We start from the raw sequence: 53,583 nt of genomic DNA on the forward strand, positions 1-53,583 counted from the left end.
TCCTACTGGAACGAGATCGCCAGCTACGGCTACCTGATCATGGCTGGTTCGATGATCATCTTCTTCGTGAACATCGGCTACGCATTGCTGGCCGGTCGCCGTGCGGAAGACAATTACTGGGGCGAAGGCGCGACGACGCTTGAATGGAGCCTTTCCAGCCCGCCGCCGTTCCACCAGTTTGAAACGCTGCCGGTGATCGAAGACCACCACAGTGCTGATGATCACATCAGCGCGAAGCCGGCGACGGCATAACGCCCGCCTCTCGGCTGCACTAAACAACGGGGAGGGGGCGCTTCGGAAACGAGGCGCCCCTTCCTGCAAGACAACAGGACGATGACCGCCATTACCGCCCCCAATGCAGAAGAGATCGACGCAATCGCTGTGGCTGCCAGCCCGGTAGACAGCGTCGCGCTTCCTGCACGCAGCACGCCGATGCCTGCTGACTGGCGGGATTTCTTCGCGCTGACGAAGCCCAAGGTCATGCGCCTTGTGGTATTTACGGCGCTGTGCGGCCTGCTCGCTGCGCCGGGCAGTATTCACCCTGTCATCGGTTTCACCGCCATCCTGTGCATCGCGCTGGCCGCGGGCGGCGCAGGCGCGCTGAACATGTGGTGGGAAGCCGATATCGATGCGAAAATGAAGCGGACGCAGGGACGCCCGCTTCCACGTGGCACGATCAAACCAACCGATGCGCGCGATTTCGGCCTGCTCCTTTCGGGCATGAGCGTGATGGTGATGGGCCTCGCGGTCCACTGGCTCGCCGCCGGGTTCCTTGCGTTCTCGGTGTTCTTCTATGTCGTGATTTACACGATGTGGCTGAAGCCGCGCACGCCGCAGAACATCGTCATCGGCGGGGCTGCGGGCGCGTTCCCGCCGCTGATCGGGTGGATTGCGGTGACAGGCGAAGTCACTTGGATGCCGGTCCTGCTGTTTGCGATCATCTTCATGTGGACCCCGCCGCATTTCTGGGCGCTCGCTTTGTGGGTGAAGCCCGATTATGCCGCCGCCAATATCCCGATGATGCCCAATGCTGCAGGCGAAGTGTCGACCCGCCGCCAGAGCCTCGTCTATTCCGCGCTGCTTCTCCCGCTCAGCATTACGCCATGGCTTATTGGCGGGACCGGCGCGATCTATGGCATTTCGGCGTTGATCCTGTCCGGCATTTTCCTCGCTCTTACCGTGCCTGTGGGCCTGCGCCGCAGTGTGGATGGCGACGGGATGAAGCCGGAGAAGAAGCTGTTTGCCTATTCGATCCTTTATCTGTTCGTCCTGTTCGGCGCGCTGGTGCTTGACCGCGTGCTGGCGCAGGCAGGAGTAATCGCATGACCCCTGAAGAAGAGCAGGAATATAGGCGCCGTCAGAAGGCCCGAAATATCGTCATCGGCCTCGTGCTTCTCGGCATGGTGGTGCTGTTCTATGCCATCACTATCGTGAGGATCGGCGAACAATGACGACAGCCACTCTCGAAGATCGCAATCGCCGCACTATGCTTTTTGCCTTCGGTGCCGCGCTCGCCATGCTCGGTCTCGGCTATGCCGCTGTCCCGCTCTACGATCTTTTCTGCCGCGTCACAGGCTTCGGTGGTACGACGCAGGTAGCAAGCGAGGCAGAAGCGGATGCAGCCGCATCCCGCGCGACGGGCGCAACCTATTCGATCCGCTTCGATGCCAATACGGCGCGCGACATGCCATGGACTTTCGAGCCGTTGCAGGTGACCGATACAATCGCCGTGGGTGAGCGCGACATGGCGTTTTACATGGCGCGCAACGACACGAACGAACCAATCACCGGCACTGCGACTTTCAATGTCGAGCCGAAATCTGCAGGCCGTTACTTCGCCAAGGTCCAGTGCTTCTGCTTTGTCGAGCAAACGCTGCAACCGGGCGAGGAAATCCGCATGCCGGTGCTCTATTATGTCGATCCGGCGGCGCTGGATGACCCTCTTATGCAAGATGTTGAGCAGATCACGCTCAGCTACACTTTCCACCGCGGTCTCGCCCAGGATGCGGACGAGGCTGCAGCAAATAACGAAGAACTAAGGTAAGCCTCTGGACCCGCTGCGAAGCGGAGTTTAAGGGGCTGTTGAAACGCAAGATCAGGACAGACACATGGCTGGCGCGAAGAACCACGACTATCACATTCTCGATCCCGATATCTGGCCGCTGATGGGCGCGCTCGGCGGGCTCGTCTTCACCAGCGGCATGGTGCTGTATATGCACGAAATGGCCGGCGGCGTTGCCGTTCTGGGCGTTGGTATAGCGCTGCTGATCGCGACTTTCTTCGCCTGGTTCACCAAGATCGTGAATGAAGCAGAGCGCGGCGATCACACACCGGTGGTCCAATTGCATATGCGTTACGGCATGATCCTGTTCATCGCTTCGGAGGTCATGTTCTTCGTTGGCTGGTTCTGGGCTTTCTTCGATTTTGCCCTGTTCCCCGCTCCTATTCGAGAGGCGGCGGACAATGTCTGGCAGAACCTGATCGGACAGGAAGGCGCCGCGCTGCTCGCACAGTTCCCGCCTGAGGGCGTGGAAGTGCTCGATCCGTTCAGCCTCCCGCTGCTTAACACGCTGATCCTCCTGTGCTCTGGCACGACCGTAACCTGGGCCCACCACTCGCTTATCAATGGCGATCGCGAAGGCCTGAAGAAGGGTCTGTGGCTCACCATTGCGCTCGGCGTGCTGTTCTCCGCAGTGCAGGTTTACGAATATGGCCATGCGCCATTCGGCTTCGGTGGCAACACCTATTCCAGCGCATTCTACATGGCGACCGGCTTCCACGGCTTCCACGTTCTGGTCGGCACCATCTTCCTCGCGGTCTGCCTGTTCCGCACCTATAAGGGCCACTTTACCCCGCAGCAGCACTTCGGTTTCGAAGCGGCTGCCTGGTACTGGCACTTCGTTGACGTCGTCTGGCTGTTCCTCTTCATCGCTGTCTATGTCTGGGGCGGCTGGGGCGCGCCTGTATACGGCTAAGGCCACGCGTGATGGACATTCCTCACGAAACGAAGGGGCGGCCCGCATCTGGCGTGGCCGCCCTTTTCGCATCTTGCCCGCGCTGCGGCGCGAAAACTCTGTTTGCAGGCCCCATAGCCTTCGCCGATCGCTGTGATGCCTGTGGCCTCGATTTCACCAGATTCAATGTGGGCGATGGGCCAGCCGCATTCCTGACGATGGGTGTGGGCGCGATTGTCGTCGCGCTGGCGCTGTGGCTGCAATTGAGCGTCGATCCGCCGTGGTGGGTGCATGCGTTGCTGTGGCTGCCGCTGATTACGGGCGGCGTCGTGCTCGGCCTGCGACTGACCAAGGCGTGGCTGCTCACCACCGAATACAAGCGCCGCGCTGAAGAGCATCGGCATGAGGCGAAGGATGCGCAATGAGCGCGCGTAAAGTCCCGATCATCCCGACAATCATCGTGCTGGCCGCCGCGTGTGTAATGGTCGCACTTGGCGTGTGGCAGCTGGGCCGTGCGGATGAGAAGAACGCGCTCATCGCGGAATTCGAATCCGCATCGGAGCAGGCGCCAGTGCAGTTGAGCGAACAGAGCCTGGATGGCCTGCTTTACCGCACAGTCGAATATTCGTGCACAAACCCGACCGAGTGGAACGCAATCGCTGGTCGGTCTGATACAGGCCGCACGGGATATTCGCAGCAATTCCTTTGCGGTGTGCTGTCTGTCGAGGGAACATCCGAAGCAGCACAAGCGCCCGAAATCTACGCTGTCGTCGGATGGTCTCCGGGACCGAATGAGCCCGATTGGTCGGGTGGTAATATCACGGGCGTTCTAACGCAGCTGGGTGACGATTACCGGATTACGCTTGCCGAACCCGTGAACGGGCTCGAAGCCTCCGCTGCGCCCGACCCGTCGGACATGCCGAATAACCACCTCGCCTATGCTGGGCAGTGGTTCTTTTTCGCGCTCACCGCGCTGCTGATCTACGGCTTCGCCCTGCGCAAGCGCTGGCGCGAGCAAGACTAGCTGCCTCAACGCAAATCACAGCTTGCTTGCGGGGGTAGTGCGCTCTCGCTAGTTCGCCTTCCACCATGAAATATGTTTCTACCAGGGGCAGCGCACCGCCGCTCGATTTTGAAGGGGTCACGCTGGCAGGGCTCGCCAGTGATGGTGGGCTCTATGTGCCGGAGGAATGGCCGCGCTTTTCGCAAGACGAGATCGCGGCGATGGCTGGCCTCCCTTACGCTGAACTCGCCGTGCGTGTCATGGCTCCGTTCACCGCCGGATCGCTGAGCGACGACGAACTGCGTAATCTGTGCCAGGCCGCCTACGGCAGCTTTGCCCATGATGCGGTGACGCCGCTCGTCCAGCTGGACCAGCAGCACTGGCTGCTCGAACTGTTTCATGGGCCCACGCTGGCCTTCAAGGATGTGGCGCTGCAATTGCTCGGGCGACTGTTCGAGCATTTCCTCAGCCGCAGCGATAATCATTTGACCATCGTCGGCGCGACGAGCGGGGATACCGGCAGCGCGGCCATCGATGCAGTCGCGGGGCGCGAGCGGATCGATATCTTTATACTCCATCCCGATGGCCGGGTGAGCGATGTGCAGCGCCGCCAGATGACGACGGTGCAGGCGCCAAACGTCCACAATATCGCTATCGATGGATCGTTCGACGATGCGCAGGCGATGGTGAAGCGCATGTTCAACGATGCCGACATGGCGGCGTCGAACGGTGGCTGCTTCCGTATCACCGCGGTCAATTCGATCAACTGGGCGCGGCTGATGGCGCAGGTGGTCTATTATTTCGCTGCCGCGCTGCAATTGGGCGGGCCACAGCGCAAGGTCGCTTTTGCAGTGCCGACAGGCAATTTCGGCGATGTGTTCGCAGGCTATGTCGCGGCGCGGATGGGTTTGCCGATAGAGCGGCTGATCGTCGCCACCAACGTGAACGACATACTCCACCGCGCGCTCAGCACCGGTGATTATTCGGCGGGCACCGTAACCCCCACCGATGCGCCGAGCATGGATATCCAGGTCAGCTCCAATTTCGAAAGATTGCTGTTCGACGTGGGTGGCCGGGACGGCGTGGCATTGGCCGAGCAGATGCGCGGTTTCGAGGCGGACAAGGCGATGCAACTGACAAATGCGCAGCGTGACGGCGCCTCCGCGCTGTTCACCAGTGCGCGCGCCAATGCGGAAGCCATGCGCGCCACCATGGCTTATGCGGCTGAGCGCTACGGACAGATCCTCGATCCGCATACCGCCATCGGCCTTGCCGCCGCGCGCGATGCCGGGATCGATCCCGCAGTGCCCGTCGTGACACTCGCCACCGCGCATCCGGCGAAGTTCCCCGATGCGGTGAAGGCGACCACGGGCGTGAATCCGGACTTGCCTACGCGCATGGGCGATTTATTCGATCGCGAGGAAAGCTTCACGCGCCTCCCCGGCACCTACGATGCCATACGCGACTACGTGGCCGAGCACGCCACGGAGAGCACCGATGGCTGATCTCGTGCCGCAACCATTGGTGATGGCTGGCGAGGCGTGGTCTGACTACGGCCTGATCGATAGCGGCAATGGTCGCAAACTGGAACGCTACGGCCCCTATCGGTTCATACGTCCCGAACCCCAGGCCATGTGGCAACCGCGCCTGCCCGATGCCGAATGGCAGGCGGATGCAGAGTTCATACCCGGCAGTGATGAGGATGGCGGAGGCCGCTGGCATTTCAATCGCGAAGTTCCGCGCGATGGCTGGGAGCTGGCGTGGAACGAGGTGAAATTCACCGCCCAATGCACACCCTTCCGCCACCTCGGCTTTTTCCCCGATATGGCTCCCGTTTGGGAATGGATGCGCGGACAGCTTTCCGGGCGCGACGATGCGCAGACCATGAACCTGTTCGGCTATACAGGTGTCGGCTCGCTGGCGCTGAGCCAGTGCGGCCCCGTGACCCATGTCGATGCGAGCAAGAAGTCCGTGGCGCAGGCGCGCGACAATGCGGCTCTGTCCGGCATGGAGGATCGCTCGATCCGCTGGCTGATCGATGATGCAGCCAAGTTCACCGCGCGCGAAGTGCGACGTGAGCGGCGCTATGACGGGATAATCCTCGATCCGCCGAAATTCGGTCGCGGGCCGAAGAATGAGACATGGCGGCTGGAAGACAGCTTGCCGGGGCTCATCGGCGACTGCCGCCAATTGCTCGATGCCGACAGTAGCTTCCTGTTCCTCACCGTCTACGCCGTGCGGATGAGCGCGCTGTCGATCGGCGGCCTGCTGGCAGAGGCCTTTGCCGATTTGCCGGGCACTATCGAATGCGGAGAACTGGCTGTCCGCGAAGAGGGGCAGGGCGGCAGGCTGCTGCCCACCGCCATTTTCGCCCGCTGGTCTAACGCATAGGGACTTCTTCGAGGTCTGCGAGGAAGGCCTCGATCCGTGCAGCATTGTAGCCGAGATCGCTGCCGCCCACGCGGCTGATGCTGCGCATATCGACACGAGTGGAACCGTCTGCAATCGGCGTCACTTCGACAACCACATCGTCAAAGAAGCGAATGAAGCCTGCCGTCGCTGTCGCTTCCAGCCGGCCCTCTTCGGGCGAATATTCAGCGATTTCCCAGCCGCGCTCTTCGGCGAGCGCACGCGCATCGGCAATCACCAGTTCGGGTGGCTGGTCGATAATCACCGGCTCAAGATCGGGATAGCTTTCGCGGTGCGCTGACCGCCAAGCCTCGATATCGCCTTCATACATCTCGAGATAATCGTCGCGCAGCGGCAGGGTCTGGAACTGCGGCGGATCGTCCACATCGGTGGTGATGTCATGCATCTCCGGGTTGGACTGATATGGGGCAATGACTTGCAGGTAGTACACAGCAAGCATTGCGAGACTGATAATCAGCGCGAGCGGATTGCGCCAGCCAGCCCCACGCTTCCGCATCAAGCCTATAATGATACCGATGAGCGCAATCACAGCAATCCCTGCGAACGGGCGCATCATCATCATAAACCAAGAGAAGCCATCAAGCTTGCCAATGATCCCATAACGCGCGAGCACCAGCGATCCCAGCGCGATGATGAGCATGATGAGAGCGCCGCCAAGTGAGAAGTTCCCGATAAGCCGGGTGATCTTCGACTTGTCCTTCGTATTCGCCGTCGTCGCGTCCGAATTGGGCTCGGTCGGCTCTGGCGTCACCCCAACCGGCTTCACGCCGGGCGTCGCTGCCGGATCGTTTTTTGCGTCATCACTCATCATTGCTTCCCCGTCTTTCTGGCTGTGCTTGGCCACAGCGCCCTTGTTTCGTCAACCGACAAGCGCAGGGCGCGGTTCCCTCTGTGCTTGCCAAGCGCGCGTTCTCCTGCGATTTCGCGAGCCATCATGGCAGACAGTCTTTATCTTGAGCTCACCGATTTCGAGCATGACGTGCACACTGGGATCTATTCCGAAGAAACCGGCAAGCCGCAGCCACTGCGCTTCACCGTGCGCGCAAAGCTGAAAGAAAAACGTTTCTACGATCCGGAAACGCCTCTCGAAGAGAGCAAGAACTACATGGATCTGAAATTCGCCTGCTCCGAAGCGCTGGGAGATCGCCACTACAAGCTGATCGAAGCGGTAGCCGACCATGTGTGCGAGACATTGTTCCTGCAGGATGGACGTGTCGAGCAGGTGCAGGTAAAGATCGTCAAGCTGGCGCTGTCCGAGCGCAATGAGCAAATCGGCATCACCCTGACGCGGGATCGGCCGTGAGGGGCGGCCATTACGGGGCAGAAGGCCTCTCGTCCGATCCGCTGGAGGCGGCGGCTGAATTTCATGATCGCGTGCTGCCAGATATCCTTCAGATGCTGACAGAGCACGATGAAATTCAGCTGATGTTTGAGGCAGCAGATCACCGGCATCGCGAGTGGCAGAGCAGCGCCGTTGCGGCGCTCGCCAGAAAGGCTGCTCCGAAAAGGGTCAACGCCATTGTTGGTGGGACCGTGGAACAGATCAAGGCGACACAGGCTTATCTGCGCAAGGCGCCTGGCGTCACCGGACAGATTTTCACCCTCGCCGCGAAACTTTAGGCATGTCGCAGGCGAAGATTGATCTATACGTCTTCCAACGCCATGATTGCCGATATGCCCTCCGCACCGCCCCTGATCGATAGCTTCGGCCGCCAGATCACCTATCTGCGCCTTTCGGTGACCGATCGCTGCGACCTGCGCTGCACCTATTGCATGCCGGAACGGATGCAATTCCTGCCGAAGAGCGAGGTGCTGAGCCTCGAGGAGTTGCAAAGGCTTGCGCTGGCTTTCATTTCGCGAGGCGTCAGCAAGATACGCCTGACCGGAGGCGAGCCGCTGGTGCGGCGCGATATGATGGACCTCGTGCGGGCGCTTGGTCGCGAGATCGGCAACGGGCTGGAAGAGCTCACTCTGACTACGAATGGCACCCAGCTTGCGCAGCATGCCGAAGCACTGGCGGCCGCCGGGGTGAAGCGCGTCAATGTCAGCCTCGACACGCGCGATCCGGCCTTGTTCGCTCGGCTCACGCGGCGGGATCAGCTTGCTGCCGTTCTCGAAGGTATCGCGGCTGCAAGAGCGGCAGGGCTGCACGTCAAGATCAATACTGTGGCGCTGAGGGGTTCGAACGAGGCGGAGATACCCGATCTTATGCAATGGGCGCATTCCCACGGCCACGACATGACTCTGATCGAGGTGATGCCGCTCGGTGAAGTCGAGGAGCAGCGCGCCGATCATTACCTTCCGCTGACCGCCGTGCGCGACAGGCTGGAGGATCGCTTCACGCTGATCCCGTTGGCGCAGCGCACAGGCGGGCCTGCGCGCTATGTCCGGGTGGAGGAGACCGGCGGCACACTCGGCTTTATCACCCCGCTCACGCAGAATTTCTGCGCCGGCTGCAACCGGGTGCGGGTGACGGCAACCGGGCAGCTCTATGCATGCCTGGGAGAAACGGAGAAAGTTGATCTGCGCGCAGCATTGAGATCGCAAGCGCCTGAGGAGCAGCTTGCCGTGGCTCTCGACGAAGCGATGCATATCAAGCCGGAGCGCCACCACTTTCAAATTGCCGAAGGCAGCGGGCCTGCGCTCGAACGGCACATGTCGATGACGGGGGGCTGATGTCAATCACAGTGGTCTTTCTCGGCAAGCTGGCCGATGTCGCGGGGGAACCCTCGCGCGAACTGCAGGCGCCGATTGACTGGGCACAGCTTATTTCCATGCTTGAACCCGGTCTGATGGCGGCTATCGCAGACGACACCGTGCGCGTCGCAGTCGACGGCGAACTTCTGCCTGACAAGACAGCGCTTTCAGCCAGCGATGGCGCGGAGGTCGCGTTGCTGCCCCCTGTCAGCGGTGGTTGAAATGAGCAGCGACATTCGCGTGCTCGACACCGGGTTTTCGCCAGGAAAGGCCCTTGGCCTGTTCGCGAAAGCGCATCCAGAATCGGGTGCCATCGCCAGCTTCGTCGGCAAAGTGCGGCCCGATGGGAATGTGAAAGTGCTGCAAATCCAGCATTACGCGCCGCTAACCTTGCCGGGAATGGAAGCGCTGGCTGAGCAGGCGCACGCGCGCTGGCCGCTGGACGGGCTGCTAATGCATCATCGGATTGGGAGCATGCGGCCGGGCGCGCCAATCGTGCTGGTCGCTGCGGCATCGCATCACCGGCGCGCGGCGTTCGAAGCGGTCGATTTCTGCATGGACCATCTGAAGTCCGAAAGCTGGTTCTGGAAGCGCGAGAGGCGCGCGGACGGCTGGCACTGGATCGAGCCGCGCGATGAGGATCGCCGCGATCTTTCCCGGTGGAACACAAAAGCTTCGCAAACTTGATCGAGATCAAGGTTCGCCGCGGCGAATCGGTGCATTGCTCACTCATCAGGAAGGAGCATCACCATGGCAGAACAGTTTACACGCGAGCAGATTGCGCAGGCAGCCACCATTCACGAGCTGCCGCCAGTCACAATCACCAACCCTCCCGTTGATCGCACATTCGGACTTCCGACCGGGCTATATGCCGCGACGGTCGGGCTTTTTCTCGCATATATCGCCGTGATGGGTGTCGGATTCGCCCACCCAGAAATGGCGATCCCAGTGGTGATTTTCGCCCTGTTTGTGATCGCCGGCTTCGGTGTTCCCGCCATCTGGACGCGGCTCAATCCGCAAACCCAGAGCAAGGCGCTGACCTGGGCCCGTTTCCGGCAGGAGGGGATCATGACGGCATATGGGCGCACCACCGGGCGTGATGCGACGGTGCAGGTTCTGATCCTGCCGGTGCTGATCTTCCTGTGGGGAGTGATTACGGTGACCATCGCCGCGCTGGTCTGACAGCCAAAGCGACCCGCCTTGTCAGGCCGTCACTCTCCAAAGCGCGCGGAGCCGATATTCTCGGTTCCGCGCGTTTCTTGTGTCGGCCTAAAGCGCCTGAATTAGTTCAGCGATGATCTGGTGCTGTTGCTCGAGCAACTCGGCAGCTTCCTCATACGGACCTTCGACAGCTGCGATCGCTTCGCCTTCGGTCGAAATCTCTGCGTAAATGCGCACCAGATCGGCCATGGCGATCATGCCTTCATTGTTGCGCGTCTGCAGTCCGGCGAGCGCGACCTGCGCATTGGACCAGGCATCGCTTCCGACAGAGGCATTGCGGCCAGCAGCGATCTGGCTGCGGACGGAAGGCAGTTCTTCCATGAAGCGCGCATTTGCGCTGCGCACGGTGCCGATAAGTGAATTGACCGATTCGATTGTCGCGGGGGCAGGCGGTGCAGGCACATAGGGTTCCGATTCCGCCGGCAGCATGGTCCCGGTTGCCAATTCGCCATCCCGCAGGGCGAGCGACGGATAATCCTCACTCGCACTGGCGCATGCCGCAAGCAGTGGCAGCGCGACCAGTGGCGCGGCTCTGAGAAGGCGAAAGCGTGCTTGCATCATTTCCCGATGGCCCTACATCGGACCCGCAACGCTTTCCAGCACCCAATTCGCACATGTGTGAAAGGGCAAAGAAAGCACGCGCGAAAGTCGACTGTGTGGTTGACAGGCACAAGAGCTTGGCCTAACGGCAGCGCTCTTTCCGGTGCCCCTTTGGGCGCCCTTTTTTGTTGTTGTTATTTGGCGGCGCTTCAGCGGCCTTGTGGCGAGAACACCAGATAAACGGATTTAGCACCATGTTCGCAGTAGTGCGCACGGGCGGCAAGCAGTATCGCGTCGCCGAAGGAGACAAGATCGCAGTTGAGAAGCTGGCTGGTGAAGCTGGCGATTCGATCACGCTGGACGATGTCCTGCTGGCCGGCGAAGGCGCCGACCTGGCAGACGCTTCCAAGGTGACGGTTTCGGCTGAAGTTATCGCTCAGGCGAAGGCCGAGAAGGTGACGGTCTTCAAGAAGCGTCGTCGTCACAACTATCGCCGCAAGAACGGCCATCGCCAGCAGATGACCCTGCTGCGCATCACCGCCGTAGGCGATAGCAAGAAGGCTCCTGCAAAGAAGGCCGCTGCCAAGAAGGACGAAGCTCCGAAGAAGGAAGAAGCCAAGAAGGCTGCTCCCAAGAAGGAAGCTGCGAAAAAGGCACCTGCAAAGAAGGCTGCACCGAAGAAGGAAGCAGCCGAAAAGAAACCCGCCGCAAAGAAGGCCGCGCCGAAGAAGGCTGCAGCCACCAAGAAATCGGCAGACAAGAAGTAAGACCGCTTAGGCGGACCCACGGAGTAAGACACAATGGCACATAAAAAAGCAGGCGGTTCATCGCGTAACGGTCGCGACTCAGCCGGTCGTCGCCTTGGTGTGAAGAAGTTCGGCAGCCAGGAAGTGGTTCCGGGCAACATTATCGTGCGCCAGCGCGGTACGAAGTTCTACCCGGGCTCCAATGTCGGCATGGGCAAGGACCACACGCTGTTCGCGCTCGAAGCGGGCCGCGTCCGTTTCCACGATGGCAAGCTCGGCCGCAAATACGTCTCGGTCGACGCCATGGCGGAAGCCGCCGAATAACCGGATGATCCGATAAGGGGCTCATCCACCGGGATGGCCCCTTTCGGAGCTGAAAAGTTTCCGAAAAGCAGGAAGGAGATGGGGCCGCCCCGTCTCCTTTTTTGATTCTCCTTCCCTCACGCGGGAATTTCTTTGCGGAAAGTCCCGAATTTGAAACACCGGCGGCCCAATGGAGGCGGGCACCCGGCTTGCGGGAGAATTCAAATGTTCATGCGTACCCAGCGGCTGTTCTTGCGGCCTGTGTTCCTTGAAGACTGGCGCGGCATTTATCGCGGCATTGCGGATGAAACTATCGTCCGTAATCTCGCCCGCGCTCCGTGGCCCTATACCGAAGATGACGCGCGCCAGTTCTGCGCGACGGCTGCGCAAGGCGAAGGCCACCGATTTGTCATCACTCTTCCGCAGGCGGTCGGCGCGCCGATTATCGGTATGATCGGGTTCGAACAGCTCGACTCAGTCGGTGAAGAAGTCGGCTATTGGATCGGGCGTGACTGGCAGGGCCGGGGCTACGCGACCGAGGCGCTGCATGGCGTTGTCGAGATTGCGGATGCCATCGGCATCGACACGATCGAAGCGCGCCATTTCCTCGATAATCCGGCAAGTGGATGCGTGCTGCGCAAGGCGGGCTTTGCCGACACGGGTGAAATCACCGCAACCCGCAGTCTTGGCCGTGGGGACGAACAGGTTCTCAGTCGTCGCTACGTGAAGAATTTGCGTGTGACCGCTGCTGTCAGCGAACGCCCCGCTGCTGCCTGAGCAATTAGGTGGTGGCGGGGCCGCCTTTTGACCCTGCTTTACTACGTTCAGGCAAGGTCTGCTGATTGTCCCACTCAGCGATCAGATAGCTGTCATCATGATGCCACGGGTGGAAGCCCGGCTTGAACCAGCTGAGCCACGCGCCGAACACTTTGCGCAGCATCCCCGGCTTGAACACCAGATAGGCCAACAATTGCCACCGCGCACGCCATCCGGTGATGCCGTCCTGTTCCAGCAGGTCGAGACTGTCAGCCGTACGATTGCGCAGGAAGCGCACTGTGACCGCAAGCATGATCATCACTCGCGCACGGTAGCGCTGGAAGCTGGACCATTCGCGCGTGGCATGCTGCCATGTGTCGAAGGCGACGCCTTTATGCTCGATTTCCTCGACAGCGTGCCACAGCCAAAGCTGCGGATCGCCGATGCCCGTGGTGGCAAATTCCTCAGGCTCGCGCAGGAACAGATTGGCGAGGATAGCGGTGAAATGTTCGAGCGCACAGGTGATCGATAGCTGGAAAATTGGCGCCTGTGCTTGCGTATCCGCAACCGATTGCGCGACCCGCGCGTCGATAGCGCTCAAATCATAGCCGATCTCTTCAAAGGCGCGATTGAAAGCCAGATGCTCGCGAGAATGATTCACTTCCTGTTTGATGAAATCGCGAATTTCCTCGGCCAGTTTGGGGGGCACTTCATCGCGGAAAGCGCGCACGGCTTCGATGAACATCACCTCTGCGCGGGGAAAGCTGCAGGAAAGCGCACCGAACCATGACGCAACGACCGGATCGATGCCGCGCTCACGCCGAAGGCCGCGGCCAAAGCGGCGATTGCGCACAGTCATGGCAGGGGTTTTGGCGCGCTTTTCTTGCCAGTGGGGGGTGGCAGTCATAACACTGTGTCCTCAACATCGTCATATCAACTAACACCAATGTTAATAGGCTACTGACACTCATGTCAACAAAGAAACGTTTGAGTCCGGAGGAAAGCCGGGCTGCCGCCTTGGAAGCTGCGCGCAATTTGCTGATCGAGGCGGGCCCACAGGCGGTGACTTTGAAAGCGGTTGCAGGGCGAATCGGGCGTACTCACGCCAATCTGCTGCATCACTTTGGCAGCGCTTCCGGCTTGCAGAAGGAGCTGGCGCGGCATCTTGCCATGCGCGTTTGCGAGTCGATCGCGGTGGCTGTCAGGGCGAGCAGGGCCGGCGCGGGCAGCGCGCGAGACGTGGTTGATTTGGCGTTCGATGCGTTCAGTCATGAAGGCGGCGGTCCGCTTGCGAGCTGGATGCTGGCCTCAGGCAATGAAGACGCCCTCGATCCGATTATCGAGGCGGTGCACAAGCTCGTAAACGATCTTGCGCCCGAAGAAGTCCTTCCAGGCAATGAGCTGGCAATGCATGAAACAACGTTCACGCTGGTGCTGCTGGCTCTGGGCGATGCCCTGCTGGGTGAGCAGCTGGCCGAATCGCTATCTGTCAAACGCTCTGTCTCGCGCGACAAGGCAGAGGAAATGCTGATCGCGGCGTTTCAGAACACCTATGGAGAAATGGCGGGCTAGTCTGCCGCGCTGTCGTCGAGTTGCATCCATACGGGCACATGCTCCGGCGGAATATCATCGACGCGCAGATGATCGACTGCTAGGCCGAGCGCTGGGTATTCCGCTTTCCGCCGCTTTTCCTGCGACATGTCCAGCGGCACGACCACCAGACGGCGATTGATCTTCTGCCGCCAATTCATTCGCGCGGTGTTTTCCTGGCCGATATAGCAGCCCTTGGTAAAGCTGACGCCGTTCAATTCCGCGGCATTGGTCTCCAGCCAAAGAATATCGCCAAGCTCGGCAAAACCTTCGGCCACCCCGTGAGCCAAGCGACGGGCGAGATAGCGGTCGTCTACATCTTCGCTTGAACCGTCCGGCTCGCCTATGCGCCGAAAGCCTAGGCTCGGCAGGCGTGGGTCTGGCGAAAGACCGTCTGCCGCCTCATCCGCCCAGAACACAGCGCGTGACGGATCTACTGCAATGTCGATCCTCCGGCGCAATCGATAAAGGGACAGGCGCTTGGCCAAATCCTCGGCGCGCTCGGCCTCGCAATCTAAAAGGACATCGGTGCCATCGCGCCACGCGATCAAGTCGAACATGGCTTTGCCCTGCGCCGTCAACAACGCGGCATAGGTGGGTCCATCGCCCGACACATCATTGGTCAAAAGCCCTTGCAGGAAAGCGACGGCATCCTCGCTCTCATCCTGCGGGGAAACGCGGACTACCGCGCGGTTCGTCAATCTTCCCATTGTCATGGGTGACAGATAGGCGCGCGCGCGGCATAGGCAATGCGATGACAAAAGCTTTCGATCAGGTGCTGTTTTCGGGCGGGGGGATCCGCTGTTTCTGGCATGGCGGCTTTCTGTGCGAAGTCGGCAGCTTCGAAGACCTGAAGCCGGAGCGCATCACCGGCGTGTCCGGCGGCGTGCTGAGCGCGGCCACGTGGATCGGGGGGCGCGAGCAGGATCTTCTCACCGTAATGAGCGAGGCTTTTGCCCTCAACGACTCCAATCTCGATCGCAAGAAAAGCAATTTTACTCCGCATCAGGAGATTTATCGCGCTGTCGTCGAAGTGACGCTGGATGCAGAAGCGATCGAGCGCGTTGCCGACGGGCCGGTTTTCGAAGCCGGACTTGCCGTTCCCCCTCAGGGGCTGCCGCCGCATCTCGCCGCAGTGATTTACGGCGCGCTTTATCAGCTCGATCAGGCGGTGCGCGGCGTGCCGCATCTGCGCCTTCCCATGATGGCCGGGCTTCAACAGATCCGCGTCGATGCGCGTGAAGCTGCGCGACAGGGCAAGCTGGTCGACCTGATCTGCGCTGCCGCCACTATCCCACCGGTTTTCGATGTGCCGTCCTGGAATAACCAGCGCGTGCTCGATGGCGGAATGACCGACAAGGTGCTTTTGCCTGCAGAGGATGAGGGCGAGACGCTTGTCCTGCTCACCCGCCGCTATCGCAATCTCGGCGAATTGGGCGACCGGACCTATGTTCAGCCCAGCGAAGAGGTTGCCGCCGATAAGATCGATTTCACCGATGCGAGCAAAGTGACTCGTACTTGGGAGCAAGGCGAGCGCGATGGTAAAGCGTGGCTGGCGCAGCAGCGCGCTTCGGGCTAGAGCGCGCCGAATGACGACATCGCTCACGATCCGCCGCCCCGATGATTGGCACGTTCACTTGCGCGATGGCGCGATTCTGGATGTCGTGGCGCAATACACCGCGCGCCAGTTTCACCGCGCGATCGTGATGCCCAATCTGACACCCCCGATCACGACGGTCGAGGCAGCGCGCGCTTATCGCGAACGGATTTTGGCCGCTGTGCCTGACGGGATCGCATTCGATCCGCTGATGGTCTGCTACCTGACCGACAATCTCGATCCGGAAGAAATCCGGCGCGGATTTGCATCGGGCGTATTCACTGCGGCCAAGCTTTACCCGGCTGGCGCGACGACCAATTCGGATAGCGGCGTGACCGATGTCGCGAATATTCGCGGCGTGCTCGAAGTGATGGCGGAAGTGGGCATGGTGCTGTGCGTGCATGGCGAAGTGACCCATGCCGACATCGATATTTTCGACCGGGAAGCCGTGTTTATCGAGCGCGTTCTGCGCCCGCTGCTCGACGATCTGCCTGAACTGAAAGTCGTGTTCGAGCATATTACCACCGCCGATGCGGTGCGTTTTGTCGAACAGTCCGGGCCCAACGTCGCGGCGACTATCACCCCGCAACACCTGCATATCAATCGCAATGCGATGCTGGTCGGCGGCATCCGGCCGCACGCCTATTGCCTGCCTGTCGCCAAACGTGAGGAGCATCGCTTGGCTTTGCGGAGGGCTGCGACGAGCGGCAATCCGAAATTCTTCCTCGGCACGGACAGCGCGCCTCACGCCCGCGAAGCGAAGGAAAGCGCGTGCGGCTGTGCCGGCATTTTTAACGCGCCGTTCGCACTCGAGAGCTACCTTGCAGTTTTCGAAGCGGAAAATGCGCTCGACCAGTTCGAAGGCTTTGCCAGCCTCCATGGCCCTGCCTTTTACGGCTTGCCGGTCAATGAGGAGAGCGTGACGCTGGAGAAAGCGGAGTGCAGTGTGCCCGGCGCGATCGAGGCTGCGGGCACTGAATTGGTTCCGTTCCACGCAGGCGAGACACTCGGCTGGCGTTTTGCTGGCTAGGCGACGGCTGCGGCTGCACGCGCGGCGCGCGATTTCGCCCAGATATCCCAGCTGAACAACGCCACCGCGCCCCAAATCGCTAAGAAAGCGGCGAGCTGCGCGGCCTGCAATTCTTCATGGAAAACCGTCAGGCCGAGGATGAAGACAAGCGTCGGCGCGATGAACTGCATGAAGCCGATCAGCGTATAGGGCAGTGCGCGTGCCGCGCTGGCGAACAGCAGCAGTGGGATCGCGGTCATCAGACCGCCGGCCATGATTGCAAGCGTTTCCACGGTGTCCCGGCCAAATGCCGTTCCGCCACCGAAGAATTGCACATATCCAAGATAGCCGAGCACCAGCGGCAGGAGGATGATCGCTTCCAGCGTCAGACCGACCAGCGGCCCAGCAGCAGCGGTTTTTCTGAGCAATCCGTAAATGCCGAAAGACATGGCGAGCGTCAGGCTCAGCCAAAGCGTTGTCAGCGCGCCGGTCGCCAATGCGCCGACCCCAAGCGCGGCGAGAGCCACCGCCGCCCATTGGCGCAGCGACAGTTTTTCGCCGAGAAACACCACGCCCAGCAGCATCATGTTGAGCGGCAGGATGTAATAGCCGAGGCTGGCGGCGTAGACGTGGGTGTTCTGGATCGCCCAGATATAGCCTAGCCAATTTATCGCGATCATCGCCGAGCTGCCCAGCAGCGTCAGCATCGTGCGCCGATCGCTCAGGCATTCGCGCAAATGGTCACCGCGACCTCGATACCAGACGAAAAATAGGCAAATCGGCAGCGTAAAGGACGTGCGCCACGCGACGAATTCCACCGCAGGGACATCTGCCACGAGGATCAAGTAAATGGGCATGAAGCCCCAGAACATGTGGGCGAGAAATGCGAAGAAGACCGCCTGTCCCCGCGTCGCTGTGTTCTGATCTGCCGTGATGCTCACGCCCGGCGCGCTAGCTGCTCGCGAAAGCCGCCGCAAGCGCGCGCTGGTTTGAGCGCAAGATTATCCGCCTTTGAAACCTACGCCGACGCTGGCGCGCGGCTGTTCCATTTCCGTGCTGGTGACCGGATAAGCGCAATAATCGGCAGCATAGAAAGCGGCGGGGCGATGGTTGCCCGAAAAGCCGATCCCGCCGAAAGGCGCGGCAGAGGATGCGCCATTGGTCGGGCGATTCCAATTGACGATGCCTGCACGAACATTCGCCCAAAAGCGATTATACTGCTGCGGATTTCCGCCCACGAGCGAGGCCGAAAGGCCAAAGCGCGTATTGTTCGCCTCGGCAATGGCAGCATCGAAACTGTCCACCCGGATCACCTGCAAAAGCGGACCGAACAATTCGACATCGGGCCGTTCCGGCATGTTGGTCGTGTCGATGATCGCTGGAGTGACAAAAGGTTTGTCGTCTTCCAGACGGCGCATATGCCTGATCGCCTTGCCACCGTGGGATAGCAGGTAGACGAAGCTTTCGGTCAGCTGGTCGGCTGTCGCATTGTCGATGACCGGTCCCATGAAAGGCGCAGGATCGTCAAACGGTCCGCCCACAATGATGCGGTCGGTAAGCGCCTTCACTTCGGCAATGGCTTCATCGTAAAGGTCCGACTTGACGATCAGACGGCGCGCCGCGGTGCATCGCTGACCAGCGGTGGTGAAAGCCGACTGGATGATGAGCGCCGCAGCATCGCTCATCTTGGGCGTATCCCACAGCACGATGGGATTGTTGCCGCCCATTTCCAGCGCCAGGATCTTGCCCGGATCGGTCGCCAGCTTCTTGTTGATGGCAATGCCGACCTGGGCAGAACCGGTGAACAGCACGCCGTTTACATCGCGGTGCGCGACAATCGCCTTGCCTTCATCCGGTCCGCCGATCAGTAGCTGGACCACGCCCTCCGCGATGCCCGAGCGGTTGAACAGCTCAACCAGCTTTGCGCCGACCGCCGGAGTTTTTTCCGATGGCTTCAGGATGACGCAATTGCCTGCGATAAGCGCCGGGACCATGTGGCCGTTGGGCAGGTGCGCGGGGAAGTTGTATGGGCCGAGCACCGCCATAACGCCATGCGGTTTGTGACGCAGAGCAGCGGTGCCTTGCAGCGCGCTGTCGAGCTTTCGCTGGCCGGTCCGTTCAGCATAGGCGTTTACCGAAATATCGACTTTGGCGATCACCGCCTCGACTTCAGTGCGCGCTTCCCACAGCGGCTTGCCCGTCTCGCGCGCGATCAGTTCTGAAAGCTCATCATGATCTGCGCGGACTTCATTCACGAAACGGCGCATCAGCTCGATGCGATTGGCGAGCGGCTGGGCAGCCCATTGTGGCCACGCCTTGCGCGCGTTGGCGACAAGCTGGTCCACATTGCCATGTTCGCCGCGCCACAATTCGGCGCCGGTTGCCGGTTCGAATGAAATCAATTCCTGGGTCGCGGACAATTCACATAACTTTCACAAAGAAGCGTTTGGCATGCCTCTAACGGTTCGATCCCGATGGCGCAAAGGGCATCAACAAATGTAAATCAAATGAGACATTTTGGGACGGTCGATGAGTGGGAGAAATGCGCCCTCAATGGCCTGCAGGGATAGGCGATTCGCCAAGCGCGTGTCCCATCTGGCGCACCGCCGCGATCTTATCGTGCAAGGGCTGCCAATCGTCGCGCTCGGCTATCGCATCCCAGATTGTTTCGACCTCGTCGATGAGCATACTCTGCTCCACGCCATCGGACCAGTAGGCGTGATCGCTCTCGACTGCTCTCACGCCGTTGAGCGCCGTTGCCAGCACGCCGGTTGCGTCCCGGCCACCGCGGTGGCGATAAAAGAAGGCGTCCGGCCCGATCTTCTCCTCACGCATCGTCACCTCCGCCGCTTCGATTAGCGCGGCGTCTTCTTCGGCAGAGCGGCGCTCTACACCAAGCCGCCAGCAGAAACGCCTCATCATGGCCTCGGCATAGAGCGGTCCGAATCGTTCGAGGGCAGCAATCAGCGCATCGCTTTCGGCGAGCGGGCGCAGGGCTATGGCGAGCTGGTGCAGATTCCAGCGGATCGCTTCGGGCTGGCGACCGAATGCGTAAAGACCCGTCTGGTCGAAATAGGCAGCGGTGAATTCAGGCTGCCACGCGGGCAGCCAGCGCCATGGTCCGTAGTCGAAACTCTCGCCCGTAATGTTCATATTGTCGGTATTGAGCACGCCGTGGACGAAGCCTGCGACCATATAGCTCGCCGCCAGATCGGCGAGCCGTTCTGTCGCTTGGTGAAGCAGGATAACCGCGGGCTCATCGCGTCCCGGCGCATCTTCGGGTGGGCGAGGGCCGGGGAAGGCATCGAGGCAGTAGTCCACCAGCTTCGCGAGTGCCGCATGCTCCTCCAGCACCATCAGACGCTGGAAACTGCCAATGCGGATATGTCCGTGGCTGAGCCGCACCATCACTGCTGAGCGAGTGGGCGAAGGCTCATCATTGCGCCACAGCTCCTCTCCTGTCTCGACGACGGAGAAGGTCTTCGAGGTGTAGACGCCGAGCGCTTCCAGCATTTCGGTTGCGAGGATTTCTCGCACCGCACCTTTCAGTGTCAGCCGCCCATCGGCGGTGCGACTATAGGGTGTGGTGCCGCTGCCCTTGGTGCCGCAATCGAGCAAGCGGCCATCGCCATCGCGCATCTGCGCAAACAGGAAGCCGCGGCCATCGCCGATCTCGGGATTGTAATTGCGGAATTGGTGGCCGTGATATCGCAGCGCTAGCGGCTGCGGCAGATTACGCGGCATCGGTTCGAATCGCCCGAAATGATTCACCCAGTCATCATCGGAGAGGCTTTCCAGCCCCACCGCTGCATCCCAGCGGCTATTGCGAAAGCGCAATTGGTGCGCGGGAAACTCCGCCGCCTTCACCGGATCGGCCAGAAATGGCGCGATTTCGGTGATTTTTGTATCGGGTGTGTACGGTGCAGGTTGCGGTTCAGCTCGCATGTTTGCATTAGTGGCGCTCCGCAGGCTCCGCCGCAAGGTGGACGTGAAATCAGGGGAAGCATGTTGGCAGCACCGGCCTACGAAGATGGCACATGGCAAAGCGCCGATGGGCTGACCTTGCATTACCGCGATTACGCCGGGCGCGATGATCGTCCGCCGATTCTTTGCCTTCCCGGCCTCACGCGCAATGCCCGCGATTTTGAGCCGATCGCCGACACTTTCGCCGGGGAATGGCGCGTGATTTGTGTGGAATTGCGCGGTCGCGGGGAAAGCGAATACGCCAAGGATCCGGGCAGCTACAACCCGCTGCAATATGCCCAGGATATCGATGCACTGTTCGAGCAGGCGGGCCTGAAGCAGGTCGTTGCCATCGGCACCTCGCTCGGCGGGATCATCACCATGCTGATGGCGGGGCAGGATGCCAGCCGCTTTGCTGGCGTTGTGCTTAATGATATCGGCCCGGTGATCGAGCCCGATGGCCTCGAGCGCATCAAGGACTATGTGGGGCAAGGGCGCAGCTATCCAACATGGATGCACGCCGCTCGGGCTATCAAGGAAACCAATGGCGTCGCCTTTCCCGATTACGATACGCAGCAATGGCTCGACTTCACCAAGCGGGTGATGTGCCTCAGCGGCAATGGCCGCATCACTTTCGACTACGATATGCACATCGCCGATCCTTTCGACGACCAGCCCGAAGGTGTGGATTTCGACATGTGGCCGCTGCTCAAATCGCTCTCTGGGCGGCCGGTGCTGGCACTGCGCGGTGAGCTGTCGGACCTGCTTTCGGCAGAGACGCTTGCGAAAATGGAGCGGGAAGTGCCCGATCTGGAAGCAGTCACCGTGCCGCGCGTCGGCCATGCGCCCACTCTCGCAGAGCCTATAGCGCAGCAGGCTATTGCCAAATTGCTTGGTAAAATCGCATGAGCCGCAAAGTCCCCAAAATCCTGCATTTGCATTCGACATTCGATCCGGGCGGAAAGGAATTGCGCTGCGTCCGGCTCATCAATGCGTGGGGCAAGGATGTCGACCACGCGATCGTCTCGGGCTATCTCGACAAACGCGGGGCGGCGCACCTTATCGGATCGAAACCGCGTATCAACTGGCCGAAATTCCCTTCTCTTCGCGGGAAGCCGACGCCGGGGCGCTTGAAGAATATTGCCCAGGCCATGGCAGGGTATGATCTCATCTGCACCTATAATTGGGGCGCGATCGATGCGGTTATGGCGCATACCGTGTTTGCCGATGCCTTCAAGCTGCCGCCGCTGGTGCATCATGAGGATGGCTTTAACGAGGATGAGGCAAACCGGCTTAAGCGGCGGCGCAATTGGTATCGGCGGATCGCGCTCGGGCGCACGGCCGCGCTGGTCGTGCCCTCTGCCAAGCTGGAGGATATTGCGCTCAACACGTGGGACCAGCCGCGCACCCGGGTACGCCGTATTCCCAATGGGATCGACACACGCGCCTTTGCCGCCCCTGCCAAGCGAGATCTGCTGCCCGGCCTGATCAAGCGGAAGGACGAATTCTGGCTCGGGACGCTGGCGGGACTGCGTGCCGTCAAACAGCTCGATATGCTGGTGCGCGCCATGGCGAGCCTGCCCGACGAATGGCAATTGGTGATCGCAGGTGAGGGCCCGGAACGCGATGCACTGCTGGCCGAGGCTGAACGGCTGGGGCTGGAAGACCGCGTGCACTTGCCCGGCTTTGTGAAGGAGCCACAAAAACTTATCGGCCTGTTCGATATGTTCGCCTTGTCCAGCCAATCAGAGCAGTTTCCGATCTCGGTCGTCGAAGCAATGTCCGCCGGGCTGCCCATCGTCGCGCCGCGTGTCGGCGATATCGGCAGCATGGTCGCGAGTGAGAATGGGCCGATGCTGGTGGATGCAGGCGATCAGGAAGCTCTCACCAATTCGCTCGCCAAACTCTCCGTCGATGCAGAAGCGCGCAAGCGGATCGGCAAGGCCAATCGCGACAAGGCGCGCGCCGAATTCGATGAAAATCGCATGATCGACCGATACCGCGCGCTGTATTGGGGCCTCATGGAAAAGTACCCCAAGGCCTGATCGCGCCGATCGCCGCTTCAGCCGGGGTTCAGCGCAGCGGGGACAGCCTTGCATCTTCGATTGAAAAGCGCCGCCCATCCGCTAGGGAGGGGCGCAACATTCTCAATCCGCATGATAGACAAGACACGTGGCACGCAAACCAACCCCTACAGACAGCACCGCTGACAAGAAACCTGCCGAGCGCAAGGATGCAGAGCAGGAAATGCTCATGCGCGAAGTGGACGAGGCGGTTCGCCAGGATGAAGTCACCACTTTCGCCAAGAAATACGGCTGGCCTCTGGGCATCGTCTTCGTTCTGGGCATGGCGATCCTTGGTGCGTTTCTGTTCTGGCAGTCGCGATCCGAAGGCGCCCTGGATGAGCAGTCCGAGCAGATCATCCTGGCGATGGATGAGCTGGAAGCGGGCAATGTCGACATTGCCGATGGCGATTTGCGGGAACTTTCCGAAGGCACCGATGGCGCAGCGGCAATGGCCGCAATGCTGCGCGCCGGGATCGCTATTCAGCAGGATCGCACCGACGATGCGGTCGCGCTGTTCGACGGTGTCGCGAACAATTCCGAATTGCCTGCCGAATTGCGCGATCTTGCAGCGATTCGCTCTGTCACGCTGCAGTTTGACGATATGGACCCGCAGGAGGTGATCAGCCGCATCGGTCCGCTCGCACAGCCGGACAATCCCTATTACGGCAGCGCGGGCGAACTTGTGGCCCATGCCTATCTGGCGCTCGATCAGCGTGACCAGGCCGGTCCGCTTTTGATCGCCGTTTCGCAGAATGACGACGTGCCCCCGTCAATCAGGGGCCGCACCCGTCAGCTGGCCGGATATCTGGGCTTCGATGCCATTGAAGATGTCGACGAGACGCTGGCGGAAATCACCGGCGAAGGCCCGGCAGAAGCTGCCGATGTCGAGCTGGTCGAATAAGGATTACAGGAAGCCGATGAGCACCTTCGCAATGCGTAAGAAAATGAAATTCATTCCCACCGCAATCGCCCTTTGCGGCGCTCTCGCCCTGACAGGATGTGAGACGCTAGGCCTTGGCGGCGGCGATGACGAGGACGAAACGCCGACACTCGGCAATCGCCAGCCGATCCTCTCGCGCATCGCTACCGAAATCGTCGCCGATCCCGCGCTGGCCAATGTTGCTGTGGTGGTTCCGCCTGCGCAGACCAATGACAGCTGGCCGCAAGCTGGCGGCAATGCTGCAAAGGTGGCCGGGCACGTGACGCTGTCTACGAACCCTTCGCGCATTTGGACCGCGCAGATTTCGGGTACGACCAACACCCGCCGCCTCGCTTCGGCCCCGATCGCGGCCGATGGCATGGTTTTCGCCGTCGATACCAGCGCTGTGATCCACGCATTCGACGCCAATACGGGCGCGCGGCGCTGGCAGCACCGGATCGAGGTTTCCGGCGATCTGGAAGATGCGACATTCGGCGGCGGCGCGGCGTATAATGGCGGACGCATCTATGCGACCAACGGCGTTGGCGATGTGGTGGCTCTAAATGCTGCGACCGGAGAGCAGATCTGGCGTGTGAAGCCCTCAGGCCCGCTACGCGGCGCACCAACCGTGGCGTTTAACAACGTGTTTGTCATGACGCAGGACAACCAGATTTTCGCGCTGTCGACCGAGGATGGCGAAGTCAGCTGGCAGCAGGCCGCCGCCACAGGTCAGTCCGGGGTATTCGGCGTTGCCGCTCCTGCTGCGGGGCAGGGCACCGTGATCGCGGGCTTCTCCTCGGGCGAGCTGGTTGCCTATCGTTATGAAAATGGTCGTGAACTTTGGTCTGACGCGCTCGCGCGTACTTCGATTTCCACGCAGGTCGGCACGCTGACCGATGTGGACGCCGATCCGATTATCGACCAGGGCCGCGTTTACGCTCTGGGCCAAGGTGGCCGCATGGCAGCTTATGAGCTGCTGACCGGCCAGCGTATCTGGGAATTGACGCTCGCGGGTATTTCCGCACCTACCATCGTGGGCGAGTGGGTTTTCACTCTCACCGATGATGCGCGCATTCTCGCTATCCAGCGCAACACCGGCCGCATTCGCTGGATGACGCAGCTGGAGCAGTGGCGCGATCCCGAAGACCGCGAAGGTCCGATTTTCTGGACCGGTCCGGTGCTTGCCGATGGTCGATTGTGGATCGCCAGCTCGCGTGGTTACGTCAAATCGGTCGATGCGATGACGGGCACTGTCGCAGATTACACCCGTCTCGATGACGGCGTCTCGTTGCCGCCCGTAATCGCCAACAGCACCATGTATATCCTCGACGATAGCGGGCGGATCACCGCCTTCCGCTAAGCGCGGTTAAATCCTTCACCAGTCGCCGTCTCGCAGCGGGACAGCGGCATTTGACGTTACGCGGCCTTTAACCCTTCTGGGCTAATCGACGGCGTGATGAATGCGCACACATCAGACATGGTGCCCGGCCCTGTCCGGGATGCACCGCGCCCTCCGGCGAGCGACGTTTCCGGCTGGGTAGGGTTCGTCGGGCTGATCACGTTGCTCGCTTACATTCTGTTCGCGCGCAGTTTCCCCGAGATTTCAGCGGCTTTGGGCTTTCCGAACAATCTGGGGCGGCTGTCCGGACCATATTCCGCTTTGCTCGCGATGGTGCTGACAGGCGGCGCGATGGCTGCTTGGTCCGTGTTCGTCGAGAAGGTGCATCGAAACCCCACCACCGGCATCGATTGGGACGATCGCCGCGCGTTTAGCGATGTGCTGGATATTTCGATCACCAAGCTCGCCGGCCTTTGGGCAACGTGGTTCATCATCGCCGGGCTTTATTGCCTCGGGCGCTGGTATTGGGAGGGGAATTACCTCTTCGCAATGAACGTGCTGGGCGCTGCGATTATCCCGTTGGTGGTGCTGAGTGTACCCTATGTCATCTGGATCGACCGGGTGATGACCAATCCGCGCGATTCCTCATGGCATTTCGGCGCGATGTTGATTGGCAAGGAAGCCTATGACTTCGAGCAGGTGAAAAAGCACTGGCGCGCCTGGATTATCAAGGGCTTTTTCACCGCGTTCATGATCTCCATCCTGCCGATCGGCTTCGCCACCGTCGTGGACACCGAGACGTCGGAAATCCTGAACAATCCGGTGTTACTCGGCGTTTTCCTGTTCGAGATCCTTTTCGTCATCGACGTGCAGATCGGCACGGTGGGCTATCTGCTCACCATGCGTCCGCTCGATGCGCATATTCGCAGCGGTAATCCTTACCTTTCCGGCTGGATCGCAGCGTTCGCCTGTTACCCGCCGCTCGCTTGGGGCGTGCTGGGCAATATCATCAACTATGAAGTGAACACTGCTGACTGGGCATACTGGTTTGCCGATTATCCGGCGCTGCTATGGGCTTGGGCCGGATGGCTCGTGTTCCTGACCGCAGTCTATGCCTGGGCGACCGTGGCTTTCGGTATTCGCTTTTCCAACCTGACCTATCGCGGCGTGCTGACCAACGGACCGTATCGCTACACGCGCCACCCTGCCTATGTGTCGAAGAACCTATTCTGGTGGTGCGCGACCATGCCATTCCTCGTCACCAGCGATTCTCTGACCGACGCGATCCGCAACACGGCTTTCATCATGGCGGTGAGCGCCATTTATTATTGGCGGGCACGCACCGAAGAGGCGCATCTGCTCGCCGAAGATCCGAAATACCGCGAATATTACGACTGGATGCAGGAGCACGGGGTCATCACCTCGCGCCTCGCCAAGCTGCTGCACTGGGCCAATCCGCGCAAAGGGCAGGGCCGTATGGAGACGCAACCGGCGGAGTGATTATGCTCCGGCGTTCCCGACGATAAAACACGCTGTGGCCATCAGCGCCCCGGCAAACCTATTTGAACGAAAGCGATCGAGTGGATTGTCCGCGCCGCTCGTTTCCAAAGTCGCGACTTGCCAGAACAGGTGCAGCGCCAGCGGGATGAGCGCGAGCAGCGCGATCCAGTCGGACCGAAGCAGCCAGAACGCGAGTGCCCACAGGCCAAGCGCGGCGATATAGAAAGCGGCAACGCCCGATTTCACCCGCCCACCCATACGCAGGGCAGAGCTCTTGATACCGACCAACGCGTCATCCTCACGGTCCTGCAGAGCGTAGATCGTATCGTAGCCGATGGTCCAGCAGGCCGCGCCCGCATAGAGCGCGAACATCACGGCGAGATTGTCGTCGCGAAGCGCCATCCAGCCCACCAGCGCCCCCCAGTTGAAGACCAAGCCCAGCCACGCCTGCGGCCACCATGTAATCCGCTTCATGAAGGGGTAGGCGGCGACCATGACGAGGCTGCCGAGCGCCACCAACTGCGCTTCCAGCCGGAGCTGGAGCAGGACAACAAGCCCGACAAGGCACAGGCTTATGAGCCACACCCAGGCCGCGCGCTTGCTGACGCGACCGCTGGCAATGGGGCGCAGCGCGGTCCGCTCGACCTGTTTGTCGAGATCGGCATCGACGATATCGTTATACACGCAGCCCGCCGCACGCATTGCAATCGCGCCGAGCAGGAGCCAGGCGAGCAACTGCCATTGCAGCCCCGCGCCCGTCAACCACGCACCCCACACGCAAGGCCAGAACAGCAGCCACCAGCCGATAGGGCGGTCGAACCGCCCCAGCAGTGCATAGTCGCGAAACGGCTGCGGCAGGCGCTCGGCAAGCGATTTGTGCTGGCTGTCCGGAGTGATGGTTTCTGCGCTCATGACTTGCCTGTTAGCGATGCTTCGTCTTAGTGCCTAGCCATGCCCGCGACGCACGACCCGAAGACCCCGGCATGGCCCCCACGCAGCGCGCCGCGGCTGTTTGTCGACACGCCTCTGGGCGAAGGGCAATCGTTATCGCTGGAGGGCCAGCAGGCGCATTATCTGGCGCGTGTCATGCGGCTGGATCGCGGTGATGCAGTGATCCTGTGCGACAACCGGACAGGCGAATGGGTTGCGGAAGTGACCGATCCGGGCAAGCGGGCCATCGCGCTGGGCGTGAAGGAAATGCTTCGCCCGCGCGAAAATGTGCCTGACCTTTGGCTCTGCCCGGCTTTGCTGAAAAAAGACCGTTTCGATCTGGTGCTGGAGAAGGCGACCGAGCTTGGGGTGTCAGCCATTCATCCGGTCATCACGCGCCGCTGTGTGGCCGACAAGCTCAACCTCGATCGTGCCGAGCGGATTGTCACTGAAGCGGCAGAGCAATGCGCGCGCACGGCTCTGCCGGAAATTGCCCAGCCTTTGCGGATCGAAGACTTCTTGCGTGAACTGCCTGCAGACCGGCGCCTATTCTTCGCCGATGAGATGGGCGGGGAGCCCGCCGTGCGCGCCTTCACACCGGATGCCGCACCCGCTGCCATCCTCACCGGCCCGGAAGGCGGCTTTGACGATGCCGAGCGTAAAGCCATCAGATCCCACCCCAATGCGAAACCAATTTCGCTCGGCCCGCGAATATTGCGAGGGGAAACCGCGGCCATGGCAGCGGTCTCCCTATGGATGGGCGCAGCAGGCGATTGGTGAAAGCGTGCTTGCCGGTGGGGTAAGCAAATAATTTCGTGGCCAATCAGAACCTATCGGCTAAGGCGCGGATCGAGTGAGAAGGAGAGCTGATGAGCACACGGCAGGCATCCGGCAGCGACGAACCGCGTATCGAACACCGTGACCAGCTGGCCGCACCAATGCAGGCGGGCGAGAAGCCTGCTTCGGCATGGCGCATCGGCACCGAACACGAAAAGCTTGTTTACAAAACCACCGATCACCGCGCGCCTAGCTACGGCGAGCAGGGCGGCATCCGCGATATACTCATGTCGATGCGCCAATTCGGCTGGGCGCCGGTGGAAGAGGCGGGGCCGAGCGGCAAAGTCGATGTGATCGCCATGTCTGGTCAGGACGGCACGATCAGCCTAGAGCCTGCGGGCCAGCTCGAACTGTCCGGCGCGCCGCTCGAAACATTGCACCAAACTTGCGCGGAGACCGGCCGCCATTTGACTCAAGTGAAGACCGTCGGCGAGGACTGCAACGTCGGCTTCCTCGGTCTCGGCATGTGGCCGGACAAGGCCCGCGAAGACCTGCCTGTCATGCCCAAGCAGCGCTATGAGATCATGATGCGCCACATGCCGCGCGTCGGATCGCTTGGCCTCGACATGATGCTGCGCACCTGTACCATTCAGGTTAATCTGGATTATAGTTCAGAGGCGGATATGGTGAAGAAGTTCCGCACCGGCCTGGCGCTACAACCGCTCGCCACCGCGCTTTTCGCCAATTCGCCTTTCACCGAAGGCAAGCCCAACGGATTTCTATCCTATCGCAGCCATATCTGGAGCGACACCGATCCGCATCGCACCGGCATGCTGCCTTTCGTGTTCGAAGATGGCTTCGGATACGATCGCTATGTCGACTATATGCTCGATGTGCCGATGTATTTTGTCTATCGCGATGGCAAATATCATGACGCCGCAGGCCTGAGTTTCCGCGACTTCATGAAGGGCGAGCTGTCCATCCTTCCGGGTGAGCTGCCGACCGAAAGCGACTGGTGGGATCACCTCTCCACCGCCTTCCCCGAAGTGCGGCTGAAAAGCTTCCTTGAAATGCGCGGCGCAGATGGTGGTCCGTGGAACCGCATCTGCGCTTTGCCAGCTCTGTGGGTCGGCCTGCTTTATGACGAGACCGCGCTCGATGCGGCGTGGGACTTGGTCAAGGACTGGTCGATGGAAGAGCGCGAGGTCCTTCGCAATGCCGTTCCTGCGCAGGGTCTGGACGCCGCCATTCCCGGTGGCGGAGCCCTGCGCGATCTGGCGCGGGAAGTGCTCGATATCGCCCATGCCGGCCTTGCCGCGCGCGGGAGGCTCAACTCCATGGGCGATAATGAAACCGGCTTCCTCAATCCGCTCCGGCAAATCGTCGATAGCGGGAAAGTCCCCGCCCAGGTCCTGCTCGACAAATACCATGGCGAGTGGGGCAGGGACATTTCGCGGATCTACGAAGAGAGCTTCTGATCCCTACTCATAGCAGACGACCTCAAACTCGATCCCGTCCCAGTCGAAGAAGTAGAAGCTGTGCGGGCCGGGCTCGTATTTGCCATGGCTGAAGGTTTCGAGGCCGTGCCGTTTCACCGCATCTTCGGCAGCGGTCAGGTCAGGCACTTGCAGCCCCACATGGTTCATCGGCTTGCCCTTTTCCTGACCGGAGTAGTCGCCACCGTCGGCCCATAGTGCGAGGTAGCTCTCATCCGATCCGACATGCGCAAATTCACCGCGCACGCCGTGCTGCGCGCGGGTGCGCGTGCGCCAGCCCATCAAGTCTTCAAACAGCGCAATCGACCGATCGAGATCGCTGACGGTAAGGTTCACATGCTCGATGCGGGGTGCGGTTATGGTGGTAGTATTCATCGCAAGTCCTTTTTCTAAGTACCTCTATTTGCGCCGATCCGTGCGGTTCCGCATAGGTTCGTGCGAATCGTGGCTTGCACACTCATGCAACCTCAAGCTAAGTTGAGGTCAAGCTTTTGTAGACAAATTCGCGTTAGGGCAGGGGAATGCAGGCAAACTTCATCACCATCGGCCAGCTCGCAAGGCGCACCGGCGTCGCCGTCTCTGCGCTACGCTTTTATGAGGAGAAGGGCCTGCTCGATCCGATCCGCACCAGCGGCAATCAGCGCCGATTCCTTCGCGGCGATATCCGCCGGGTCAGCTTTATCCTGATCGCGCAAAAACTTGGGTTAGGCCTCGCGGAGATCGAGGAGCAGCTTGCCAGCCTTCCTCAGGGTCGCAACCCCACGCTCGCCGACTGGCAACGCATCAGCCGCCAGATGCGCGTCGAAATCGATGAGAAGATCAAGCTCCTCAACCGCACCCGCAATCAGCTCGATCAGTGTATCGGCTGCGGTTGTCTGAGCCTTGAGAAGTGCCGACTCTACAACAAGGATGACAACCTGGGGCTGAAGGGTCCGGGGCCGCGAGCGGTTCTTGATTGACCTGATGCGTTAGCCGCTGTGGCAATCGGGGCAGCATGTCTGGCAACCCTCGACTGAATTGAATTCTTCCCGGGCATGGCCCATTGCCGTCTCGCATTTGGCGAAGTCGCCGAGTGCCTTGCGATTGTCCTCATTCGGCAGGAATTGGCATTCCTCGGAATGAACGACGTGCTCCCCGCGATCATTGGCTTCTGATTTGACGTAGTAATGCGGCATGACAATTCTCTCCTTCACCGGAAAGAATGTCGGGACCGCTTCGGCGTTCCAATCTACTCTGCGGCCAGCGCTTCCGCTTCGCCCAGGTCAACGCTGACCAAGCGGCTTACGCCCTTCTCCACCATCGTCACACCGAACAGGCGGTGCATGCGGCTCATGGTGACGGCGTTGTGGGTCACGATCAGATATCTCGTGTTGGTTTCGCGGACCATGCTATCCAGCAGGTCGCAAAAACGCTCGATATTGGCATCGTCCAGCGGCGCGTCGACTTCGTCCAGTACGCAGATTGGTGCCGGATTGGTTAGGAAGAGCGCGAAAATAAGGGCTGTTGCGGTTAATGCCTGTTCGCCGCCAGAAAGCAGGCTGAGCGATTGCAGGCGCTTGCCCGGCGGCTGGGCATAAATCTCCAGCCCCGCTTCGAGCGGATCGTCGCTATCGAGCAGCGCAAGATGCGCTTGACCGCCTTCGAACAGGCGCGTGAAGAGACGGCGGAAGTGGCCGTCCACCTCCTCGAATGCCGCCCGCAGGCGCTCGCGGCCCTCGCGATTGAGATTGCCGATGCTGGATCGCAAGCGGCGCACCGCTTCGGCCAATTCTTCCTGCTCGGCAGCGCTTGCTCCGTGCTCTTCCTCAATCCGCGTCAACTCATCCGCAGCGACGAGATTGACCGGGCCGATCCGCTCCCGGCTTGCGACCAGTCTGTCCATTTCCTCATTCTCGAGGGCAGAGGCTTTTACCTCCTCCTCGTCGAATTCGAATTTGCCGGACAGCATCGAAGGCGGCGACTGGAAGCGTTCGCCCGATAGCCGCGCCATTTCCTCGCGGCGTTGCTCTTCATTCTCGGCCCGCGCGGCCAGCGTGGCGCGGTGTTCGCGCGTGGCGGAAAGCGCTTCATTGAGATCGGCGAGCGCGCTATCGGCCTCGCGCGCTTCGGCTTCGGCGCTGCGCACGGCTTCCTCTGCTTTGGCGAGCTCTTCGGTCAGCCGTGCGCGCACCTTTTCGCCGCCTTCGATTTCGCGCATCAGGCCTTCGGGCTTAGCGGCGATAACCGCGCGTTCTTCCTCGATCTCTTCAAACCGCGCGGACATGCCGGCAAGCCGGCCCGCCGCATCGCCCGCGCGCGCCTGCCAGCCCTTCATATCCGCGCGCTGGGCCGCCACCCGTTCGCGTTGCCCGGCGAGCGACTGATCATGCGCGGCGAGCGCGGCATTCGCGGCCTGCAGCATTTCGCGCGTGGCTTCGTTCTTGGCGCGCGCCGCATCCAGTGAGGCACGGCCAGCTTCGGGATCGGGCAATTCGGCCAGCTTGGCCTTGGCAGCTTCCAATTCGTTTGCTGCGATATCGCGCTGGCTGGCCTGTTCTTTCAGCGCATCGGCCAATTCCTCACGGCGCGTGGCGAGCCGTTCGCGCCGCGCCTCAGCCTGATCGAGAGAACGCAAGGCCTGCCGTTCACTTTCCGATGCTTCGGCCAGAGCGCGATCGTGCGCGATCAGCTCGCGTTGCAGAGTGGCCAGCGCATCCTGTGCCTCCGCCTGCTGGCTTTCCGCTTTTTCCGCTGCTTCGCGCAGAGCAGGAAGCTGGGCTTCGAGTGCTTTGAGCCGATTGTCCGCTTCCAGACGCGCTGCTTCGGCAGCACCTTCTCCGCGCGCGACGAAGCCGTCCCAGCGGCGCAGGAATCCGTCTTTCGTGACGAGCCATTCGCCTGCACCGAGGTCGCGGCCATCGTCCGCGTCCACGACATGGACCAGCGCTAGGCGCGCGGCGAGTTCGTCCGGACAATCGCGCAAATGTTGGTCGAGACTGTCGGCCACCGGAGAGGGCGCTTTGGAGCCGGTCCAGTAACGACCTTCCGCTCCGCTGTCGGGCGAGCCGAGCGGCGCCTTGGCATCGCGGCCGAGCACGGCAGCAAGAGCGCGTTCATAGCCGGGCTCCGCCGCCACCCGGTCGAGTGCAGCGGGAAGGCCATGCTTGCCCGATTTCTGCCGTGCGCGTGCCTCCCGGTCGCGGCTAAGCGCCTGGAATTCGCGCTCGACACCGACCAGTTCCGCCTTGGCGCTGGATAAGGCTGCCGCAACCTCATCGCGCGCCTGCGCGAGGGCATCCTTCCGGCTCCGCTCAGTGTCGATCTTCTCGCGCAATTCGCCAAGCTGCGTCTGCGCGGTGGAGAGAGCGTCTTGGGCCGCTGCGAGATCGGTTTCGGGATCGCTTTCGCCGGTTAGCGCGGCTTGTTGGTCGGTTATGCGTTTCGCTTCCGCCTCCAGCCGGTCGAGCCGCAACTGCGCCTGTGCGATCTCCGCCTCGGCCACGCGCCATTCGGCTTCTACGCCTGCATGGTTGGCCGTCGCATTGGCGAGAGCGAGTTCAGCAGCGCGGCCCGCGCGTTCGGTGTCCTCGACCTTGGCGGCAAGGGCAGGCCGCGCGGCTTCATCCGCTTCGAGCGCCTTTTCGCCCGCTGTCAGGGCCGCTTCTAGGTCTTTCAGCGCCTTTGCCGCATCCTGCGTCATGCGGTCGGCTTCGAACTTGTCTTCCTCCAGCCGCGTCTTCTGCCGGTCGAGATCTTTCAGGCGCTGTTCGGCTGCCTCAAGCTGGCTGGAAAGCGCTGCCATCCGGTGGCCATGCGCGCTGGCATCGTCACGGCGGTCCGCCAGCTCGTCTCGCAATTCGGCGAGCTTTACCGCGAGCGCGTGCTGGGCGGATTGTGCGGCCTTCGCGGCCTCCTGCGCTTTGGAGACCTTCTCGTCCGCAGATTTCGCCTGACTGCGCGCCGCCTCTGCCGCCGCCGCCGCATCGCGCCAACGGGCGAACAGCAGCCGTGCTTCGGCAATGCGGATTTGGTCGGACAGCTTCTTGTAGCGCTCTGCCTGCTTGGCCTGCCGCCGGAGTGAGGAAATCTGGCTGTCGAGTCCTGCCATGAGGTCTTCAAGCCGTTCGAGGTTCTTCTCGGTGCTGCGCAGTTTGCTCTCGGCATCGCGGCGGCGCACGTGAAGACCGGCAATGCCAGCTGCCTCTTCCAGCATCATCCGGCGTTCGGTAGGCTTGGCCGCGATAACCTGAGCGATCTTGCCCTGGCTGACGAGGGCGGGCGAATGCGCACCCGTCGCCGCATCGGCGAACATCAGCGAGATGTCCTTGGCGCGCACATCATCGCCATTCAGGCGGTAAGCGCTGCCTGCACCGCGCTCGATCCGGCGCGTGACATCCAGCGGGTCGCCATCATCATCGGCAGCGTGGAGGACGACTTCGGCGAAATCGCGCGGAGGGCGACCAGCAGTGCCGGCGAAGATCACATCCTCCATTCCGCCAGACCGCATGCTTTTGGGCGAGTTTTCGCCCATCACCCAGCGGATAGCTTCGAGAAGATTACTCTTGCCGCAACCGTTGGGGCCGACAACGCCTGTCAGCCCCGGCTCAATGCGCAATTCGGACGGTTCGACGAAGCTTTTGAAGCCGCTTAGGCGAAGCTTGCGAAACTCCATCCCCGCCCGCCTTGTCCTTACTCGGTCCGCGCGCCGGCGCGTTGCAGAGCTTCTTCGAGATTGGCCCAGGTGATGCCATCGACCCGGCCGCCATTCACGAAGAAGGTTGGCGTGCCTTGCACACCGAATTCCTCTGCCTGCTCCTGCCAAAGCTCATCGATTGCGAGAACGTTTTCGGTGTCCGAAAGGCAGGCAGCTGCCTGATCCCGGCTGAGACCACGCTGGGCGAAGAAATCATAAAACCCTGCGGCATCTGCGGCGAGTACGAAGCGCTGGCCTTCAGGCAGCTCGCCTGCGGTCTGCAATGTTTGAGCGCCCTGCTGGATCTGCGGCTGCAGCGCGGCCAGATTGTACCACACCTGATCGGACAGCGGGTGATACACCTCATCCGGTCCGCAGCGGACCATTGCGGCCAGCGTCAGATCGAACATGTTCAGCACGGCATTGCGGATTTCGTAGGAAACCACGCCGGTGCTGACATAGTTTTGTTTCAGCGGCTCTGCACCTTCCTGCGTAAAGGCGGCGCAAGCGGGGCAGGTGAGCGACGCGTATTCGACAATCTTGATCGGTGCATCGGGATTGCCGAGCACATAGCCGCCATATTCGCTGACTTCGACCATATCGGTCCAGGCTTGGCCTTCGGGCGCTTCGATAGAGGCGATGGGATCGCCTTCTTCAACTGCGCCGCCGCCAGCGTCGCCGCTACAGGCAGCGAGAGCCAACGCGATTGGCGCAGCAAAGATCGAATAGGCAAGACGTTTCGGCGAAGTGGTCATCAAACTTATATTCCCGTCGAAAAACGAACCCCGAAGGTAGACAGATGCAAGCACAAGCGAAAAGCGCCCGGGGTCCGGAAATGGCGCTTTTACACAGGGTTTTCCCCTTATTCGGTGCTCGTTGACATGTTTTCGCGTTCGGAAAGCAGCACTTGGCTGAGTTGCGGCCAGCTATGCACGCCGTCAAGCAGTGTGCCGTTGAGCACAAAGCTGGGCGTTCCCTGTACGTTAAATTCGGCAGCATTCGCGCCTGAGGCAGCGACAATCTGATCGGCGCGCGCTTCATCGGAAAGGCATCTGTCAAGCTCTGCGACGGTGTAGCCTTGCGGCTCCATCATCTCATAGAATTCAAGATCGCTGGCGATTGCGCGCATGCGAGAGGCGAGTGTGCCTGAATTCCAGCGCGCCTGCTGACTGGGGGCGAGTTCACGCGCACGGGCTAGCCAATTGCCCTGCTCATGCATCATGATGCGGTGATTGACGAAGAACTGATCGGTCTCGCCGCATTCGGTCACCAGCGCCGCGGCCACATCGGCGATATTGCGGATCAGATGGCGCACTTCCAGCGCAGCATAGCCTTCGTGTATGTACAGATAGCGCAGCTCCGCCTCGCTCTCCTCTTCGAAGTGTGCACAATGGGGGCAGGTGTAACTGACAAATTCGATCAGCTGCAGCGGCGCATCGGGATCGCCAAGGCGAAAGCCTTGTGCGGTTTCCTCCACCGTGCCGTTCCAGTGCTGCGCTGCGCCGGGCGCGGCAGTGAATGCCAATGCCGATGCTGCAACCAGAGCAAAGCCAGAAAGAGTCCAGCTCGTCATTTCGTGTCATCCTCCTTGTTCGCCACGCTTTGGGCGAGTGATTCCAATACTGCGCGCAGCTCCGGATCGCCGATATCGCGAAGGCCTTCGCCAAGGTCCATCGGAATGGGCTTGAGCGAGGGCGGCGCCTTGCGGCCTTCTCCAGCATTTGGCGTCTTAACCGCGCCTTGCCGAATCTTGACTTTGGCCACCGCCTTATAGCCGAAAAAGCGATTTACCCGCTCGATAATTTCAGGGATCACGTGCTGGATCAGCGGCGCATGCGCGGGAAGCACAACCAGCTGCATGATCCCGTCGGATTTCTCGCCCGGCGGAAAACGAATGCTTTCCGGCGTGCAAACCTTGGCATGATGCGGTCCGACGATTTCGGGCCAGCGGGTGACGATGGAGCTTTGCACGAAGCCGAAGCGGCGAAAGGCCGCACGGCCGATCTGCGGGACGAGATCCGATACCTGCTTCGCCGGGCCGCCGCGCGGTCTCTGGTAGGGCTTCGCTTTCTTGCGCGCGCTCGGCTTGGCGGCCTTCGCAGCATTCGGGGCGGTCTTCCCCGATTTCGGTTTATCGTCGCGTTCCATGAGAAGTCCTCTCATGCCATAGGCGCGGCGTGACTGCCACCATCTCTTCACGCCTTTTTGACTGGTATAACGATCACGCGCGCGATCTGCCGTGGCGCGCACCGCCCGGCGGGTCGCGACCCGATCCCTATCGCGTATGGCTTTCAGAAGTCATGTTGCAGCAAACGACTGTGGCGGCCGTCGCGCCTTACTTTGCGAAGTTCACGGACGTTTGGCCGACTGTCGAGGCGCTCGCCGCTGCGCCCGAAGAGGACGTGATGGCCGCTTGGGCGGGGCTGGGATATTATTCGCGCGCCCGCAATCTGGTGAAATGCGCGCGGACTGTGGCGGAGATGGGCGGCTTCCCTCAGGCAGAGGCGGAGCTGAAAAAGCTGCCGGGCCTAGGCGATTACACAGCAGCCGCTGTCGCCGCGATTGCCTTTGGCGAGCGGGCTGTCGTGGTCGATGCCAATGTCGAGCGGGTGGTCGCACGCCTTTTTGCAATCGAAGAGCCGCTTCCCGCTGCGCGAAAGGCGATCCGTTCGCGGGCGGATGAGATCACGCCGGATAATCGCGCGGGCGATTTTGCGCAGGCGATGATGGATCTGGGGGCGACGATCTGCACGGCGCGCGATGCGCGGTGTTTACTGTGCCCGCTCCACACCGAGTGTGAAGCGCGAAAGAGCGGCGATCCGCTGCGCTTGCCGGTCAAGGCTCCGAAAAAGGCTAAGCCGAGCCGCACGGGCACGGCTTTCTGGATAGAGCGCGACGGAAAGGTTTGGCTTGTCACTCGCGAGGGCAAGGGAATGCTGGGCGGAATGCGGGCTCTGCCGGATGACGGCTGGTCAGCGCGCGCCGACGGTAGCGAGGATGCTCCTGTACCAGGCGCGTGGAAGGCAGCCGGCGTGGTGCGCCATTCCTTTACCCATTTCGATCTCGAACTCGGCATTGCGCAGCATGCGGACGCAGACCCTTCACCAGCAGGCGAAGGCGAGTGGTGGCCGATTGACAAAATGGACGAAGCAGGCCTGCCGACGCTGTTTGCGAAAGCCGCGCGGCTGGTGCTGGCTAACCGCGATTAGAACCAGCCGCCGCCCAGCGTCAGCCGGAGCGCGGCGATCACCAGAATGACGAAGCAGAAATTGCGTCCGCTATCGCTGCGCGACAGCTGGCCGAAAATTATTCCGACCACGATAAATGGTAGAGCAATCCAGTTCGCGATACCAAGACCCGGAACGAGGCCGGGAATAACGAGGACAAGCGACAACAGGCCGAGAATAAATGCGATTATATTGAACATGTGTTTTATATAGGTAATACACTCCAGTTGTGCAAGCTTGCTGCCGAGAATTCCGCTGCTAAACCTGCCTCCAAATCCCGAAACGGAGAAATCCCCCAAATGTACGATCAAGCTTTGAACCTGCCGCTTTCCCGCCGCGCCGCCATGCGTTCTGGCGCTGCTCTTGGCGTAGGTGCAGCGGCCAGCACGCTGCCGCTCGGCAATCTCGCTTTTGCGCAATCGGTGGATGCCGCGTCGCGCTGGCCGCAGGTTGCCTCCATGGTCGATCGCTATATGCAGCGCGGCACATTTTCCGGGATCGTTACCGCCATGGGCTTCGGTGAGCGCGAGGCCGATGTGATCGCCAGCGGCACCCGCAGCTTTGACGTGGGCGGGGCCGTGGGCCCGGACACGCTCTACCGCATCTATTCCATGACCAAGCCGATTACCGGCATGGCCGTGATGATGTGCATCGATGATGGCCTGCTCGAACTCGACCAGCCGCTGCATGAGATCCTGCCCGGCTTCCGGAACATGCAGGTACAGAAGACTTATGACGGGCCGATAACTGCCAGCAACCTGGAACCGGCGGTGCGACCGATCACGATCCGGCACCTGCTGACGCACACGGCAGGCTTGGGTTACACGATCGTGCAGCAAGGACCTTTGCGCACAGCCTATGGCCGCGCAGGGATCGTGCCGTCGCTATCCAGCCGCCTGCCGATGGCGCAGGACCTTCTTGGCGGTCAGCCTGCGCCGAGCCTCGAGGAATTTGCCGACAACCTCTCCGAATTGCCGCTCGCGCTGCAGCCGGGGACACGCTGGAGCTATTCGGTGAGCATCGACCTGCTTGGCCGTGTCATCGAAGTCGTGACCGGCGAAGCCTTCGACGCATTCCTCCAGCGACGCATTTTCGATCCGGTGGGCATGCCGGATACGGCTTTCTCCATTTCGCCGAGCGATACGGGCCGGATGACGGCCAATTACTTCCTGCTTGGCGGTATGCCGATGCCGGTCGATATGCCGAACAGCACGGTCTATCTCGATGAGCCGCCTTTCCCCTTCGGTGGGGCCGGGCTGGTCTCCACTGCGCGCGATTACGATCGCTTCCTGCAAATGCTCGCCAGGCTGGGCGAGATCGACGGTGTCCGGGTGATGAGCGAGGATGCTGTCCGCCTCGGCACAAGTGATCTTTTCCCCGATACGCTCGCCAGCAATGGCCGTTTCAGCAATGGCGCGGTGACCTTTGGCTTTGGTGCTGGCGGCCTTGTCGGGACAGGCGATCTGGCTGGCCTGTTCGGCTGGTATGGCGCTGCCGGTACGGCTGGCCTCGTCCATATGGGCCTTGGTCTGCGCATGACGATGATGACGCAATACATGCCGGCCGAGCAATTGCCGCTTCAGGCCGACTTTACCCAAACCGCCCTGCAGGATGCACTCGCGCTCGTCTCGCAATGAGCCATGGTTTCAAGCCAGCGCTGACCGGTCATGGCATGGACCGGGACGATCACACGCGCGCCGATCCCGAGAAGCTCGCCGCAGCATTGGCGCATGCCGATGCGCGTTTGCTCGCTCTCGACGGATTGATGCCGGTGATGGAGGGCAACGCGCTGGTACTCGGTCCGCTCGATGACGCGGCGCGAGGAGCGGAACTTGTCTATCTCGGCCTGAAAGACGGCGCACCTTTGTTTGCGAAAGTCCCTGACAAGGGCGACACACGGCAAGCCTATGAACAGCGCGCCAATCGCGCTTTGCTGATGCAGCTCAATCCGCGCGATCTGGCGATTTATGCCGGAGCGCGCAGCCTTGTCGATTGGCATGCGCGCCATCGCTTCTGCGCCAATTGCGGCAAGCCGACAGTGCTTTCCAAGGGCGGTTGGCAGCGCAATTGCTTGGGAGACAATGGCGGTTGCGGTGCGCCGCATTTCCCGCGCACGGATCCCGTCGCGATCATGCTGGTCGAGCATGAGGGCGACGTTCTGCTCGGCCGCGGACATGGCTGGCCGGACGGCACCTATTCCGCGCTTGCAGGGTTTGTGGAACCGGGAGAAAGCCTGGAAGAAGCTGTCTCTCGCGAGACGTTCGAAGAGGCGGGCGTGACGGTCAGCGACGTGACCTATGTCGCCAGCCAGCCATGGCCGTTCCCATCGCAATTGATGATCGGCTGCCACGGCAGGGCCGACAATCGCGAACTCACTATCGACGAAACCGAAATGGAAGACGTGCGCTGGTTCTCCCGCGCAGAAGTGGCAGAGGCAATGAGCATGGGCCGCGAGGCGAAAAGTTTTGTCGCCCCGCCGCACGAGGCCATCGCCCACACCCTGCTTGCATGGTGGCTGGCTGAAACGGATAGCTGATCGATACAGCCCGCATTCAGCAGGATTGGTCTTGCAGGCAGGCCGGATTTCTCATCAATCGGAGCTTCGATGAAACGAACAATTTTCTCCGCCGCCGGCCTTGCTGCGATGGCCAGCGTGATACCGAATGCGGCCCACGCCCAGCGCGTCGATTTGGATGAGGTGGAACTTCGTGCGCAGGCAGGTGAGCCGGTCGAAGTCACTATCAACGATCAGCCCGTACAACTCATCATCGCGCCCGACGCCGTCTCGGCTGTGACGGTGAATGGCGATACAGCGGAGAGGCTCGGGCTGGAGCCCAGCATGTTCCGCTTCATGTATGTCATCGGATCGACCGAATTGCCGTTTCGTACCGATACAGTGCGTTATCACATGCAGGGCGGCACGTTTCGCCGTCGCACGGCCTATAGCGAGCGGCAGATTGTCGAGGGCGCAGATGGCACGGTTGCGCCGGGGCATTTCCCGCAGGAGCGCGTTGTCCTCACACTGCGAGAGCCAACCGCAGCCGACCGTCCGCACGCTTTCCCGCTGGAGCGGATGGGCCGCAGCCTTGTCGGGACGGTGATCGAAGAAGGCGGTGTGCCGATCCACGTGGCTTTCAGCTTCGATCGCCCGGAAACGCTGATTACCGCCACCGGCGGCCGTATTCTGGCAGACAATTATCGCGGATATTTTGAAGGCGAGCCGAGGGAGATTCCGATCATTTACGGCGTAGAGCGGCCCGTCCGCTCACTTACCCTGCGCGATCCGCTGATGCTGGGAGATCTGGAAGTGCGCAATATTGCGGTGCGCGTCAGCGATCACGGCAATTCGGAAGGCATCAACGATGCTCCGTCACCCGAAAGCGATCCGAACGAGATCGTCGTTTCCGCCAATACCGGCGAAATCCCGCGCCAGTTCATGTATCTTGGCATGGAGACGATCGGCCACTGCGCCAGCATTACCTACGATTTCGATGAAGAGGTATTGACCCTGATGTGTCCGGACCAAACGGGCGCAGCGGACTAAAAAAAAATGAAGGCGCTGCGCGGGGTCGACACACAGCGCCTTCGACAAAGACTGTCGTTTGCGAGTTCCGATCAGTCTTCTGTCAGGTAGGAAAGGACTTCCGAAGGCAGCCTGCGACGAAGCAGGCGGTTGTCCGCAATCATTTCGGCAATCGCCATGAAACGCTCGGCTTCGAAGTCCGATTCAGCGATCAGTGTATCGATGGCGGCGCGCATGGCGACATCATCGAGCGTGCCGTCTTCAAGGATCGTTTCGATCTGAAGGGCAAGCTCGATGAATTGCGAAATTTCGCGCTCGGAAAGATCGAGCGACGGCGCATTGAGGCGCGGCATGGACGGAAGGCCCTGCGCAGCGGCGGTTGCAGGCAGGGCGGCGATTGCAGCAGATGCTGCCAGCGTGACGATGAATTTCATGAACGATCCCCTTTTGGTGTATCGGCTTCGATACGCCAGTGCGGATAGGGTCGCTCACGCTCGGCAACAATGCACCATATGGGGTATTCTGATTGCGGCCAGCAGACTAGCTTTCGCTGCGAGCCTCACGCGCGATGGCTGACTGGGTTTTGGGGCCCTTTTTCGCGTCTTCTTCCGGGTTGTCGCTTCCGACTACGGACTCGTTATGCTCAGGGTCCGTCGCGCGATTCAGTTCACCACGCGTTCCGACACGGCGATTGACTTCGCCGCCGGAACGGCTGCCTTGTGACGGCGTCGCACCCTCCTGCATCTCTTCGATAAGGTCATTGTCTGAATGAATTTTCTGGCGTTCGGGCATAAAGTTTCTCCTTTGGCAATCAACGCCAAAGCATGCAGCCCTGTTCCGAAATTTAGATCAGGCCGAGCCGCTGGAGTTTGCCTGCCAGCCTACCGGGGATCAGGTCGCCGATCTCTTCGCCATCTTCCAAATCGCGGGGCGGCTCGCCTTTGAGATACCGCCACCCCTGATGTGCGCGCTTTGGGCGAGGCATGACCTTGACGAGGCGCGGCTCAAGCTCGATCCGCCAACGGCCATTCTCAGTCTGCGAAAAGCCGAGGATTTGCGAACGCGCGACGATATTATGCTCGTGAATCCAGAAGAGCGATCCGCCGATGCATTCTTCCCACTTCGTCGGGCGATAGCGTGTGGTCAGATGCGGACTGCTGCGCCCGGCATACCACTGCTCGATATCGGCGAAGCTCTTGGCGCCGAAAGCGATCTTGGTGAGGTGGAGCGGCATGGTGACCTATGACATGGGAAGCGGGTCGCTCTGGCTCAAGGCTTTGTCGCCGGCTCCTCTCCGGCCGGAAAGCTCACCATCTCCGCCAATACTTCCATCCGCGAAGCCGCGATGGCCTGCCATTGGTCATCCGCGCTGCCGCCAGGTAGCAACTCGTCGCGCGTCAGCCCCTCTGACGAGAGATCGTCGCGCAGGATGATAAGCAGTTCGGAACGGGCATCGGCATCGGGAATATGGACGGAACGCAGCCAGACATAATCCTCCGGCGCCTCGAAGCCTGCATCCGCTGCCAGCACGGCAGCGCGATAACTGTCGGTGCCCGGCTCTCCCTTGGCGAAAATGGGCGGCAATTGACCTGGCTCCGCATCGGTGAAGAAGTCTACACCGTCGATCTCGGTCCGATATTGGGCGGCCGAGTAATCGTAGGCCCAGTCCACACCGTCCACCACGCTTTCAAGCTGGATCAGCAACATCGAACGGTCGCGACCATCAGGCCAGCGGCGCGCGAACACGTGCTGCTCGACATTGGCGGTGCCATACAGCACGAATTTTTGCCCACCGAGATAGTCCAGCGACGGGTCAATCCGCATAGCCAGAGCGGGGCGGGCAGGAGAGGACAGGACACCATCGGCGAATGACCATTCGAGGCCAGTGCGCTCAGACGGCGTGGTGTGCCGGTTGGGTGATGTCCAATAAATATAGGAGGCGGTAACGACCAGCACGGCAAGCAGGAAGCCGAATACGATCAGGAACTTGCGTTTCATCTGGCTCAAACCCCGTTTTGCGTTGTGCCTGTGATACATGGAAGGCGAATCCAACGCATCGCCAGCGATATTTATCGGCTGCAACACCCTATCATATTTCGGAATAGGAGCCGTACTGCGCTCCCGAAAAGTTCAGCCGGCAAGACGGCATTCTGTGTGCTCCTTCCCATGCGCGGCGATAGCGCGTGGTAAGAAACGGCCCGGTGTGCTGCGCATACCAGCTCTCGATATCGGCAAAGCTCTTGGCGCCGAAAGCGATCTTGGTCAGGTGCAGCGGCATGGCACGGGAGATAAAGAGCAGGCGGGGCGGGGCAAGGGTGGGTTGGAAACGGCATGTCTGCTTGCGACTGTAGAGGTGAGCGTCCGCATCACTTAAGCGCTTACCGGAAAGCAGACCTAGCAATTGTAAGGTGTTGGTGGTTGGACTCAGTCCGTCGGCGCTTCGCCAAGACCTCTAGCCTCTTGGGCCAAGACATTTTCAAACCACCTGCGTTGATCCAGATTAGCAACCTCTTCAAGGATCGAAAGCAGACGAGGCGTGTGAGCCACCTTGTCATTCATCAGTCGTCGAACGAAAGAGCGAAACTGGGCACTGCCAAGACGCTGTTCTAGAGACGCAAACGCCAGAGGGGCCGCTCGGTACGCGACCAAATCTGACGCACGATCCGTAAGACTGGATGTCCATATCGGTCCCAGAGGCGCTTCTTCCGAAAGCAGCATTTCTCGATAACGAGCTAGCCGAGCTTCGTAGACCCGTGGTCCAAAGGTTTCTCGCAAAGCGAGATTCGCAATCGTATCCGCCAGTCCCTCATTATGCCATTGCTCGGGAGTAGAGCTATTGGCCCGGCTCCAATTGTGGGCGAGCTCGTGGCAGACGAATTGCGTGAGCGAGACGTCATCGCTATTGGCGGGATCGGACAGTGCGATAATTGTTCGGCGTGAGTATCCTACCGAATCCCGACTGAAAACCATGATATGCGCGTCTGGCAGTTGATCCTCGGGACCTGCTAGTTCGTTCAAGAAGCGGGAACATACCTCAAGCGCGGCTACCACCCCTTCAATGTTCTCTCTTGGCGATGGTCGAGCATCGTAAACTGTGTATGCGCCGACTTGGTGTATGACGGGATCAGGCAGCAGGGCCAGGGAGATATCGGTCCCGCCAACATCCTGGTCTAGCAAGAACCTGTTATCGGCTCGTGTGAATGATCCGGGAGCCACGCCAATCCAATCGCCCTCAATGTCCACTGCTAGAGAAGCATCGATCTTCGTTTCAAAGCTCGTTTCGAGCGGAAACCAAAAACTATCAGCGGTGAGTTCGACGCGCTGCTCACTGATCGCATTAATAGCCAAGGGAGAATCGTCTGGAATCAGCTTTCCACGATATCTAAAATTCACAATATGTTCGGAAGCATCGACCGCGGGGTTGAGATCGATTGTGTAAGCGTTGACAGACCTGCCAAATGTCTGTTGCGGGGTGACCGATACGCTTACCACCTCGCGTCCAGTGATATCCGCTTCACCAAGTGAGGCAGCGAGAATGAAAGATAATCGGCTGCTTTTGGTAGCTGGGATGGCGATCCTAAGGTCGGCCTCCAAAACGCCATCAGCTGGCGCGAGGGCAATCGTGCCGTCGTATCTAATTATTGCAGCATCAGCCAAGCCATAATTCTGCATCGTTTCTTGCTTCATTGAGCAGCCGACTAGCGTCGAGAAGCACAAAACGCTCGCAAGTAACCTGAGGGCACCACTTCGCACGCTAGTGTGACCGCTGAACATGGTCATCATCCCTAGGCTTCTCTCTAAATCGCGGAAGGCGGCAAATAACTGCATTGCTTATATAAGGCACTAATACAGCATGCAAGAGTTCGCTTGATATGGTGATGTCGGGTCAATGCCTCCTTGGACAGGCCTTCCGTTTCCGACGCCATAGCGGACACAGGCTTTCCTACAGATGGTGCGCCATGCCTGATAACAGGCTATGTCCAAGAGCATCACCACCTCGGCAATTCCGCGCCAGACACCGCTTCTGCGCCCACCCAGCTTTTCTTCGTCAGGACAGTGCTCCAAGTGCTCCAGGTTAGCGGTGCTACAGGCTTACCAGCCCGCTCGCCACGGCCAAGCCGAGGAAGGCGAAAAAGCCCATCGAATCGGTGATCATGGTCACGAACACGCTGCTGGCGACGGCAGGGTCCTGGTTCAATCGGTCGAAAGCGACGGGAACCAGCACGCCCGCCATGCCGGAAATGATGATGTTGACCACCATCGCGACGGCGATCACGCCGCCCAGCTGCGGTGTGAAGATGAGAGCGGTGGCAATGCCGATCAGCACGGCAATCGTCGCCCCGTTCATCAGCGCGACCTTCAGTTCGCGCAAAACGAGACGACCGGTGTTGGACTTGGTCAGCTGGTTCATAGCGATGGCGCGTACGGTCACCGCCATGGTCTGCGTGCCGGCATTGCCGCCGATGCTGGCGACGATGGGCATGAGGATCGCAAGCGCGACGAGCTGCTCGATCGCTCCGCCGAAGAAGGCGATGATGGCGCTCGCGACAACGGCGGTGCCGAGATTGGCGATCAGCCAGCGCACGCGCGCGGAGTAAGCTTCGCGCAGAGGCTCGTTGATGTCGCCTTCGCCTGCACCCGACATCAGCAGCGCATCCTCGCCCGCCTCTTCGGAGATGATGTGGACGATATCGTCGACTGTCATCTGGCCGACCAGCCTGCCGTCATCATCGACGACGGCGGCCGAAATCAGTGCGTATTTCTGGAAGCGCAGGGCGACTTCTTCCTGGTCCATATCGACCGGGATCAACGTCTGATCGCGTTTCATCACATCGGTCAACGCGATGTCGCGCGGGGTGCGCATGATCCAGCTCAATTGGCACGAGCCGATCGGGTGGTAGCGATGATCGACCACGAAGACTTCCCAGAATTCGGTCGGAAGATCATCGTTGCTGCGCAGGTAATCGATGAGATTGCCTACCGTCATACTGTCCGGCACCGCGATCAGTTCGCGCTGCATCAGGCGGCCGGCGGTTTCCTCCGGATAGGCGAGCGCTGCTTCAATAGCGGTACGGTCTTCCGCCTCGACCTCGGCCAGAATGGCGCGCTGATCGGCATCGTCGAGGTCTTCGATGAGCTGGACGGCGTCATCGGTATCGAGCAATTCGACGATTTCAGCGACAGCTTCGGGATCGAGATCCTCGAGCATGTCTTCGCGCACATAATCGTTAAGCTCGGCGATCACCTCGCTGCTCATCAGATCGGTGATTGCCGCGGCCATCGTGGCGCGCTCGTCGCGCTCTACCAGCTCGAAAAGGTCGGCGATATCAGCGGGGTGGAGCGGTTCGACAAGGTCGTAAGTGCTGTCTTCATTGTCATCGCGAAGCGACGCGCGCACTTGCCGCACGAATTCGGGCTTGAGCCGATTTTCCTCGTCAAACTGCTCCCCTTCGCCCTGCACGGGCGTGTCGAGGTCAGCATCCTGGAGATCGGTTTCAGCCATGAGCGCCGGTGTATTGCCATCGCCTGTAAAAGCAAGCGCCCATGGTTGCACGGGGTGACATTGCGCTGATGATCCCTATACCGGGCCCCAAGCCACAATCTGGCAAAACAGGAGACTTCAATAATGGCCGATGAAAAGCTGACTTTTACTCTCGATACCGGTGATGGGGAGGGCAAGGACGTCGTTATCAAGCTGCGCCCCGATCTCGCCCCCAACCACGTCGAGCGGATTACCACGTTGGCGAAGGAAGGCTTTTACGATGGCGTGGTGTTCCACCGCGTGATTCCCGGCTTCATGGCGCAAGGCGGTGACCCGACCGGAACCGGCATGAGCGGATCGGACAAGCCGAACCTCAACCAGGAATTCAGCGATGCAAAGCATGTGCGCGGCACCTGCTCCATGGCACGTACGCAAGATCCGAACAGCGCCAATTCGCAATTCTTTATCTGCTTTGACGATGCGGGTTTCCTCGATCGCCAGTACACCGTCTGGGGCGAAGTCGAGAGCGGCATGGAGCATATCGATGCGCTGCCCAAGGGTGAGCCGCCTGCCAACCCTGGCAAGATTGCGAAAGCCACTGTCGGCTAATGCGCTTTGGCGCGTCAATCTGCGCGGTGATCGGCGCTGCCCTGCTGGGCGGCTGCGCGATCACCGGCACGATTGCAGAGCCGGAACAACGCAACGCAATCGCGGGCTGGTATGAGGGCACGCGCGATGTTGCGGGCGACACGTGGCTATACGCCCAGCTCTCCAACAATGCCTATGATGATGAAGAGGCCTTCATCCTGCCGGGTGACATCGTGCTCAGGCACATGGAGGGCAATGATGGCCGCGGCTACGCCTATGCGATCTATGACCGCTTTAAGGGGCAAAAGCTCGAAGAGACCATCATCGCGTATCGCGGGACCGAGCCAGCTCTGGATGACTGGATTCTCGGCAATATTCTAGGGTTGCAGAACGACCGCGCGCTCGAAACGGCGCGATCGGTCGCCAGCAGGCTGAACGGTGCCGACCTGACGGTGACCGGCCATTCGCTCGGCGGAGCTCTGGCCCATCATGTCACGCTCAACCCGCTCCAATTAGGTGATATCGAAGTCACGCAGTCACGCGTTTTCAACAATTCGCCGCGCTTCTCCGGCTATGCGCGGGACGGGAACAGGATCGCCGTGGTCGAGCGGGGCGACTTCCTTACTCCGCTGCGCTTTATCGGGCGGGAGCCGGATCAGCTTTACACTTCGCTCAATTGCCAACCTGGCTACGCGCCCATACGCGATCATTCGATCCGCAACCTTGCCGAATGCCTGACCTGGATTGCCGCCTACGAAGAGGAGGGTGCGCAGCTCTCGCGCGCTGAAAATCCGCTGATCGATCAACCGGCGAGCCAGAGCGATCCACTTCAGCCGCCCGCCCCGCCAGTCACATCGCGAGGCATTCCGATCAACCTCTATAGTGGTGACCTTGGCCTGATTAAGGCGATGAAGGACGAACTTCTGACATCGGATGCTTTCTCGATCCTGGAAGGGAGGCGCGCCGGTCTGCGGCTGCACACCAATTCGCCTGACAGCAACGGGCAGATCGAGGTCCGCTGGGTGCTTCACGGACGAGAAGTGGCGGAGATGCAATACGACTGCGCGGATTATTCAAGCGATGGCTGCGTCAAGAGGATACTCAGGGATGGCGCAGAGCTGATCCGCGCTGAGACGATGCAGGCGGACCCTCGCGACCCCGAAACCCTTTAAAGTCCCGCCTTCACAATCCAGTCGTGAAAAATCCGCACCGGGCGGGCTTCTAGGTCTGCCGGGCGGCAGATGAACCAGTAGGAATACGGACTGGGCACGCTTTGATCGAAAAGCGGGGCGAGCCGGGGATCGTTGTTTCGCGCCAGATGATCGTCATGCATCATCGCAATGCCGATGCGCTGGGCGGCGGCTTCCAGGATCAGCTGGCCCGAATCGTAATGATCGATGGCGGCGGGTTGCAGGCCTGACAGGCCAAGCGCGGCTTTCCACGCTTCGAAACTCTGCGGCATATCGGTGTGGACGAGGAAGGTCTGCTTGCTCATCACATCGACATCGGGCGTCTCGCCCAATTCCTTCACCAGATCGACATTGGCGATCGCGTGGATCGTGTTCTCGTCCAGCTGCACGCCATAAAGGCTGGGATCGGGCTGGGTGGTAAGAGCGATGGCAGCGTCCAGCGTATCACCCACGCGGTCGATCAGATGCGGGCCGGTGTCGATATCGAGATGCAGACGTGGATGGCGCTCGCGCAGCTCACCAAGGCGCGGGAACAGGCGCTGCGTACCGAACAGCGGCATCACGCCGAGGCGCAGGCGCATTAGTTGCAGGTTTTCACTCTGCGTCTCGACTGCTGCTGCCAGCGCCTCAAGTTGCGGTGCGACCGCGTCGTAAAACGCGCGTCCCTCATCGGTCAGCCGCATGGTCTGCCCTGATCGGGAGAACAGCTTGCGGCCCGTGAAGGTCTCCAGATTGCTGATCCGGCGCGACAATGCAGACGGGCTGAGGCCCAGCTCACTGGCCGCCGAGCGCGCTGAGCCGAGCCTTACGACGCGGATAAATGCCTCAAGGGCGCGAAGGGGCGGGAGTCGGCGCATTGACGCAAGTTTCCCCAACACCGCCGCTCATGTCGAGAGGCAATGTTGCATGTCATGCAATTTATTGTGCGACTGCACACAACGCTGGACTAAGTTACTCGTCCTCTTCGCTGCTTTCCGCGTCCTCTGGCGCGTGCAGGCGCAGCCGAGTGACGTGCGTTTCATCGCCCGCCGTGATCTCGACTTTCCAGCCTGAGGGGTGATCCAGCACCGTGCCGGGCTGCGGCACTTCCTCTGCCAGCACGAATGCAAGCCCGCCCAGGGTGTCGACGGCCTCTTCGATTTCGGCGAGCTGCGGATCACCAACTCTTTCAGCCACGTCGTCCAATTCGGCCCGGGCATCGGCATCCCACGTGCCGGGTGCGATCTCGACCAATTGCTCGATCGGCGCTTCATCGTGCTCGTCTTCGATTTCGCCGACGATTTCTTCGACCAGATCCTCGATCGTGATGATACCGTCCGTGCCGGAGAATTCATCGACGACGATGGCAAGATGCGTGCGGCGCTGGCGCATGTCGGCCAGCACATCGAGCGCGCCGCGTGCCTGCGGTACGTAGAGCGGCTGGCGCATCAGCGTGGACCATTCCTCAGGCGCGGGCTTGCCGCTCACGACATAGGCGAACACGTCTTTCAAATGGATCATGCCGATCACATCGTCGAGCTGATCGCGATAGACGGGCATGCGCGAAATGCCGTGCTCGGCAAAGGTCGCCACCATGTCGTCCCAGCTGGCATTCACGTCGATTGCGATGATCTCGCTGCGGGGAATGGCAACATCATCGGCATCATGCTCGCTAAAATGCAGCAGATTGCGCAGCATGGTGAGCTCGACGGCAGAAAGGTCTCCCTTCTCCGGCACCTCTCCGCCATTGCGGGAGGTCTCATCCTCATGCTCGTCAATCTTTTCCTCGATCTGCGCGCGCAGAGAGGTTTCGCCTTCGCCTTCGAAAAAGCCTCTGATGGCATTCCACAACCCGCCCGACTCGACAATCGTCGAGCCAGCGGGTTTGCTACTGTCCGCGTCTCCCGTCGGGGAGCCGTCCGTTTTATCAGTTTCGGGCATTGCCCTGTCGCTTATCCTATTCAGCTGTGATCGCGGTATATGGGTTCGCAATACTCAAAAGTGCAAGCACCTTCACTTCCATTTCTTCCATAGCCTCTGCATCCGCATCCGAAATCTCGTGATCGTAGCCTGCGAGATGGAGGAGGCCGTGGACGATCAGATGCGCGGTATGATCGCGCATGGAGATGTTTTTCTCCGCCGCCTCACGCGCGCAGACACCATGCGCAATGGCGATATCGCCCAGAGGAATAGGGGGCATTTCGGGCGGGCCTTCGTCGGGATCGAGATGGATCAGGTCGGTGCGCTCCAGCATGGGGAAGCTCAGCACATTGGTCGGTTGGTCCTTGTCGCGCCAGTCCATGTTGAGCGTCTGGATCGTCTCGTCATCGGTGAACAGCACGCTCGTGACGAGCCGCGGATTGGCGAGCTCGGTCGCGACCTGTGCCGTAGCCAGCGCGGCAGAGGCCGTCAGGTCTTCCCAATCGCCCTCCGGCCAGTCCTCAATGTCGATTTCGAGTTCCATGGCAGCCTATGGCGCGGCCTCCTCACCCTCATACGCCTCGACAATGCGACCGACAATCGGGTGGCGCACCACGTCGGCGGCGGTGAAGCGGGTGACGCCTATGCCTTCGACGCCTTCGAGCCTGCCGACCGCATCCGCGAGGCCGCTCATGCGGTCGCCGCCCGGGATGTCGACCTGTTTCGGGTCTCCGCAAATCACCATGCGGCTATTCTGGCCGAAGCGGGTGAGGAACATCTTCATTTGTTCGCGCGTGGTGTTTTGCGCCTCGTCCAGGATCACAAAAGCATCGGCCAGCGTGCGACCGCGCATGAATGCGATGGGAGCTATTTCGATTTCGCCAGAGGCAATCCGACGGTCTACCTGTTCGGGCGGCATGCAATCATAGAGGGCATCGTAAAGTGGCCGTAGATAGGGATCGACCTTTTCCTTCATGTCGCCGGGCAGGAAGCCAAGTTTTTCGCCGGCCTCCACGGCGGGGCGAGACAGGATCAGGCGCTGTACGCTGCCGGTGATCAACTGACTGATTGCCTGCGCCACCGCCAGATAGGTTTTCCCCGTGCCCGCGGGGCCAAGCGCAAAGATGATGTCACGGCTGGCGAGCTGGCGCATGTAATCGCCCTGCATCGCGCTGCGCGGAGTGATCGTCTTCTTGCGGGTGCGGATCATGATCGGCGGAGCTTTCGCATCGCCTGTGATGATGCCTTCCAGCGTCGGCTCATCCGCCATATTGATCAAGGCATCGATCGCGCCGGCATCGAGCTCCTCGCCCATCACCAGCTTTTCATGCATTTTGACGAGGACATCACGGGCGCGTGCGACGTCGTCTGCCACGCCCTCGATGGCGACCTTGTCACCGCGCGCGGCGATATACACGCCAAGCCGATTTTCGATCTGTACGAGATTGGCGTCGAATTCTCCAAACAAAGCGCCAAGCACGGCCTGTTCGTCAAAACCTACTTCGATGCGGGCGCGCCGTGAGTGGTCGAGCCGCTCTTCCGGGTGGGCGATGGTGGCGGCGTGGTTTCCGCCCTTGGTTGCCTTGCGAGCCATATGTGTGGTGGCGAGTCCTTTCGCAGTTACATATCGAATGTAAGCCGGAGATCGCGCGTGGCAAGCGGGGCGGGGTCGCTTGGCGGTGGAAAGGCATCCATCTTACATTCAGATAGGCGTCATATACCTTGGACCTATGAGAGGATTCCAAGCGGTCTTCGCCGGTCTAGCGGCCATGACACTGGCAGCTGGCGACATCGCCTATGCGCAGGACGACCAGTCCAGCGACAGTATCGACGAAGATGCGATCATCGTCGATGGCGATTTGCCGGAGGCGAGCGAAGTAAGCGGGGCAGCGCGCAGGCTGACGATCGGAGCAATCGGGCTGACCAGTCCAATCATCCGATATTACGATCCGATTTGCTTGCAAGTTCTCGGTATAAATACGCGGTTTGCGGAATTTGTGCGCGCCCGCGTCATTGCAAATGCGCAGGAAGCTAACATGCCCATCGCAGAGGGCGATTGCGAGGCCAATGCCATCATCATGGTCGGGCAAGAGCCGCGCGTCCTTTACGACGCCTTGGTCGATTACAATCCGCGCCTGGTCAGTCCACGAAGCAGCAGCCGGGTCCGGCGCGAAATGGCAGATGGGGAGCCTGCAATTGTGTGGCACGTCTTGGAACCACGCGATAATGAGGGCATCAATCCATTACCAGTAGGCTGGCGGACCACAGTCGTGCCTTCCCGCACGCGGCCATCGCACGTCGTTGCAGCGCGCCTTGGCGTCGTAATTCTCGACGCGGACCATCTTGTCGGCATGGATCTTGAGCGCCTCAGCGATTATGCAACCATGCGCCTGTTTGCGCCGCGGCTCATACCTAATCGCTACGAAATCGATGAGCCGCGCTCTATCATCTATCCTTTCACACCGGACACGGGCGAGACAGAAATGACGCGCTTCGATCGTGCCTATCTTACCGCGCTTTACAGCATGCAGCCGCAGGCTCCGGCAAACAGGCTGCCAGTCGCCGTGGCGCGCGCTTTCGAAGCCGATGAATAGACTTTTATGATCTGCAGATGTGCTCGAAAGCTTTCGGTCGTAATGGCTGCCACTATGGCGATGACCGCCGCGTACGCGAATGCGCAGGAGCAGGACAAGCCGGAAGACCCAATCATCGTGTCAGGCGACCTACCCGGCCCGACAGACATCCGCGCCACAGTGCGCGCCGTGATGCAGGAGCGCGGCAATACGCAGCCGCTTCATCGCTATCTCGACCCGCTTTGCCTGCATGTCACCGGCATGGCTGCGCAAGCCAACGCCTTCGTGCGCGAACGAATGCTGGCCAATGCGAACGATGCCGAGATCGCGCTCGCCGACGAAGGCTGCAGCGTCAACGCGATTGTCTTCATCGTGGAAGAGCCTGTGCAATTGCTCGAATTGCTGACCGATCGCCAGCCATGGCTCCTGCGCCCCGATGATCGCCGCCGTGTTGAGTTTGAAGCGGAAGAGGGCGCGCCCGTCATCGTGTGGCACAATTTCGAAGATCGCGCGGCGCAAGGCGGAAGGTTGGCGCATAGCGCGACGGTGGCCGGGTCAACCGGCACGGTGACACCACTCGGCGTCAATGTCCG

General features: G+C 60.7%; 63 protein-coding genes (2 of these 63 running past the window's edge). 37 read left to right on the forward strand and 26 right to left on the reverse strand.

The genetic code is table 11. The features are described from left to right. From ctaD to I5L03_RS05760, 9 genes are all read left to right on the forward strand, one after another. Positions 1-252, forward strand: the 3' end of a protein-coding gene (gene ctaD / locus I5L03_RS05725; protein ID WP_197920804.1) for a cytochrome c oxidase subunit I. 1,467 nt of this gene lie to the left of the window's left edge; the window shows 252 of its 1,719 coding nt (coding positions 1,468-1,719); its start codon lies off the left edge, out of view; the stop codon is at positions 250-252. 180 nt (positions 253-432) lie between these two features. After that, complete coding sequence (locus I5L03_RS05730) at positions 433-1,326, forward strand: heme o synthase (protein WP_197921467.1); 894 nt, start codon at positions 433-435, stop codon at positions 1,324-1,326. Next, positions 1,323-1,451 (forward strand): hypothetical protein, encoded by a 129-nt coding sequence (locus I5L03_RS13535; protein ID WP_267904204.1) that lies wholly within the window; start codon positions 1,323-1,325, stop codon positions 1,449-1,451. The genes I5L03_RS05730 and I5L03_RS13535 overlap by 4 nt, the downstream gene beginning before the upstream one ends. Then, positions 1,448-2,044: a cytochrome c oxidase assembly protein gene (locus I5L03_RS05735; protein WP_197920805.1), complete on the forward strand. Its 597-nt coding sequence runs from the start codon at positions 1,448-1,450 to the stop codon at positions 2,042-2,044. Before I5L03_RS13535 ends, I5L03_RS05735 begins: the two co-directional genes overlap by 4 nt. 64 nt (positions 2,045-2,108) lie before the next feature. Beyond that, positions 2,109-2,975 carry a cytochrome c oxidase subunit 3 gene (locus I5L03_RS05740; protein ID WP_197920806.1) on the forward strand — a complete coding sequence of 289 codons (867 nt, stop codon included), beginning with the start codon at positions 2,109-2,111 and terminating at the stop codon, positions 2,973-2,975. An 11-nt stretch (positions 2,976-2,986) separates the two neighbouring features. Further along, positions 2,987-3,379 carry a DUF983 domain-containing protein gene (locus I5L03_RS05745; protein ID WP_197920807.1) on the forward strand — a complete coding sequence of 131 codons (393 nt, stop codon included), beginning with the start codon at positions 2,987-2,989 and terminating at the stop codon, positions 3,377-3,379. Continuing rightward, positions 3,376-3,978 (forward strand): SURF1 family protein, encoded by a 603-nt coding sequence (locus I5L03_RS05750; protein WP_197920808.1) that lies wholly within the window; start codon positions 3,376-3,378, stop codon positions 3,976-3,978. Before I5L03_RS05745 ends, I5L03_RS05750 begins: the two co-directional genes overlap by 4 nt. Positions 3,979-4,043: 65 nt before the next feature. Beyond that, complete coding sequence (gene thrC, locus I5L03_RS05755; RefSeq protein WP_197920809.1) at positions 4,044-5,462, forward strand: threonine synthase; 1,419 nt, start codon at positions 4,044-4,046, stop codon at positions 5,460-5,462. Beyond that, complete coding sequence (locus I5L03_RS05760) at positions 5,455-6,348, forward strand: class I SAM-dependent methyltransferase (RefSeq protein WP_197920810.1); 894 nt, start codon at positions 5,455-5,457, stop codon at positions 6,346-6,348. The genes thrC and I5L03_RS05760 overlap by 8 nt, the downstream gene beginning before the upstream one ends. Here the strand turns inward: I5L03_RS05760 and I5L03_RS05765 are convergent. Continuing rightward, a complete protein-coding gene (locus I5L03_RS05765) occupies positions 6,338-7,198 on the reverse strand; it encodes a DUF1499 domain-containing protein (protein ID WP_234035099.1) in 861 nt (286 codons plus the stop codon). The two genes, I5L03_RS05760 and I5L03_RS05765, sit on opposite strands and share 11 nt — an antisense overlap. 123 nt (positions 7,199-7,321) lie before the next feature. Here I5L03_RS05765 and I5L03_RS05770 point away from each other — a divergent pair, with 123 nt between their 5' ends. From I5L03_RS05770 to I5L03_RS05795, 6 genes are all read left to right on the forward strand, one after another. Then, positions 7,322-7,690, forward strand: coding sequence for a dihydroneopterin aldolase (locus I5L03_RS05770; RefSeq protein WP_197920812.1), 369 nt, complete (start codon positions 7,322-7,324; stop codon positions 7,688-7,690). Further along, positions 7,687-8,007: a Rossmann fold domain-containing protein gene (locus I5L03_RS05775; RefSeq protein WP_197920813.1), complete on the forward strand. Its 321-nt coding sequence runs from the start codon at positions 7,687-7,689 to the stop codon at positions 8,005-8,007. Before I5L03_RS05770 ends, I5L03_RS05775 begins: the two co-directional genes overlap by 4 nt. A gap of 54 nt (positions 8,008-8,061) precedes the next feature. Further along, positions 8,062-9,063: a GTP 3',8-cyclase MoaA gene (gene moaA, locus I5L03_RS05780; RefSeq protein ID WP_197921468.1), complete on the forward strand. Its 1,002-nt coding sequence runs from the start codon at positions 8,062-8,064 to the stop codon at positions 9,061-9,063. Continuing rightward, entirely contained in the window at positions 9,063-9,305 is a 243-nt protein-coding gene (locus tag I5L03_RS05785; protein ID WP_197920814.1) for a MoaD/ThiS family protein, read from the forward strand. The genes moaA and I5L03_RS05785 overlap by 1 nt, the downstream gene beginning before the upstream one ends. 1 nt (position 9,306) lies before the next feature. Further along, positions 9,307-9,771, forward strand: a complete 465-nt coding sequence (locus tag I5L03_RS05790; RefSeq protein WP_197920815.1) for a molybdenum cofactor biosynthesis protein MoaE — start codon at positions 9,307-9,309, stop codon at positions 9,769-9,771. Positions 9,772-9,834: 63 nt separating this feature from the next. Beyond that, a complete protein-coding gene (locus I5L03_RS05795) occupies positions 9,835-10,266 on the forward strand; it encodes a hypothetical protein (RefSeq protein WP_197920816.1) in 432 nt (143 codons plus the stop codon). A gap of 87 nt (positions 10,267-10,353) precedes the next feature. On the opposite strand, the gene I5L03_RS05800 is transcribed toward I5L03_RS05795, so the two are convergent. Beyond that, entirely contained in the window at positions 10,354-10,866 is a 513-nt protein-coding gene (locus tag I5L03_RS05800) for a hypothetical protein (RefSeq protein ID WP_197920817.1), read from the reverse strand. Positions 10,867-11,099: 233 nt separating this feature from the next. Between I5L03_RS05800 and rplU the strand changes: the two genes are divergently transcribed. The 3 genes from rplU to I5L03_RS05815 all read left to right on the forward strand — a co-directional run bounded on the left by rplU (position 11,100) and on the right by I5L03_RS05815 (position 12,671). Beyond that, the gene (gene rplU, locus I5L03_RS05805; RefSeq protein WP_197920818.1) at positions 11,100-11,612 is read left to right on the forward strand and encodes a 50S ribosomal protein L21; all 513 of its coding nucleotides are present in this window, start codon (positions 11,100-11,102) and stop codon (positions 11,610-11,612) included. 33 nt (positions 11,613-11,645) lie between these two features. Next, the gene (gene rpmA / locus I5L03_RS05810) at positions 11,646-11,915 is read left to right on the forward strand and encodes a 50S ribosomal protein L27 (protein WP_197920819.1); all 270 of its coding nucleotides are present in this window, start codon (positions 11,646-11,648) and stop codon (positions 11,913-11,915) included. Between the two features lie 204 nt (positions 11,916-12,119). Further along, positions 12,120-12,671 carry a GNAT family N-acetyltransferase gene (locus tag I5L03_RS05815; protein WP_197920820.1) on the forward strand — a complete coding sequence of 184 codons (552 nt, stop codon included), beginning with the start codon at positions 12,120-12,122 and terminating at the stop codon, positions 12,669-12,671. A 4-nt stretch (positions 12,672-12,675) separates the two neighbouring features. Here the strand turns inward: I5L03_RS05815 and I5L03_RS05820 are convergent, their stop codons facing one another. Continuing rightward, the gene (locus I5L03_RS05820; RefSeq protein ID WP_197920821.1) at positions 12,676-13,557 is read right to left on the reverse strand and encodes a metal-dependent hydrolase; all 882 of its coding nucleotides are present in this window, start codon (positions 13,555-13,557) and stop codon (positions 12,676-12,678) included. A 62-nt stretch (positions 13,558-13,619) separates the two neighbouring features. Between I5L03_RS05820 and I5L03_RS05825 the strand changes: the two genes are divergently transcribed. Further along, positions 13,620-14,222, forward strand: a complete 603-nt coding sequence (locus I5L03_RS05825; protein ID WP_197920822.1) for a TetR/AcrR family transcriptional regulator — start codon at positions 13,620-13,622, stop codon at positions 14,220-14,222. Here the strand turns inward: I5L03_RS05825 and ygfZ are convergent. Beyond that, on the reverse strand, positions 14,219-14,956 hold the full coding sequence (ygfZ, locus tag I5L03_RS05830) for a CAF17-like 4Fe-4S cluster assembly/insertion protein YgfZ (protein ID WP_197920823.1): 738 nt from the start codon (positions 14,954-14,956) through the stop codon (positions 14,219-14,221). The two genes, I5L03_RS05825 and ygfZ, sit on opposite strands and share 4 nt — an antisense overlap. Before the next feature lie 38 nt (positions 14,957-14,994). Between ygfZ and I5L03_RS05835 the strand changes: the two genes are divergently transcribed. Together I5L03_RS05835 and pyrC are read left to right on the forward strand one after the other, a co-directional pair. Then, positions 14,995-15,819 (forward strand): patatin-like phospholipase family protein, encoded by an 825-nt coding sequence (locus I5L03_RS05835; protein WP_197920824.1) that lies wholly within the window; start codon positions 14,995-14,997, stop codon positions 15,817-15,819. 10 nt (positions 15,820-15,829) lie between these two features. Continuing rightward, entirely contained in the window at positions 15,830-16,867 is a 1,038-nt protein-coding gene (gene pyrC / locus I5L03_RS05840; protein ID WP_197920825.1) for a dihydroorotase, read from the forward strand. On the opposite strand, the gene rarD is transcribed toward pyrC, so the two are convergent. The 3 genes from rarD to I5L03_RS05855 form a co-directional block, all read right to left on the reverse strand. After that, positions 16,864-17,787: an EamA family transporter RarD gene (gene rarD, locus I5L03_RS05845; protein WP_325100105.1), complete on the reverse strand. Its 924-nt coding sequence runs from the start codon at positions 17,785-17,787 to the stop codon at positions 16,864-16,866. The two genes, pyrC and rarD, sit on opposite strands and share 4 nt — an antisense overlap. Positions 17,788-17,847: 60 nt before the next feature. Then, a complete protein-coding gene (gene astD / locus I5L03_RS05850; RefSeq protein WP_197921470.1) occupies positions 17,848-19,245 on the reverse strand; it encodes a succinylglutamate-semialdehyde dehydrogenase in 1,398 nt (465 codons plus the stop codon). A 151-nt stretch (positions 19,246-19,396) separates the two neighbouring features. Next, on the reverse strand, positions 19,397-20,791 hold the full coding sequence (locus tag I5L03_RS05855; RefSeq protein ID WP_197920826.1) for a protein adenylyltransferase SelO family protein: 1,395 nt from the start codon (positions 20,789-20,791) through the stop codon (positions 19,397-19,399). A gap of 60 nt (positions 20,792-20,851) precedes the next feature. On the opposite strand from I5L03_RS05855, the gene I5L03_RS05860 reads away from it, so the two are divergent. From I5L03_RS05860 to I5L03_RS05880, 5 genes are all read left to right on the forward strand, one after another. Further along, a complete protein-coding gene (locus I5L03_RS05860; RefSeq protein WP_197920827.1) occupies positions 20,852-21,718 on the forward strand; it encodes an alpha/beta fold hydrolase in 867 nt (288 codons plus the stop codon). Further along, a complete protein-coding gene (locus tag I5L03_RS05865; protein WP_197920828.1) occupies positions 21,715-22,854 on the forward strand; it encodes a glycosyltransferase family 4 protein in 1,140 nt (379 codons plus the stop codon). The genes I5L03_RS05860 and I5L03_RS05865 overlap by 4 nt, the downstream gene beginning before the upstream one ends. A gap of 127 nt (positions 22,855-22,981) precedes the next feature. Further along, positions 22,982-23,776 (forward strand): tetratricopeptide repeat protein, encoded by a 795-nt coding sequence (locus I5L03_RS05870; RefSeq protein ID WP_197920829.1) that lies wholly within the window; start codon positions 22,982-22,984, stop codon positions 23,774-23,776. A 16-nt stretch (positions 23,777-23,792) separates the two neighbouring features. Next, positions 23,793-25,154: an outer membrane protein assembly factor BamB family protein gene (locus I5L03_RS05875; RefSeq protein WP_234035101.1), complete on the forward strand. Its 1,362-nt coding sequence runs from the start codon at positions 23,793-23,795 to the stop codon at positions 25,152-25,154. A 96-nt stretch (positions 25,155-25,250) separates the two neighbouring features. Next, positions 25,251-26,633 (forward strand): methyltransferase family protein, encoded by a 1,383-nt coding sequence (locus I5L03_RS05880; RefSeq protein ID WP_234035102.1) that lies wholly within the window; start codon positions 25,251-25,253, stop codon positions 26,631-26,633. Here the strand turns inward: I5L03_RS05880 and ubiA are convergent, their stop codons facing one another. Then, entirely contained in the window at positions 26,634-27,545 is a 912-nt protein-coding gene (ubiA, locus tag I5L03_RS05885) for a 4-hydroxybenzoate octaprenyltransferase (RefSeq protein WP_197920830.1), read from the reverse strand. It abuts the gene before it with no gap. Between the two features lie 39 nt (positions 27,546-27,584). On the opposite strand from ubiA, the gene I5L03_RS05890 reads away from it, so the two are divergent. Both I5L03_RS05890 and I5L03_RS05895 read left to right on the forward strand, forming a co-directional pair. Continuing rightward, entirely contained in the window at positions 27,585-28,343 is a 759-nt protein-coding gene (locus tag I5L03_RS05890; RefSeq protein ID WP_197920831.1) for a 16S rRNA (uracil(1498)-N(3))-methyltransferase, read from the forward strand. Between the two features lie 89 nt (positions 28,344-28,432). Beyond that, positions 28,433-29,818, forward strand: a complete 1,386-nt coding sequence (locus tag I5L03_RS05895; protein ID WP_197920832.1) for a glutamate--cysteine ligase — start codon at positions 28,433-28,435, stop codon at positions 29,816-29,818. Between the two features lie 3 nt (positions 29,819-29,821). On the opposite strand, the gene I5L03_RS05900 is transcribed toward I5L03_RS05895, so the two are convergent. Beyond that, positions 29,822-30,211: a VOC family protein gene (locus tag I5L03_RS05900; protein WP_199803223.1), complete on the reverse strand. Its 390-nt coding sequence runs from the start codon at positions 30,209-30,211 to the stop codon at positions 29,822-29,824. A 146-nt stretch (positions 30,212-30,357) separates the two neighbouring features. Here I5L03_RS05900 and soxR point away from each other — a divergent pair, with 146 nt between their 5' ends. Next, complete coding sequence (gene soxR / locus I5L03_RS05905; protein WP_197920833.1) at positions 30,358-30,795, forward strand: redox-sensitive transcriptional activator SoxR; 438 nt, start codon at positions 30,358-30,360, stop codon at positions 30,793-30,795. Between the two features lie 9 nt (positions 30,796-30,804). Here soxR and I5L03_RS05910 read toward each other — a convergent pair whose 3' ends face one another. From I5L03_RS05910 to I5L03_RS05930, 5 genes are all read right to left on the reverse strand, one after another. Then, positions 30,805-31,011, reverse strand: a complete 207-nt coding sequence (locus tag I5L03_RS05910; RefSeq protein ID WP_197920834.1) for a hypothetical protein — start codon at positions 31,009-31,011, stop codon at positions 30,805-30,807. 53 nt (positions 31,012-31,064) lie between these two features. Further along, positions 31,065-34,487, reverse strand: a complete 3,423-nt coding sequence (locus I5L03_RS05915) for an AAA family ATPase (protein ID WP_197920835.1) — start codon at positions 34,485-34,487, stop codon at positions 31,065-31,067. A gap of 17 nt (positions 34,488-34,504) precedes the next feature. Beyond that, positions 34,505-35,263, reverse strand: a complete 759-nt coding sequence (locus I5L03_RS05920; RefSeq protein ID WP_197920836.1) for a thioredoxin domain-containing protein — start codon at positions 35,261-35,263, stop codon at positions 34,505-34,507. Positions 35,264-35,370: 107 nt separating this feature from the next. Beyond that, positions 35,371-36,081, reverse strand: a complete 711-nt coding sequence (locus I5L03_RS05925) for a DsbA family protein (protein ID WP_197920837.1) — start codon at positions 36,079-36,081, stop codon at positions 35,371-35,373. Then, positions 36,078-36,656, reverse strand: a complete 579-nt coding sequence (locus I5L03_RS05930) for a DUF721 domain-containing protein (protein ID WP_234035104.1) — start codon at positions 36,654-36,656, stop codon at positions 36,078-36,080. The genes I5L03_RS05925 and I5L03_RS05930 overlap by 4 nt, the downstream gene beginning before the upstream one ends. A 29-nt stretch (positions 36,657-36,685) precedes the next feature. Here I5L03_RS05930 and mutY point away from each other — a divergent pair, with 29 nt between their 5' ends. After that, complete coding sequence (mutY, locus tag I5L03_RS05935; protein ID WP_197920839.1) at positions 36,686-37,717, forward strand: A/G-specific adenine glycosylase; 1,032 nt, start codon at positions 36,686-36,688, stop codon at positions 37,715-37,717. Here the strand turns inward: mutY and I5L03_RS05940 are convergent. Then, on the reverse strand, positions 37,714-37,935 hold the full coding sequence (locus I5L03_RS05940) for a hypothetical protein (protein WP_197920840.1): 222 nt from the start codon (positions 37,933-37,935) through the stop codon (positions 37,714-37,716). The genes mutY and I5L03_RS05940 overlap by 4 nt on opposite strands. 99 nt (positions 37,936-38,034) lie before the next feature. Here I5L03_RS05940 and I5L03_RS05945 point away from each other — a divergent pair, with 99 nt between their 5' ends. From I5L03_RS05945 to I5L03_RS05955, 3 genes are all read left to right on the forward strand, one after another. Next, the gene (locus I5L03_RS05945) at positions 38,035-39,372 is read left to right on the forward strand and encodes a serine hydrolase domain-containing protein (protein WP_197920841.1); all 1,338 of its coding nucleotides are present in this window, start codon (positions 38,035-38,037) and stop codon (positions 39,370-39,372) included. Beyond that, entirely contained in the window at positions 39,369-40,271 is a 903-nt protein-coding gene (nudC, locus tag I5L03_RS05950) for an NAD(+) diphosphatase (protein WP_197920842.1), read from the forward strand. Before I5L03_RS05945 ends, nudC begins: the two co-directional genes overlap by 4 nt. 69 nt (positions 40,272-40,340) lie before the next feature. Then, positions 40,341-41,279, forward strand: coding sequence for a hypothetical protein (locus I5L03_RS05955; protein WP_197920843.1), 939 nt, complete (start codon positions 40,341-40,343; stop codon positions 41,277-41,279). A 71-nt stretch (positions 41,280-41,350) separates the two neighbouring features. Here the strand turns inward: I5L03_RS05955 and I5L03_RS05960 are convergent, their stop codons facing one another. From I5L03_RS05960 to mgtE, 7 genes are all read right to left on the reverse strand, one after another. Continuing rightward, on the reverse strand, positions 41,351-41,692 hold the full coding sequence (locus tag I5L03_RS05960; RefSeq protein WP_197920844.1) for a hypothetical protein: 342 nt from the start codon (positions 41,690-41,692) through the stop codon (positions 41,351-41,353). A 106-nt stretch (positions 41,693-41,798) separates the two neighbouring features. Then, positions 41,799-42,050: a hypothetical protein gene (locus I5L03_RS05965; RefSeq protein WP_197920845.1), complete on the reverse strand. Its 252-nt coding sequence runs from the start codon at positions 42,048-42,050 to the stop codon at positions 41,799-41,801. A 52-nt stretch (positions 42,051-42,102) separates the two neighbouring features. Next, entirely contained in the window at positions 42,103-42,492 is a 390-nt protein-coding gene (locus I5L03_RS05970; protein ID WP_197920846.1) for a DUF1489 family protein, read from the reverse strand. 35 nt (positions 42,493-42,527) lie between these two features. Then, positions 42,528-43,256, reverse strand: a complete 729-nt coding sequence (locus I5L03_RS05975; protein WP_197920847.1) for a hypothetical protein — start codon at positions 43,254-43,256, stop codon at positions 42,528-42,530. A 91-nt stretch (positions 43,257-43,347) separates the two neighbouring features. Further along, a complete protein-coding gene (locus tag I5L03_RS13435) occupies positions 43,348-43,536 on the reverse strand; it encodes a hypothetical protein (protein WP_234035105.1) in 189 nt (62 codons plus the stop codon). A 146-nt stretch (positions 43,537-43,682) separates the two neighbouring features. Beyond that, complete coding sequence (locus tag I5L03_RS05985; protein WP_197920848.1) at positions 43,683-44,945, reverse strand: gluzincin family metallopeptidase; 1,263 nt, start codon at positions 44,943-44,945, stop codon at positions 43,683-43,685. 397 nt (positions 44,946-45,342) lie between these two features. Continuing rightward, positions 45,343-46,761 carry a magnesium transporter gene (gene mgtE / locus I5L03_RS05990; protein WP_197920849.1) on the reverse strand — a complete coding sequence of 473 codons (1,419 nt, stop codon included), beginning with the start codon at positions 46,759-46,761 and terminating at the stop codon, positions 45,343-45,345. A 123-nt stretch (positions 46,762-46,884) separates the two neighbouring features. Here mgtE and I5L03_RS05995 point away from each other — a divergent pair, with 123 nt between their 5' ends. Continuing rightward, positions 46,885-47,349, forward strand: coding sequence for a peptidylprolyl isomerase (locus I5L03_RS05995; protein WP_197920850.1), 465 nt, complete (start codon positions 46,885-46,887; stop codon positions 47,347-47,349). Beyond that, positions 47,349-48,500, forward strand: coding sequence for an alpha/beta hydrolase family protein (locus I5L03_RS06000; RefSeq protein ID WP_197920851.1), 1,152 nt, complete (start codon positions 47,349-47,351; stop codon positions 48,498-48,500). The genes I5L03_RS05995 and I5L03_RS06000 overlap by 1 nt, the downstream gene beginning before the upstream one ends. Here I5L03_RS06000 and I5L03_RS06005 read toward each other — a convergent pair. The 4 genes from I5L03_RS06005 to I5L03_RS06020 all read right to left on the reverse strand — a co-directional run bounded on the left by I5L03_RS06005 (position 48,497) and on the right by I5L03_RS06020 (position 52,011). Further along, on the reverse strand, positions 48,497-49,375 hold the full coding sequence (locus I5L03_RS06005; RefSeq protein WP_197920852.1) for a LysR substrate-binding domain-containing protein: 879 nt from the start codon (positions 49,373-49,375) through the stop codon (positions 48,497-48,499). The two genes, I5L03_RS06000 and I5L03_RS06005, sit on opposite strands and share 4 nt — an antisense overlap. Before the next feature lie 94 nt (positions 49,376-49,469). Then, positions 49,470-50,438: a hemolysin family protein gene (locus I5L03_RS06010; RefSeq protein WP_197920853.1), complete on the reverse strand. Its 969-nt coding sequence runs from the start codon at positions 50,436-50,438 to the stop codon at positions 49,470-49,472. 16 nt (positions 50,439-50,454) lie between these two features. Further along, positions 50,455-50,961, reverse strand: a complete 507-nt coding sequence (ybeY, locus tag I5L03_RS06015) for an rRNA maturation RNase YbeY (RefSeq protein ID WP_197920854.1) — start codon at positions 50,959-50,961, stop codon at positions 50,455-50,457. Positions 50,962-50,967: 6 nt separating this feature from the next. Then, positions 50,968-52,011 carry a PhoH family protein gene (locus I5L03_RS06020; RefSeq protein WP_197920855.1) on the reverse strand — a complete coding sequence of 348 codons (1,044 nt, stop codon included), beginning with the start codon at positions 52,009-52,011 and terminating at the stop codon, positions 50,968-50,970. A gap of 175 nt (positions 52,012-52,186) precedes the next feature. Between I5L03_RS06020 and I5L03_RS06025 the strand changes: the two genes are divergently transcribed. Together I5L03_RS06025 and I5L03_RS06030 are read left to right on the forward strand one after the other, a co-directional pair. After that, on the forward strand, positions 52,187-53,011 hold the full coding sequence (locus I5L03_RS06025) for a hypothetical protein (protein ID WP_197920856.1): 825 nt from the start codon (positions 52,187-52,189) through the stop codon (positions 53,009-53,011). A gap of 42 nt (positions 53,012-53,053) precedes the next feature. Beyond that, positions 53,054-53,583: the 5' portion of a hypothetical protein gene (locus I5L03_RS06030; protein ID WP_197920857.1), read on the forward strand. The gene runs 340 nt beyond the window's last position; only the first 530 of its 870 coding nucleotides appear in the window; its start codon is at positions 53,054-53,056; its stop codon lies beyond the right edge, outside the window.

The sequence above is a fragment of the Aurantiacibacter sediminis genome, assembly GCF_016019885.1.
Taxonomy (GTDB): Bacteria; Pseudomonadota; Alphaproteobacteria; order Sphingomonadales; family Sphingomonadaceae; genus Alteraurantiacibacter; species Alteraurantiacibacter sediminis.

What these genes read in the sequence shown, in the direction of transcription:
- I5L03_RS05730 (WP_197921467.1), top strand. Translation starts at nt 433, where the DNA reads ATGCCTGCTGACTGGCGGGATTTCTTCGCGCTGACGAAGCCCAAGGTC.
- I5L03_RS13535 (WP_267904204.1), top strand. Translation starts at nt 1,323, where the DNA reads ATGACCCCTGAAGAAGAGCAGGAATATAGGCGCCGTCAGAAGGCCCGA.
- I5L03_RS05735 (WP_197920805.1), top strand. Translation starts at nt 1,448, where the DNA reads ATGACGACAGCCACTCTCGAAGATCGCAATCGCCGCACTATGCTTTTT.
- I5L03_RS05740 (WP_197920806.1), top strand. Translation starts at nt 2,109, where the DNA reads ATGGCTGGCGCGAAGAACCACGACTATCACATTCTCGATCCCGATATC.
- I5L03_RS05745 (WP_197920807.1), top strand. Translation starts at nt 2,987, where the DNA reads ATGGACATTCCTCACGAAACGAAGGGGCGGCCCGCATCTGGCGTGGCC.
- I5L03_RS05750 (WP_197920808.1), top strand. Translation starts at nt 3,376, where the DNA reads ATGAGCGCGCGTAAAGTCCCGATCATCCCGACAATCATCGTGCTGGCC.
- thrC (WP_197920809.1), top strand. Translation starts at nt 4,044, where the DNA reads ATGAAATATGTTTCTACCAGGGGCAGCGCACCGCCGCTCGATTTTGAA.
- I5L03_RS05760 (WP_197920810.1), top strand. Translation starts at nt 5,455, where the DNA reads ATGGCTGATCTCGTGCCGCAACCATTGGTGATGGCTGGCGAGGCGTGG.
- I5L03_RS05765 (WP_234035099.1), bottom strand. Translation starts at nt 7,198, where the DNA reads ATGATGAGTGATGACGCAAAAAACGATCCGGCAGCGACGCCCGGCGTG.
- I5L03_RS05770 (WP_197920812.1), top strand. Translation starts at nt 7,322, where the DNA reads ATGGCAGACAGTCTTTATCTTGAGCTCACCGATTTCGAGCATGACGTG.
- moaA (WP_197921468.1), top strand. Translation starts at nt 8,062, where the DNA reads ATGCCCTCCGCACCGCCCCTGATCGATAGCTTCGGCCGCCAGATCACC.
- I5L03_RS05785 (WP_197920814.1), top strand. Translation starts at nt 9,063, where the DNA reads ATGTCAATCACAGTGGTCTTTCTCGGCAAGCTGGCCGATGTCGCGGGG.
- I5L03_RS05790 (WP_197920815.1), top strand. Translation starts at nt 9,307, where the DNA reads ATGAGCAGCGACATTCGCGTGCTCGACACCGGGTTTTCGCCAGGAAAG.
- I5L03_RS05795 (WP_197920816.1), top strand. Translation starts at nt 9,835, where the DNA reads ATGGCAGAACAGTTTACACGCGAGCAGATTGCGCAGGCAGCCACCATT.
- I5L03_RS05800 (WP_197920817.1), bottom strand. Translation starts at nt 10,866, where the DNA reads ATGATGCAAGCACGCTTTCGCCTTCTCAGAGCCGCGCCACTGGTCGCG.
- rplU (WP_197920818.1), top strand. Translation starts at nt 11,100, where the DNA reads ATGTTCGCAGTAGTGCGCACGGGCGGCAAGCAGTATCGCGTCGCCGAA.
- rpmA (WP_197920819.1), top strand. Translation starts at nt 11,646, where the DNA reads ATGGCACATAAAAAAGCAGGCGGTTCATCGCGTAACGGTCGCGACTCA.
- I5L03_RS05815 (WP_197920820.1), top strand. Translation starts at nt 12,120, where the DNA reads ATGTTCATGCGTACCCAGCGGCTGTTCTTGCGGCCTGTGTTCCTTGAA.
- I5L03_RS05820 (WP_197920821.1), bottom strand. Translation starts at nt 13,557, where the DNA reads ATGACTGCCACCCCCCACTGGCAAGAAAAGCGCGCCAAAACCCCTGCC.
- I5L03_RS05825 (WP_197920822.1), top strand. Translation starts at nt 13,620, where the DNA reads ATGTCAACAAAGAAACGTTTGAGTCCGGAGGAAAGCCGGGCTGCCGCC.
- ygfZ (WP_197920823.1), bottom strand. Translation starts at nt 14,956, where the DNA reads ATGACAATGGGAAGATTGACGAACCGCGCGGTAGTCCGCGTTTCCCCG.
- I5L03_RS05835 (WP_197920824.1), top strand. Translation starts at nt 14,995, where the DNA reads ATGACAAAAGCTTTCGATCAGGTGCTGTTTTCGGGCGGGGGGATCCGC.
- pyrC (WP_197920825.1), top strand. Translation starts at nt 15,830, where the DNA reads ATGACGACATCGCTCACGATCCGCCGCCCCGATGATTGGCACGTTCAC.
- I5L03_RS05855 (WP_197920826.1), bottom strand. Translation starts at nt 20,791, where the DNA reads ATGCGAGCTGAACCGCAACCTGCACCGTACACACCCGATACAAAAATC.
- I5L03_RS05860 (WP_197920827.1), top strand. Translation starts at nt 20,852, where the DNA reads ATGTTGGCAGCACCGGCCTACGAAGATGGCACATGGCAAAGCGCCGAT.
- I5L03_RS05865 (WP_197920828.1), top strand. Translation starts at nt 21,715, where the DNA reads ATGAGCCGCAAAGTCCCCAAAATCCTGCATTTGCATTCGACATTCGAT.
- I5L03_RS05875 (WP_234035101.1), top strand. Translation starts at nt 23,793, where the DNA reads ATGAGCACCTTCGCAATGCGTAAGAAAATGAAATTCATTCCCACCGCA.
- I5L03_RS05880 (WP_234035102.1), top strand. Translation starts at nt 25,251, where the DNA reads ATGAATGCGCACACATCAGACATGGTGCCCGGCCCTGTCCGGGATGCA.
- ubiA (WP_197920830.1), bottom strand. Translation starts at nt 27,545, where the DNA reads ATGAGCGCAGAAACCATCACTCCGGACAGCCAGCACAAATCGCTTGCC.
- I5L03_RS05890 (WP_197920831.1), top strand. Translation starts at nt 27,585, where the DNA reads ATGCCCGCGACGCACGACCCGAAGACCCCGGCATGGCCCCCACGCAGC.
- I5L03_RS05895 (WP_197920832.1), top strand. Translation starts at nt 28,433, where the DNA reads ATGAGCACACGGCAGGCATCCGGCAGCGACGAACCGCGTATCGAACAC.
- I5L03_RS05900 (WP_199803223.1), bottom strand. Translation starts at nt 30,211, where the DNA reads ATGAATACTACCACCATAACCGCACCCCGCATCGAGCATGTGAACCTT.
- soxR (WP_197920833.1), top strand. Translation starts at nt 30,358, where the DNA reads ATGCAGGCAAACTTCATCACCATCGGCCAGCTCGCAAGGCGCACCGGC.
- I5L03_RS05910 (WP_197920834.1), bottom strand. Translation starts at nt 31,011, where the DNA reads ATGCCGCATTACTACGTCAAATCAGAAGCCAATGATCGCGGGGAGCAC.
- I5L03_RS05915 (WP_197920835.1), bottom strand. Translation starts at nt 34,487, where the DNA reads ATGGAGTTTCGCAAGCTTCGCCTAAGCGGCTTCAAAAGCTTCGTCGAA.
- I5L03_RS05920 (WP_197920836.1), bottom strand. Translation starts at nt 35,263, where the DNA reads ATGACCACTTCGCCGAAACGTCTTGCCTATTCGATCTTTGCTGCGCCA.
- I5L03_RS05925 (WP_197920837.1), bottom strand. Translation starts at nt 36,081, where the DNA reads ATGACGAGCTGGACTCTTTCTGGCTTTGCTCTGGTTGCAGCATCGGCA.
- I5L03_RS05930 (WP_234035104.1), bottom strand. Translation starts at nt 36,656, where the DNA reads ATGGAACGCGACGATAAACCGAAATCGGGGAAGACCGCCCCGAATGCT.
- I5L03_RS05940 (WP_197920840.1), bottom strand. Translation starts at nt 37,935, where the DNA reads ATGTTCAATATAATCGCATTTATTCTCGGCCTGTTGTCGCTTGTCCTC.
- I5L03_RS05945 (WP_197920841.1), top strand. Translation starts at nt 38,035, where the DNA reads ATGTACGATCAAGCTTTGAACCTGCCGCTTTCCCGCCGCGCCGCCATG.
- nudC (WP_197920842.1), top strand. Translation starts at nt 39,369, where the DNA reads ATGAGCCATGGTTTCAAGCCAGCGCTGACCGGTCATGGCATGGACCGG.
- I5L03_RS05955 (WP_197920843.1), top strand. Translation starts at nt 40,341, where the DNA reads ATGAAACGAACAATTTTCTCCGCCGCCGGCCTTGCTGCGATGGCCAGC.
- I5L03_RS05960 (WP_197920844.1), bottom strand. Translation starts at nt 41,692, where the DNA reads ATGAAATTCATCGTCACGCTGGCAGCATCTGCTGCAATCGCCGCCCTG.
- I5L03_RS05965 (WP_197920845.1), bottom strand. Translation starts at nt 42,050, where the DNA reads ATGCCCGAACGCCAGAAAATTCATTCAGACAATGACCTTATCGAAGAG.
- I5L03_RS05970 (WP_197920846.1), bottom strand. Translation starts at nt 42,492, where the DNA reads ATGCCGCTCCACCTCACCAAGATCGCTTTCGGCGCCAAGAGCTTCGCC.
- I5L03_RS05975 (WP_197920847.1), bottom strand. Translation starts at nt 43,256, where the DNA reads ATGAAACGCAAGTTCCTGATCGTATTCGGCTTCCTGCTTGCCGTGCTG.
- I5L03_RS13435 (WP_234035105.1), bottom strand. Translation starts at nt 43,536, where the DNA reads ATGCCGCTGCACCTGACCAAGATCGCTTTCGGCGCCAAGAGCTTTGCC.
- I5L03_RS05985 (WP_197920848.1), bottom strand. Translation starts at nt 44,945, where the DNA reads ATGAAGCAAGAAACGATGCAGAATTATGGCTTGGCTGATGCTGCAATA.
- mgtE (WP_197920849.1), bottom strand. Translation starts at nt 46,761, where the DNA reads ATGGCTGAAACCGATCTCCAGGATGCTGACCTCGACACGCCCGTGCAG.
- I5L03_RS05995 (WP_197920850.1), top strand. Translation starts at nt 46,885, where the DNA reads ATGGCCGATGAAAAGCTGACTTTTACTCTCGATACCGGTGATGGGGAG.
- I5L03_RS06000 (WP_197920851.1), top strand. Translation starts at nt 47,349, where the DNA reads ATGCGCTTTGGCGCGTCAATCTGCGCGGTGATCGGCGCTGCCCTGCTG.
- I5L03_RS06005 (WP_197920852.1), bottom strand. Translation starts at nt 49,375, where the DNA reads ATGCGCCGACTCCCGCCCCTTCGCGCCCTTGAGGCATTTATCCGCGTC.
- I5L03_RS06010 (WP_197920853.1), bottom strand. Translation starts at nt 50,438, where the DNA reads ATGCCCGAAACTGATAAAACGGACGGCTCCCCGACGGGAGACGCGGAC.
- ybeY (WP_197920854.1), bottom strand. Translation starts at nt 50,961, where the DNA reads ATGGAACTCGAAATCGACATTGAGGACTGGCCGGAGGGCGATTGGGAA.
- I5L03_RS06020 (WP_197920855.1), bottom strand. Translation starts at nt 52,011, where the DNA reads ATGGCTCGCAAGGCAACCAAGGGCGGAAACCACGCCGCCACCATCGCC.
- I5L03_RS06025 (WP_197920856.1), top strand. Translation starts at nt 52,187, where the DNA reads ATGACACTGGCAGCTGGCGACATCGCCTATGCGCAGGACGACCAGTCC.